General features: G+C 36.0%; 50 protein-coding genes and 2 pseudogenes (2 of these 52 only partly in view). 32 read left to right on the top strand and 20 right to left on the bottom strand.

Annotated elements, in window-relative coordinates:
* The 4 genes and pseudogenes from BSU00_RS09595 to metG all read right to left on the bottom strand — a co-directional run.
* Positions 1-1,002, bottom strand: partial view of a Tex family protein gene (locus BSU00_RS09595; RefSeq protein WP_105004173.1) — the 5' portion only. 1,158 nt of this gene lie to the left of the window's left edge; the window shows 1,002 of its 2,160 coding nt (coding positions 1-1,002); it begins with the start codon at positions 1,000-1,002; its stop codon lies off the left edge, out of view.
* 51 nt (positions 1,003-1,053) lie between these two features.
* On the bottom strand, positions 1,054-1,707 hold the full coding sequence (locus tag BSU00_RS09590; RefSeq protein WP_105004172.1) for a carboxypeptidase-like regulatory domain-containing protein: 654 nt from the start codon (positions 1,705-1,707) through the stop codon (positions 1,054-1,056).
* Between the two features lie 167 nt (positions 1,708-1,874).
* A pseudogene (locus BSU00_RS09585) lies at positions 1,875-2,776 on the bottom strand (histone deacetylase).
* Positions 2,770-4,837 (bottom strand): annotated as a pseudogene (metG, locus tag BSU00_RS09580) (methionine--tRNA ligase). The pseudogenes BSU00_RS09585 and metG overlap by 7 nt, the downstream one beginning before the upstream one ends.
* A 519-nt stretch (positions 4,838-5,356) precedes the next feature.
* Between metG and BSU00_RS09575 the strand changes: the two are divergent.
* Positions 5,357-6,274, top strand: a complete 918-nt coding sequence (locus BSU00_RS09575; RefSeq protein ID WP_233188685.1) for an LD-carboxypeptidase — start codon at positions 5,357-5,359, stop codon at positions 6,272-6,274.
* Between the two features lie 2 nt (positions 6,275-6,276).
* Positions 6,277-6,636: a YraN family protein gene (locus tag BSU00_RS09570; protein ID WP_105004170.1), complete on the top strand. Its 360-nt coding sequence runs from the start codon at positions 6,277-6,279 to the stop codon at positions 6,634-6,636.
* A gap of 60 nt (positions 6,637-6,696) precedes the next feature.
* Here the strand turns inward: BSU00_RS09570 and BSU00_RS09565 are convergent, their stop codons facing one another.
* Both BSU00_RS09565 and BSU00_RS09560 read right to left on the bottom strand, forming a co-directional pair.
* Positions 6,697-8,070: a TlpA disulfide reductase family protein gene (locus BSU00_RS09565; RefSeq protein WP_105004169.1), complete on the bottom strand. Its 1,374-nt coding sequence runs from the start codon at positions 8,068-8,070 to the stop codon at positions 6,697-6,699.
* A gap of 164 nt (positions 8,071-8,234) precedes the next feature.
* The gene (locus BSU00_RS09560) at positions 8,235-8,591 is read right to left on the bottom strand and encodes a hypothetical protein (protein WP_105004168.1); all 357 of its coding nucleotides are present in this window, start codon (positions 8,589-8,591) and stop codon (positions 8,235-8,237) included.
* Between the two features lie 200 nt (positions 8,592-8,791).
* On the opposite strand from BSU00_RS09560, the gene BSU00_RS09555 reads away from it, so the two are divergent.
* Positions 8,792-9,301: a CvpA family protein gene (locus BSU00_RS09555; protein ID WP_105004167.1), complete on the top strand. Its 510-nt coding sequence runs from the start codon at positions 8,792-8,794 to the stop codon at positions 9,299-9,301.
* Positions 9,302-9,314: 13 nt separating this feature from the next.
* Here the strand turns inward: BSU00_RS09555 and BSU00_RS09550 are convergent, their stop codons facing one another.
* Entirely contained in the window at positions 9,315-9,677 is a 363-nt protein-coding gene (locus BSU00_RS09550; protein ID WP_105004166.1) for an SPOR domain-containing protein, read from the bottom strand.
* A gap of 213 nt (positions 9,678-9,890) precedes the next feature.
* Here BSU00_RS09550 and BSU00_RS09545 point away from each other — a divergent pair, with 213 nt between their 5' ends.
* The 13 genes from BSU00_RS09545 (at position 9,891) to BSU00_RS09485 (ending at position 26,351) form a co-directional block, all read left to right on the top strand.
* Positions 9,891-11,183 carry a c-type cytochrome gene (locus BSU00_RS09545; RefSeq protein ID WP_105004165.1) on the top strand — a complete coding sequence of 431 codons (1,293 nt, stop codon included), beginning with the start codon at positions 9,891-9,893 and terminating at the stop codon, positions 11,181-11,183.
* 31 nt (positions 11,184-11,214) lie between these two features.
* Complete coding sequence (locus tag BSU00_RS09540) at positions 11,215-14,433, top strand: TAT-variant-translocated molybdopterin oxidoreductase (protein WP_105004164.1); 3,219 nt, start codon at positions 11,215-11,217, stop codon at positions 14,431-14,433.
* A 24-nt stretch (positions 14,434-14,457) separates the two neighbouring features.
* Complete coding sequence (gene nrfD / locus BSU00_RS09535) at positions 14,458-15,858, top strand: NrfD/PsrC family molybdoenzyme membrane anchor subunit (protein ID WP_105004163.1); 1,401 nt, start codon at positions 14,458-14,460, stop codon at positions 15,856-15,858.
* Entirely contained in the window at positions 15,848-16,372 is a 525-nt protein-coding gene (locus tag BSU00_RS09530) for a DUF3341 domain-containing protein (RefSeq protein ID WP_105004162.1), read from the top strand. The genes nrfD and BSU00_RS09530 overlap by 11 nt, the downstream gene beginning before the upstream one ends.
* A gap of 13 nt (positions 16,373-16,385) precedes the next feature.
* Positions 16,386-16,931, top strand: coding sequence for a cytochrome c (locus BSU00_RS09525; RefSeq protein WP_199176783.1), 546 nt, complete (start codon positions 16,386-16,388; stop codon positions 16,929-16,931).
* 24 nt (positions 16,932-16,955) lie between these two features.
* The gene (locus BSU00_RS09520; protein WP_369820315.1) at positions 16,956-18,521 is read left to right on the top strand and encodes a quinol:cytochrome C oxidoreductase; all 1,566 of its coding nucleotides are present in this window, start codon (positions 16,956-16,958) and stop codon (positions 18,519-18,521) included.
* A 29-nt stretch (positions 18,522-18,550) separates the two neighbouring features.
* A complete protein-coding gene (locus tag BSU00_RS09515) occupies positions 18,551-19,564 on the top strand; it encodes a cytochrome c oxidase subunit II (protein ID WP_105004161.1) in 1,014 nt (337 codons plus the stop codon).
* 31 nt (positions 19,565-19,595) lie between these two features.
* Complete coding sequence (locus tag BSU00_RS09510) at positions 19,596-21,365, top strand: cbb3-type cytochrome c oxidase subunit I (protein WP_105004160.1); 1,770 nt, start codon at positions 19,596-19,598, stop codon at positions 21,363-21,365.
* A 139-nt stretch (positions 21,366-21,504) separates the two neighbouring features.
* A complete protein-coding gene (gene ruvB / locus BSU00_RS09505; RefSeq protein WP_105004159.1) occupies positions 21,505-22,527 on the top strand; it encodes a Holliday junction branch migration DNA helicase RuvB in 1,023 nt (340 codons plus the stop codon).
* Between the two features lie 27 nt (positions 22,528-22,554).
* Positions 22,555-24,285 carry a SulP family inorganic anion transporter gene (locus tag BSU00_RS09500; RefSeq protein WP_105004158.1) on the top strand — a complete coding sequence of 577 codons (1,731 nt, stop codon included), beginning with the start codon at positions 22,555-22,557 and terminating at the stop codon, positions 24,283-24,285.
* Positions 24,286-24,292: 7 nt separating this feature from the next.
* Positions 24,293-25,699, top strand: a complete 1,407-nt coding sequence (locus BSU00_RS09495) for a rhodanese-like domain-containing protein (RefSeq protein ID WP_105004236.1) — start codon at positions 24,293-24,295, stop codon at positions 25,697-25,699.
* Positions 25,700-25,705: 6 nt separating this feature from the next.
* Entirely contained in the window at positions 25,706-26,083 is a 378-nt protein-coding gene (locus BSU00_RS09490) for a rhodanese-like domain-containing protein (RefSeq protein ID WP_105004157.1), read from the top strand.
* A gap of 4 nt (positions 26,084-26,087) precedes the next feature.
* Entirely contained in the window at positions 26,088-26,351 is a 264-nt protein-coding gene (locus BSU00_RS09485) for a heavy-metal-associated domain-containing protein (RefSeq protein WP_105004156.1), read from the top strand.
* 60 nt (positions 26,352-26,411) lie between these two features.
* Here BSU00_RS09485 and nqrF read toward each other — a convergent pair whose 3' ends face one another.
* The 6 genes from nqrF to BSU00_RS09455 are packed head-to-tail and all read right to left on the bottom strand — an operon-like array spanning position 26,412 to position 32,473.
* On the bottom strand, positions 26,412-27,719 hold the full coding sequence (gene nqrF / locus BSU00_RS09480) for an NADH:ubiquinone reductase (Na(+)-transporting) subunit F (protein WP_369820318.1): 1,308 nt from the start codon (positions 27,717-27,719) through the stop codon (positions 26,412-26,414).
* Between the two features lie 2 nt (positions 27,720-27,721).
* Positions 27,722-28,495: an NADH:ubiquinone reductase (Na(+)-transporting) subunit E gene (gene nqrE, locus BSU00_RS09475; RefSeq protein ID WP_105004154.1), complete on the bottom strand. Its 774-nt coding sequence runs from the start codon at positions 28,493-28,495 to the stop codon at positions 27,722-27,724.
* Between the two features lie 25 nt (positions 28,496-28,520).
* A complete protein-coding gene (locus BSU00_RS09470; protein ID WP_105004153.1) occupies positions 28,521-29,165 on the bottom strand; it encodes an NADH:ubiquinone reductase (Na(+)-transporting) subunit D in 645 nt (214 codons plus the stop codon).
* 2 nt (positions 29,166-29,167) lie between these two features.
* A complete protein-coding gene (locus BSU00_RS09465; protein ID WP_105004152.1) occupies positions 29,168-29,908 on the bottom strand; it encodes a Na(+)-translocating NADH-quinone reductase subunit C in 741 nt (246 codons plus the stop codon).
* Between the two features lie 3 nt (positions 29,909-29,911).
* Complete coding sequence (locus BSU00_RS09460) at positions 29,912-31,117, bottom strand: NADH:ubiquinone reductase (Na(+)-transporting) subunit B (protein ID WP_105004151.1); 1,206 nt, start codon at positions 31,115-31,117, stop codon at positions 29,912-29,914.
* Between the two features lie 3 nt (positions 31,118-31,120).
* The gene (locus BSU00_RS09455; RefSeq protein WP_105004150.1) at positions 31,121-32,473 is read right to left on the bottom strand and encodes a Na(+)-translocating NADH-quinone reductase subunit A; all 1,353 of its coding nucleotides are present in this window, start codon (positions 32,471-32,473) and stop codon (positions 31,121-31,123) included.
* Between the two features lie 161 nt (positions 32,474-32,634).
* On the opposite strand from BSU00_RS09455, the gene BSU00_RS09450 reads away from it, so the two are divergent.
* Genes BSU00_RS09450 through BSU00_RS09440 form a run of 3 tightly spaced genes read left to right on the top strand, consistent with a single transcriptional unit; the run spans position 32,635 to position 35,376 of the window.
* Complete coding sequence (locus tag BSU00_RS09450) at positions 32,635-33,846, top strand: DUF5103 domain-containing protein (RefSeq protein WP_105004149.1); 1,212 nt, start codon at positions 32,635-32,637, stop codon at positions 33,844-33,846.
* Positions 33,847-33,894: 48 nt separating this feature from the next.
* The gene (gene apaG, locus BSU00_RS09445) at positions 33,895-34,281 is read left to right on the top strand and encodes a Co2+/Mg2+ efflux protein ApaG (RefSeq protein ID WP_105004148.1); all 387 of its coding nucleotides are present in this window, start codon (positions 33,895-33,897) and stop codon (positions 34,279-34,281) included.
* Between the two features lie 3 nt (positions 34,282-34,284).
* Positions 34,285-35,376, top strand: coding sequence for a DUF3667 domain-containing protein (locus BSU00_RS09440; protein ID WP_105004147.1), 1,092 nt, complete (start codon positions 34,285-34,287; stop codon positions 35,374-35,376).
* A gap of 28 nt (positions 35,377-35,404) precedes the next feature.
* On the opposite strand, the gene BSU00_RS09435 is transcribed toward BSU00_RS09440, so the two are convergent.
* A complete protein-coding gene (locus tag BSU00_RS09435) occupies positions 35,405-36,127 on the bottom strand; it encodes an NRDE family protein (RefSeq protein WP_105004146.1) in 723 nt (240 codons plus the stop codon).
* A gap of 142 nt (positions 36,128-36,269) precedes the next feature.
* Here BSU00_RS09435 and pruA point away from each other — a divergent pair, with 142 nt between their 5' ends.
* A complete protein-coding gene (pruA, locus tag BSU00_RS09430; protein ID WP_105004145.1) occupies positions 36,270-37,895 on the top strand; it encodes an L-glutamate gamma-semialdehyde dehydrogenase in 1,626 nt (541 codons plus the stop codon).
* 56 nt (positions 37,896-37,951) lie between these two features.
* On the opposite strand, the gene BSU00_RS09425 is transcribed toward pruA, so the two are convergent.
* Positions 37,952-38,575 carry a hemolysin III family protein gene (locus BSU00_RS09425; protein ID WP_105004144.1) on the bottom strand — a complete coding sequence of 208 codons (624 nt, stop codon included), beginning with the start codon at positions 38,573-38,575 and terminating at the stop codon, positions 37,952-37,954.
* A 164-nt stretch (positions 38,576-38,739) separates the two neighbouring features.
* Here BSU00_RS09425 and BSU00_RS09420 point away from each other — a divergent pair, with 164 nt between their 5' ends.
* The 6 genes from BSU00_RS09420 to BSU00_RS09395 all read left to right on the top strand — a co-directional run bounded on the left by BSU00_RS09420 (position 38,740) and on the right by BSU00_RS09395 (position 46,060).
* Positions 38,740-39,216, top strand: coding sequence for a hypothetical protein (locus BSU00_RS09420; RefSeq protein WP_105004143.1), 477 nt, complete (start codon positions 38,740-38,742; stop codon positions 39,214-39,216).
* 7 nt (positions 39,217-39,223) lie between these two features.
* Positions 39,224-39,682 carry a hypothetical protein gene (locus BSU00_RS09415; RefSeq protein ID WP_105004142.1) on the top strand — a complete coding sequence of 153 codons (459 nt, stop codon included), beginning with the start codon at positions 39,224-39,226 and terminating at the stop codon, positions 39,680-39,682.
* Positions 39,577-41,346: a hypothetical protein gene (locus BSU00_RS09410; RefSeq protein ID WP_146104834.1), complete on the top strand. Its 1,770-nt coding sequence runs from the start codon at positions 39,577-39,579 to the stop codon at positions 41,344-41,346. Before BSU00_RS09415 ends, BSU00_RS09410 begins: the two co-directional genes overlap by 106 nt.
* A 73-nt stretch (positions 41,347-41,419) precedes the next feature.
* Positions 41,420-42,652, top strand: a complete 1,233-nt coding sequence (locus BSU00_RS09405) for a DEAD/DEAH box helicase (RefSeq protein ID WP_105004140.1) — start codon at positions 41,420-41,422, stop codon at positions 42,650-42,652.
* A 196-nt stretch (positions 42,653-42,848) separates the two neighbouring features.
* Positions 42,849-44,390, top strand: coding sequence for a DUF1800 family protein (locus BSU00_RS09400; RefSeq protein ID WP_105004139.1), 1,542 nt, complete (start codon positions 42,849-42,851; stop codon positions 44,388-44,390).
* Positions 44,391-44,419: 29 nt separating this feature from the next.
* Positions 44,420-46,060: a DUF1501 domain-containing protein gene (locus BSU00_RS09395; RefSeq protein WP_105004138.1), complete on the top strand. Its 1,641-nt coding sequence runs from the start codon at positions 44,420-44,422 to the stop codon at positions 46,058-46,060.
* Here the strand turns inward: BSU00_RS09395 and rsmG are convergent.
* A complete protein-coding gene (gene rsmG / locus BSU00_RS09390; RefSeq protein WP_105004137.1) occupies positions 46,057-46,689 on the bottom strand; it encodes a 16S rRNA (guanine(527)-N(7))-methyltransferase RsmG in 633 nt (210 codons plus the stop codon). The genes BSU00_RS09395 and rsmG overlap by 4 nt on opposite strands.
* A gap of 142 nt (positions 46,690-46,831) precedes the next feature.
* Here rsmG and BSU00_RS09385 point away from each other — a divergent pair, with 142 nt between their 5' ends.
* The 4 genes from BSU00_RS09385 to BSU00_RS09370 all read left to right on the top strand — a co-directional run bounded on the left by BSU00_RS09385 (position 46,832) and on the right by BSU00_RS09370 (position 51,260).
* Positions 46,832-47,923 carry an acyl-CoA desaturase gene (locus tag BSU00_RS09385; protein WP_105004136.1) on the top strand — a complete coding sequence of 364 codons (1,092 nt, stop codon included), beginning with the start codon at positions 46,832-46,834 and terminating at the stop codon, positions 47,921-47,923.
* A 29-nt stretch (positions 47,924-47,952) separates the two neighbouring features.
* Positions 47,953-49,140 (top strand): pyridoxal phosphate-dependent aminotransferase, encoded by a 1,188-nt coding sequence (locus BSU00_RS09380; protein WP_199176782.1) that lies wholly within the window; start codon positions 47,953-47,955, stop codon positions 49,138-49,140.
* 399 nt (positions 49,141-49,539) lie between these two features.
* Complete coding sequence (locus BSU00_RS09375; protein ID WP_105004135.1) at positions 49,540-50,898, top strand: DEAD/DEAH box helicase; 1,359 nt, start codon at positions 49,540-49,542, stop codon at positions 50,896-50,898.
* On the top strand, positions 50,895-51,260 hold the full coding sequence (locus BSU00_RS09370) for a Na(+)-translocating NADH-quinone reductase subunit F (RefSeq protein WP_233188684.1): 366 nt from the start codon (positions 50,895-50,897) through the stop codon (positions 51,258-51,260). The genes BSU00_RS09375 and BSU00_RS09370 overlap by 4 nt, the downstream gene beginning before the upstream one ends.
* Before the next feature lie 348 nt (positions 51,261-51,608).
* Here the strand turns inward: BSU00_RS09370 and polA are convergent, their stop codons facing one another.
* Positions 51,609-54,422: a DNA polymerase I gene (gene polA / locus BSU00_RS09365; protein WP_105004134.1), complete on the bottom strand. Its 2,814-nt coding sequence runs from the start codon at positions 54,420-54,422 to the stop codon at positions 51,609-51,611.
* Between the two features lie 170 nt (positions 54,423-54,592).
* Here polA and BSU00_RS09360 point away from each other — a divergent pair, with 170 nt between their 5' ends.
* Both BSU00_RS09360 and BSU00_RS09355 read left to right on the top strand, forming a co-directional pair.
* Entirely contained in the window at positions 54,593-55,813 is a 1,221-nt protein-coding gene (locus BSU00_RS09360; RefSeq protein WP_105004133.1) for a metallophosphoesterase, read from the top strand.
* An 81-nt stretch (positions 55,814-55,894) separates the two neighbouring features.
* Positions 55,895-56,188 carry a co-chaperone YbbN gene (locus BSU00_RS09355; RefSeq protein WP_105004132.1) on the top strand — a complete coding sequence of 98 codons (294 nt, stop codon included), beginning with the start codon at positions 55,895-55,897 and terminating at the stop codon, positions 56,186-56,188.
* Here BSU00_RS09355 and BSU00_RS09350 read toward each other — a convergent pair.
* The 3 genes in view from BSU00_RS09350 to BSU00_RS09345 are tightly spaced (at most 5 nt apart) and all read right to left on the bottom strand, a layout consistent with a single transcriptional unit that may run on beyond the window.
* On the bottom strand, positions 56,160-56,648 hold the full coding sequence (locus BSU00_RS09350) for a polysaccharide deacetylase family protein (protein WP_369820314.1): 489 nt from the start codon (positions 56,646-56,648) through the stop codon (positions 56,160-56,162). The genes BSU00_RS09355 and BSU00_RS09350 overlap by 29 nt on opposite strands.
* Positions 56,599-56,832, bottom strand: a complete 234-nt coding sequence (locus BSU00_RS14065) for a polysaccharide deacetylase family protein (RefSeq protein ID WP_369820313.1) — start codon at positions 56,830-56,832, stop codon at positions 56,599-56,601. The genes BSU00_RS09350 and BSU00_RS14065 overlap by 50 nt, the downstream gene beginning before the upstream one ends.
* A gap of 5 nt (positions 56,833-56,837) precedes the next feature.
* On the bottom strand, positions 56,838-57,671 hold the end of the coding sequence (locus BSU00_RS09345) for a DUF2723 domain-containing protein (RefSeq protein WP_105004131.1). Its footprint extends 2,280 nt past the window's final position; the window shows 834 of its 3,114 coding nt (coding positions 2,281-3,114); its start codon lies off the right edge, out of view; it ends in the stop codon at positions 56,838-56,840.

The raw sequence follows: 57,671 nt of genomic DNA, 5'->3' as shown, positions 1-57,671 counted from the left end.
TCCTGGGTCAATTGCCAAAATACGTTTTTCCCCCAGTGGAGCACCAAGCAAAAGTTGTTGTAAGTTTTTGGCAAATACTTTAATAGCATCCTCATCGGCTTTACTTTTTGTTGTTTGCAATGCCTCATTCGATAGGGAAGGGAAGAGCAGTCTTTTGTAGGCATCGTCTATGGCGAGTTGAACCTCTGCTGCCGAAGCATTATTTGCTCGAATAAGTTTGCGGTCTAGTTTTTCTAAAATCGGGACGTCATCAAGTACCACTTTAATTTTGAGGTATCCCTCTTTTTCCGCTCGTAATAGAGCCAATATTCTATGCGATGGAATACGACTTAAATTTTCCGACCAATCAAAATAATCTTTAAATCTTTGCGCACTGTCCTCTTTTGCTACTCTTGGTACCACTTTTGAGGTTATCGTAGCGAAACGGTACATGTCTTTCCGTACTATATTTCTAATGTCTGCTCTATCGTTGATCCATTCTGCGATAATATGGCGAGCTCCTTCAAGAGCCTTCTCTTTTGTAGTAACTTCCCCGTTTAAAAATCGATTCGCGGTGGCTTCCACAGTGTCGGTTTTTTGATGCATTAGTATTTTTGCGAGCGGTTCAAGACCATTTTTTCTAGCTACCTCTGCTTTCGTTTTTCGTTTTTTCTTAAAGGGTAGATACAAGTCTTCGACTTGCGTTATTGTTGCTGCTTTTAAAATTTTATGGCGAAGTTCTTCTCCTAGTAAGCCCTGTTCTTCAATAGCTTTAATAACGGTGTTTTTTCTTTTTTCTAAAGCCTCAAATTCCTCTTTAAGATTAGCAATTTGTGCAATAGTAACTTCGTCGAGATTGCCTGTTTTCTCTTTGCGATAACGCGCAATAAATGGAATGCTACAATCTTCGTTTAGTAGCGTTATGGTATTCTTTACGGCTTTTTCAGAAGCCGATATACGAGAGGAAATATAATGTATCAAAGTAGTTGCGTTAAGTCTGGCAAAAGTACTACAAAAGTACATGTTTGTATTGCTGGATATAAGAATTTAAAGCCTGTTTTTGCAGTGTGTTTTTTAGTTGCCTTTTTCTTTTATTAAGTAATTTTGATAGCTTTCTGTTTGTTTGAATTGAAACCAAACAGTTAGGATAAAAAAATGAATTTCTGTGATGTCGTTGGTATTGATGACGTTCTCTATTCCTTCTTCATCCACGAGGTATGATAAGTACATGCTAACAATCTCTTCCGAAATATTTAAGGTCTCTTTTAAATATTCGGAGTAGTTGTTTTTTAAATGGTCAAATCTTCTCGATTTAGTCTCGAGAACTAGCTGTTTTTTTAACTTTTTCGTCCTTCCGGATATAGCATTTATAATTGGGTCTAAAAAGCCATCTCTGGCGGTGAATAATCGCCGTTCTCCAACCGTAAGTTTTTTTGCGTTTTTTGGAATTAAACCAAGGGAAACTGCATCAATCTTTGGTCCGGTATAGAGCTCAACTTCCTCGAGTGATATTGTTTTTTCTTCCATAGAAATACGGTTTTTTTCTCCGATCATGCTTGTCGTAACTATTGCAGATAGATTTTTCATTCCCACGTGTGAAAAAAGTAAGGTGTCTCCTACAGTGGCTTGTATCGTAAAAATACCTGAAGTGTTCGATTTAGTTACTTTATTTTTAGCTTGGTTGATAATATGAACGTTTTCTAAAGGTATGTCCTCACTACTAATCATGCCACTTACAAGGCTACTTTGAGATTGCAGAGTAAAACATAAGAAAAAAAAGAAGCTAAAAGTAGATGTTTTTTGCATTTGTATTGGGATTGTTATGCCTCTATATCTCCATCTGAAAAGTTAGAATATTGTGTAGGGCATTTGTACCTAAGTTACCAAAAGCTAAGTTAGAAATAAATTTCTTGTGCTTGCCTAAACGTATTGGCGTGTGCTTCAATTATAAATTTAATGTCTTTAGAGTATCCGCCTCCCATACAACAAACTACCGGTATATTTTCATCCTTACACGTTTGCAGTACAAACCGATCTCGCTCTAGACATCCTTCTATACTAATGTTGAGTTTGCCGAGTTTATCACTTTTTAAAATATCTACCCCGCATTGGTAAAAAATAAAATCAGGTTCGTGAAATTTAAGGAGGTTTGGAAGGTGTTTTTTTAGGTTTGTAAGATACTCTTCGTCAGAAGTTCCATTTTCTAAAGCAATATCTAAGTCGGATGCTTCTTTGTGAAAGGGATAATTGTTTTTTCCGTGCATGGAAAAGGTAAAAATACTAGGATCATCTTCAAAAATTTTGCGGTTCCATTTCCTTGGTGCACATCAAGATCGACGATTAGTATTTTTTCTGCAAGATTTTTTTTCTGTAAATATCGAGCTGCTACCGCCTGGTCATTCAACATGCAAAACCCCTCTCCAGCATCTGCATAGGCGTGATGTGTTCCCCCAGCTATATTCATGGCGATACCGTATTCTAAGGCAAATTCTGCAGCTTTCATTGTGCCGTCGGCAATGATAACCTCTCTTGCTACCAATTGTTCTGTTAATGGAAAACCTATTCTTCGTTCCATTTTCTTGGATAGCGTAATATTTAAAAGATCAAAGAAATATTCTGGGGAATGTACTGTAAAAAAGTGTTTGTTATTAGGGATTTCAGGAGCAAAGAAATTTGCCGCAACACAGGTTCCCTCATGTAGAAGCTGTTGCGGCAATAAATCATACTTTGCCATTGGAAATCTGTGATTTACAGGCAAGGGATGGTTGTATATTTCGTGATGTGCTATTTTTAACAAACTGGTGTTCCGTTGCTTATTTTTTCTTTGGGTTCCATGAATGCCAATTTCCCATCGGGGGTATCGGTCATCAAAATCATTCCTTGACTTTCCACACCTTTTAATTTTCTGGGCGCTAAGTTACAAAGAACACTTACCTGCTGCCCTATGATATCCTTAGGGTTGAAACTCTCTGCTATTCCAGATACAATAGTTCTGGTATCGATGCCTACATCTACCGTAAGTTTTAAAAGCTTTTTAGTTTTGGCTATTTTTTCAGCAGCTGTAATCGTTCCAATACGAATATCCATTTTAGTGAATTCTTCAAAAGTAATTGGTTCTTTTTGTGGTTCTACTTGTTTATTAGCGCTTCATTTGCCTTTTTTGTAGCCTCTAGTTTATCGAGTTGTGCTTGCATCGTTGCATCTTCTATTTTAGAAAATAATAGTTCTGGTTTTCCTTTTTGTATCTCGTGATTAGGAGCTAATAGTATCTCTTTTGTGGAAACATCCTTCCAACTGTTCTCTGTTTCCCCCGAATTTGTATTAAGGATGTTTTTTAATTTAGCAGCAGTAAATGGTAAAAACGGTTCCGACAATACTGCTAAACCTGCTGCAATTTGTAATGCTACAAACATAACTGTTTTAACGCGTTCCTCATCCTGTTTAATAAGCTTCCAAGGCTCTTCATCTGCTAGGTATTTGTTTCCTAAACGCGCCAAATTCATCATTTCCTGAGAAGCCTCTCTAAAGCGATATCGTTCTATAGATTTTCCAATTACATTAGGAAACTCTTGCAGCTGTCTTAATGTTTCTTCATCAACGTCACTAAGCGTATTCGGTTCGGGTACAATACCCTCGTAATATTTATTGGTCAAAACCACAACACGGTTGATAAAATTCCCAAATACAGCTACTAATTCGTTGTTGTTTTTGGCTTGAAAGTCCTTCCAAGTAAAATCGTTGTCTTTATTTTCAGGAGCGTTAGCCGTTAATGTGTAGCGTAAAACATCTTGCTGGTTCGGGAAATCCTCCAAGTATTCATGCAGCCATACGGCCCAATTTTTAGAGGTAGATAACTTATTGCCTTCTAAATTTAAAAATTCGTTAGCAGGCACATTCTCCGGTAATATATAGTCTCCGTGCGCTTTCAACATAGCAGGGAAAATAATACAGTGAAATACGATATTATCTTTTCCGATAAAGTGTACTAATTTCGTGTCTTCTTTTTTCCAATAGTCTTCCCAGTTTTTACCTTCTCTCTCTGCCCATTCTTTGGTAGAAGATATATATCCTATGGGTGCATCAAACCAAACATACAATACTTTACCGTCTGCCCCTTCTACAGGAACAGGGATACCCCAGTCTAAATCTCTAGTAACTGCTCTTGGCCTTAACCCGTCATCAATCCAAGATTTTACCTGCCCCAATACATTTGGTTTCCAGTCGTTTTTATGCCCTTCTAAAATCCACTGGCGTAAGAAATCTTCATGTTTATCTAATGGTAAAAACCAGTGTTTTGTTTCTTTTAATGTTGGAACGTTACCAGTAATAGCAGATTTTGGATTAATCAAATCGGTAGCATTATGGCTCGTACCACACTTTTCACATTGATCGCCATAGCTCTCTTCATTGCCACATTTTGGGCAAGTGCCAATAACAAAGCGATCGGCTAGATATTGATTTGCCTCTGCATCGTATAACTGCTCTGTAACCTCTTCAATAAACTCTCCATCGTTGTACAATTTTAAAAAGAAGTCTGATGCGGTTTTATGATGCACAGGAGCAGAAGTACGAGAGTAATTATCAAAAGAAATACCAAAGTCGTGAAATGAGTTTTTGATGATGGTATGGTATTTATCAATAATATCCTGTGGTGAAACCCCTTCTTTCTTTGCTCGCATGGGAATAGCCACACCGTGTTCGTCAGAACCACATATATAGCTACATCTTTGCCTATTGCTCGTAAAAATCGAGCATAGATATCGCCAGGAACATAAACACCTGCAAGGTGTCCGATATGAATCGGTCCGTTTGTGTATGGAAGTGCAGCGGTTATGGTATATCTCTTTGGTGCGTTCATGTGTACTTATAATTTGTAGGCGCAAAAATACTCAAAAAAACACGACAATAAACAGTTTTACAATATTCCTAAAAAATAGATTGTTTAGAATGGTTTTAAATAATATTATTTTCCTACTTTTGTAATGTTACAATTAATCGCAGTTCTTTTTTATTGCAAAACAATCTATGGAGCTTTGCTTAGTATACATCTTTTCATCAATATTATACCGTAAAGCATTTCCTGTTTTCTTGTAAAAAGAACTTGATTTTATGTGTTTTTAAACGTCTATTAACTTCATTTATAGACTTTGTTTCTGTGTATATTTGTAAAGGCCTTCTTATGGAGGGCCTTTTTTTGAACCTTTAATTTTAAGGCATTTTTACTGTGAGATACCTTTAAAAATCATCGGGTAATTTATTTGTATTTCAACTTCTTTTAGTAACTTCCACCAAAGATTATTTTACAAGCAATATGAAACCACTATTTTTATGGGTAGTTTGTACGATGTTTATCAACATGCATGCTCAACATTCATCTATGAAATTAAAAACACCTACCTATTTACAAGAAGGAGATACAATCGCAATTGTAGCTCCTGCAGGAATTTTAAAAAATAGAAAAGCTGTAATTGATACCGCAAGACAACTCGCAGAAAGCTGGGGCTTAATTGTTGTTTATGGTAAAAATGTGTTTCGGCAAGACCATCATTTTGCAGGTTCTGACGCAGAGCGTGCAGCCGATTTTCAGGAAGCTTTAGATAATCCAAGTATCAAAGCTATCTGGTGTGCTCGCGGTGGATATGGTTCGGTTAGAATTATTGACAAACTAGATTTTTCCAAATTCTTAGAGCAGCCAAAATGGATTATAGGATATTCTGATGTTACCGTATTTCATAATCACATTCATAATTTAGGAGTAGAAACTTTACATGCAATGATGGCAACGAGTATGCAAGATAAACCAGCGCACATCGAGAGGACAATCTCTTCCTTACGCAACACACTTTTTGGGGAAGAATTACGATATTCTATTCCTGCAAATCCAAATAATGTTAATGGAGAGGTAACAGGACAACTCGTAGGAGGTAATATTGCAATATTAGCTTCCATGCTTGGTTCTAAAAGTCAAATCCATACCGAAAATAAAATTTTATTCATTGAAGAAATAGGAGAGTATAAGTATGCCATAGACCGAATGTTGCAAAGCTTGAAACGTGCTGGCTATTTTTCTAATGTAAAAGGAGTTGTAGTCGGAGGTATGACTAAAATCAAAAAGAATTCTACGCCTTGGGGAAGTTCTATAGAGCAACTTATCAAAGATATCCTACCGGAGGGCCTGCCTGTTATGTTTCATTTTCCAGCGGGTCATGATTCTGATAATAGAGCGTTGCTTTTTGGTAGAGAAGCTCGTATGGTTATCAATGCAGATACTGCTTCCCTAACTTTTTCAGAATAACAATGGCAGCGCATACGGAACTCGGTAAAGAAGGGGAAGATATTGCAATGAATTATCTTGTAGAAAAGGGGTATCATATAGTGGAGCGAAATTACAGATATCGAAAAGCAGAAGTAGATATCATTGCCGTAAAAGGAAGTATTCTTGTCGCTGTGGAAGTAAAGATGCGCTCTTCCACATACTTTGGGTCTCCGGAAGAATTTGTTACCTCTAAAAAAATACAACTATTGGTAAAGGCAATGCATCATTATGTCGTTATAAATAATTTGGACTTCGAAGTTCGTTTTGATATTGTTGCTATTGTTCGGGATAAGGAAGCATATTCTGTAAAGCACCTTGAGGATGCGTTTTTGTTTTTTTAATTCTACAAAAAAAACCACTGTCAAATAACAGTGGTTCTATGTATTAAAATTGCAGTGAAACTATATGTTGTTAAAGTATTTTTTCACATCTTCAATTGTATTTGGAATCGCTACAATCTTTTTATTTTTATCAAGCACAAAATAGGTTGGGGTAGCGTCAATTTTATATTTTTTTACTACCTCATTATCAAATTTATACTCTGGATGTGTACCAAGAACATTGTGCCACCCAGGAAGATTTTCTTTGAAAGCGTTAAACTTTACATCGTCATTTTCTATGGCAAAAGAAACAACGGAAGTATTCGTGTTATTTTTCAGGAAGTTGTGAACTTCAGGAATTTCCTTTACACAATGCGGACATCCTGTACTCCAGAAAATCATTAAGTAGTTATTACCGTCGTTTAACGTGGAAAGTGAGAATTCGTTGCCATCTTCACTCCAAGTAAAATCTGGTGCATTACGTCCAACAGAGACACTCAGTTCCTCCATCTTTTTGGTTTTAAATTCAGGATCCTTTTTAGGTAATGCATCGTAGTATTCGCTAAATAACCAATCTACAATTTCTGAGTTTCTCTTTTCAGTGAAAGATGTAGCTAAAAACTCAATCGCTTCTTTTTTAAATTCTTTATCGTCTAATTCCTCCATCACTTTAGCGATAGACTTTTTATATAAACCTTGTTGCGTTACTTGATCTTCGGAATAATTTAAATACAAAACAAAATCGTTTATTCTATCAATTAAAAAAGACGAGTTGTATAAATCTTTGTTATCAAAATCAATATTTTTGAAAAAATTATTAACAGAAAAGTCGAGGTATTCCTGATAATCTTCAATAGGACTAGAAGGATTATAGCGTTTTGAAGCTTTGATAAAACTATTTACAAGCATGCCTTCTGTCTTCTGCTCGTATCCCTCTTGTATCTCTTCCAAATATTTATAATCTTTCTTGTATTTTTTCTTTAAATCTTTAGATGGATTTTTAATGTATTCCATCTGATTAGCATCTATTTCTTTCTGCGTTTTATTGTATTCCTCTGTGTATTCTCCATAGATTTTATTTTCTCGAGAACGCGTGAATACGATCGATTCTTCTGGGTATTTTGGATTAAAAATAAACTCAATATTTTCTTTGTTAAAAAGAAAATCGACATAGCCAGTACCCGAATTTTTATAGGTAGCTCTATACATTCCTGCGGGAGCATTTTTCGGTAACTGGAACGCAAATTGCCCTATTACCTGCCTGCTCGTTCCAACGCTTACGGTATCAAACTGTATTGTTGTGTTGAGAATGTATCGCGGTTTAATACCCTGTAATTTATGCACCATCACCCAATCCGATTTTTCCGGGGGCGTCATCGTTCCTTTAATGGTGTATTGTGCATGTGTTATAGTGGCGAATAAAACGAATAAAATTAAAATACCTTTTTTCATCATTATAATTGTTATGTAGGTTTAAAAGAAGCTTTAGTGCCTTGTGATTATTTTGTATTCATATTGCTTTTACAACATTTGAATTTATTATAATCATTCAGTAAATATATAATAGTTTCCCTGAAAAGCAAACGTATTTATTTTAAATCTCAATCACTTTTGTTTTTTTAAGAAACATAACCCATCCCCTCAAAATAATTAACTATTGCTTCTTTTATTAATACAGACTGCTCTCCTGGTTTTAGTGTTGGTAAATTTTCTACCGTTTTGTAGTGTGGCCAACCGTCGGCATCAAAGTAATCAAATTCATAGTAGCCATAAGGTTCTAGTAGTTTACATATGGCAATGTGCATTAGGTTTATTTTTTCATCTTTCTTAAAAGTTTGATGGCCTTTTCCAAGCTCTTGTACACCTATTAAATAGATCACGCCGTCTATGTCTAGGGGATCTCCATCTGCAAATTGATCCGATAAACGATGCACAATTATTTCCCATTTTTCTTTTAAAGTGTACTCTTTTTTCATGCTTGCAAATATACAACCGTAGTTGTTAAATGAGCCTGGAATTATTTGGAATATTAAATTAGTCGCTTTTAATTTTTAAAAATCCAATCCTGCAATACCAGTAAATATTTACCTTTGTATTGGATTTTCTCGGTTGTATTTGTAGTGAATTATCGTGATCTTTTTGTACTTTGGTCAAGATTAATCGACGATTTATGTTTATGACTACTTTTGATATTGTAATTGCTGTCTTGTTGCTTTTTGGTTTTGTAAGGGGTTTGTTAAAGGGACTTTTTGTAGAAGTTGCCTCTCTAGTTGCTTTAATTGCAGGGGTATATGGAGCAATACACTTTTCTTACTTTATTGGGGATTGGCTACAGGATAGTGTTAGTTGGGATGAAAAGTATGTGTCTTTAGCTGCCTTTGCAGGCACTTTCATTCTTATTGTGATTGCCATTTCATTGTTAGGAAAGGTGTTAACTAAGCTTGCAAATTTTGCGGCTTTAGGTATTTTAAATACTATTTTAGGAGGTGTTTTCGGAACTCTAAAAATAGGTCTTATCGTAAGTGTAGTGTTTATTTTTTTTGACAAGATTAACAGTACAATTCCTTTTGTAGAAAAAGAAAAACTAGAAGAATCTATACTTTATACGCCAGTAAAAAAAATTGCACCGACTATCTTTCCTTCCATCATAAAAGACATAGAAAAGGAAAAAGAGGAAATTCTATAATATCACTTAAAATTTAAATCGGAATTACGATACATCCAGCAAATTTTTTTTTGAAAATATTTAATGCCCTGTCCGCCTCAAGTCTTGTTTTATAATACCCAACTTGTGTTTTCCATTCGGGCTGTTTATAGATGAGGTGTGTTTCGATATTACCATAGGTAACTTGGAACCTTTTTCGAATGCTTTTTGCTTTGGTTTCTAAACCGTTATACAATTGTATTCTAAACCCAATTTTGTGTTCTTTGTTAAAGCTTCTTTTTTTCTCAATGAGCTTGGTTACCTCTTCATTATCATCTAGTTGTGATTGCCCATTTACTGCAAAGCTATTGAGTAATAGTACCGATAAAAAAAATATAAAATAAAATTTGTTGCTCATGGTAATTTAATCTTTTTACAAAGGTAACGACTTGTTACGGAATTGATTGTTTTAACAATTTATTTAGAATTAATATAAATTACAATTTAGGATTCTCTTTGCATTTCACAATTTAGTTATAAATAGTACTTTTGTGCAACTTTCTGACCCCTGCAATTAAGGTGCTCCGGGGAGGATAGTGCCAAATATAGATACAGAAATATAGTTAATAGTATGAAAAGTGTGAATCATCACAGTAAATTACCGCAAAGTCTCCTCAAGAGCCTTGTCTTTTCTTTAGTCTTTTTATTTAGCTTTTCGACTTTTTCACAAGAGGTGGATGAAGCGCGTCAAAAAGAGGGTAAAAAATTATTCAAAAGTCTATGTGCTTCGTGTCATAAATTAGACAAAAAATTAGTAGGTCCGCCTTTGCAAGGAGTAGAGGAAAAATATGAGAATGATTGGTTGAAAAAATGGATTCGTAACAACGCACAGCTTATCGCATCTGGTGATGCTTTAGCTGTTGAAGCGGGGGCTTATTCTCCTACAGCGATGACTGCCTTTCCGCAATTGACAGATAAAAATATCGATGATATTCTTTACTATACTACTGTAGGTGATCCAAAACCTAAAGCGGTTGCTGGAGTTCCTGGGGTAGTAGCGAAAGCTCCTGCAGATCAAGCTCCAGAATGGCTGATTTACATTTTAGCTGCAGCAATTATAGTAGCGTTTTTCATTATTGCTAGTTTACTTAAAACAGTTAGTGAGTTAAAAGGTGCTCCAAAAACACCAGGCTTACTAGGGCAATCTGCCGAGTTATGGCAAGGTATAAAGCAAAATACCTTCTTGCATGTTATGTTTGCAATATTTGGTGCACTTATGTCGGCATATGTGTTGTTCGGTACCCTGTTTAAAGTAGGGGTAGATCAAGGTTATCAACCAGTGCAACCAATTGCTTTCTCGCACAAGGTGCATGCAGGGGAGAATAAAATAGATTGTCAATACTGTCACTCAGCGGCTAAGCACAGTAAGCATTCTGGTATTCCTTCGGTGAATATTTGTATGAATTGTCACGCGAATATTGCAGAAGTAGCAGATGGGTTGCAAGTAGAGTATGACGATCAGATTCTTCAGAAAAAACAATTAGATAAAGAAATTGCAAAAATATACAAGGCAGCAGGATGGGATCCAGAAAAAATGGAGTACACCGGTAATACAATGCCTGTAAAATGGATACGAATTCACAACTTGCCTGATTTTGTCTATTTCAACCACTCGCAGCACGTAACTGTTGCAGGGGTGAAATGTCAGAAATGTCATGGACCTGTGGAAGAAATGGACGAGTTGTACCAACACTCTCCATTAACTATGGGTTGGTGTATCGATTGTCATAAAGAAACTAATGTAGATTTAAAAGGAAACGAGTACTATGCTAAAATTCATGAGGAATTAGCCAAGAAGTACGGTGTAGAGCAAGTGACAATTGCACAATTAGGAGGAAAAGAATGTGGTAAGTGCCACTATTAATCAATTAGAAAGTACAAAAACACGTATATAAATGGCTTCAGACAAAAAATACTGGCAAAGTGTTGAAGAACTTAAAGGTAGTTCTATTGTTGAAACGCTGCGTAATAATGAGTTTGTTCAGGATATTCCCACAGATGAGTTTTTAGGTGATAAAGAAACATTAGAATCATCATCAACTACGCGTAGAGATTTCTTAAAGTACGTTGGATTTACTACAGCAGCTGCATCTTTAGCAGCTTGTGAGGGTCCGGTTAGAAAATCAATTCCGTATGTAGTGCAACCTAACGATATCGTAGTAGGTGTTGCAGATTGGTACGCAACCACTATGGCAGACGGTTTTGATTTTGCAAATGTATTGGTAAAAACTAGAGAAGGTCGTCCTATTTTAGTGATGCCTAATAAAGAAGCAGGTGCAGATATCAATGCAAGAACTGTTGCTTCTATATTATCGCTTTACGACGACAAATTAAGATTGAAACAGCCTTTAAAAGGAGAGTCTTTCTTAAGTTGGTCGAATGCAGATAAAGAAATTGGTGCAAAATTATCGGAACTTAAAGAAGCAAATGCTCCTGTGGTTCTATTAACAGGAACCTTAGCGAGTCCTTCTACTGAAAAAGTTATCGCCGATTTTATTGCAGCCTATCCAAATGTTAAGCACGTTGTGTACGATGCCGTTTCAGAGCAAGGTGCATTAGATGCTTTTCAAGCGATGTACGGTAAACGAGCCCTTCCTAATTACGACTTTAGCCAAGCAAAAGTTATCGCCTCTTTTGGAGCAGATTTTCTTGCCGATTGGCACGGTGGTTTTGAGAAGAGTTATGTAGAAGGAAGAAAGGTAGACTCTGGAAAGATGTCGTACCATGTGCAAGTAGAAAGTAATATGTCATTAACTGGAGCAAATGCCGATAAGAGAGTGGTAGCAAAACCATCAGATCAGGTATATGCTTTAGTTAATTTATACAATCAAATCACAGGTAGTAGTTTGCCATCAAAAGCTACACCGGTAGATGCAGAGATTAAAGAGCTCGCCAAAACATTACGCAAGGCAGGTTCTAAAGGAGTTGTGGTAACTGGTATTAATGATAAGAATGCACAGTTAGTAGCTTTAGCAATCAATGCTGCATTACAAAGTGATGTCATTAATGTTGCAAAACCAATATACACAAGACAAGGAAACGATACTGAAGTTGCAAATTTAGTTGCAGATATGACTTCAGGAAAGATAGCTGGATTGATTTCTTACAATGTTGATCCTGTGTATTCATTGCCGAATGCAAGCGCATTTAAGGCAGCAGTACAAAAATTAAAACTTTCGGTTGCTTTAACTACGCAAAATAACGAAACCGCAAGTGTTTGTGAATATGCCTTACCTACGCCACATTACCTAGAATCTTGGGGCGATGTTCGTATGGAAGAAGGCATCTACAGTTTAACGCAACCAACGATACAGCCATTGTTTGATACTCGTCAATTACAAGACACCTTGTTAATGTGGTCTGGTAGCGATGTTTCTTATTACGATATGCTTAAGGATTTTTGGGTGACCAATGTGTTAAACGGAAGTTCTTGGAACCAAGCACTACACGATGGTGTATTTAAAAGTTTGGTTAGCACAACTACAGCAGACAACGAGTTTGTTTCTTCCGTAGACCTTAACCAAGCAGCTGCGCAATTAATGGCAGTTACTAAGCCTTCTAAATACGAGTTAAATTTATATACCTCTACCGGTTTAGGAGATGGTAAACAAGCCAACAACCCTTGGTTACAAGAACTACCAGACCCAATTACACGTGCTTCTTGGGATAACTATTTAACCATGTCTATGGCCGATGCCAAAGAATTAGGCTTTGATAACCCAGTAAAAGATAATGGTGCAATTGATGGTAACTATGCCAAAGTAACTGTTAATGGTGTTACTCTTGAAAACATCCCAGTTCTTATTCAACCTGGGCAGGCAAAAGGTTCTTTTGGTATTGCCTTAGGATATGGTAGAACACACGGTATGAAAGAAGAGATGCAAGTAGGAGTTAACGCGTATCCTTTTTATGCTAACGGAAGCAATGTACAGTACAATGTAGCTATCGAAAAAACCAGCGGATGGCATAAGTTTGCTTGTATGCAGGTGCAGAGTACCCTTGCAGGTCGTCACGATATTTTGAAGGAAGCCACGTTAAAAGACGTTAACAATAAAAACCTCGACCCAAAACATACTTGGAACAAGCCTTTTATGGTTTCTTACGATCACCAAGAGACAGAAGGTAGTACCATAGATTTATGGGACGAACACGATCGTAGTTTAGGACACCATTTCAAATTATCTATAGATTTAACCTCATGTACCGGTTGTGGTGCTTGTGTGGTTGCTTGTCATGCGGAGAACAACGTTCCTGTTGTTGGAAAAGACGAAATGCGTGTTGGTAGAGATATGCACTGGTTGCGTATCGATCGTTATTATTCATCACGAGTGCAGGGAGATAAATCTACAGAAGATTTTAAAGCAGAGTACAAAGCGAAACTCGTTGAGAAGTATACAAAATTAAAACCAGAGGCCTCTAAGGAAGAAGTAGTTGCAATGGCTGCCAAAGAACTTGGTAAAATTGCAGACCAAGAATTAGAGCGAAAATATACAGAAGACGTTTTAGGATTAAGCAAAGGTGATTTGTTCGATGCTTTAGAAAATTCGGCAGAGAACCCACAAGTAGCTTTCCAGCCGATGATGTGTCAGCATTGTAATCATGCACCTTGTGAGACCGTTTGTCCTGTTGGTGCAACGTCACATGGTCGTCAGGGTCAAAATCAAATGGCTTACAACCGTTGTGTAGGAACTCGTTATTGTGCAAACAACTGTCCTTATAGAGTTCGAAGATTCAACTGGTTTAATTATGCAAATAATGAAGAGTTTGATTTCAATATGAACAACGACTACGGAAAAATGGTGTTAAACCCAGACGTAGTAGTTCGTTCGCGTGGAGTAATGGAAAAGTGTTCATTCTGTATCCAGTCTACGCAAGAAGTTATTTTAAGAGCTAAAAGAGAAGGTAGAAAAGTTAAAACAGAAGAGTTTAACGATGCATGTGCATGTTCTGCTGCATGTTCTTCTGGTGCTATGGTATTTGGAGATGTAAATAACCCAGAAGATCCAGTTACTCCTTTAGTAGAAGATAAAAGAGCTTTCCACGTGTTAGATTACATTGGTACCAAACCAAACGTAGTTTACCAAGTGAAAGTTAGAAATACAAATGAAGCTTAATTAAAAATATAAGAAAAACAGTTTATGTCGTCACATTACGAATCATCTTATAGAGAGCCGTTAATATTGGGAAGCAAAAGTTACCACGATATTACGGAAGATATTGCAAGACCTATCGAAGGGAAAGCAAACAAAAATTGGTACATGGCCTTTTACATCGCCTTAGCTGCAATGCTATGGGGTTTTGGTTGTATATTTTATACAGTTGGAACAGGTATTGGTGTTTGGGGATTAAATAAAAACATCGGATGGGCTTGGGATATTACCAACTTCGTATGGTGGGTAGGTATCGGTCACGCCGGTACGCTTATCTCTGCGGTACTTTTATTATTCCGTCAGAAATGGAGAATGGCTATTAACCGTTCTGCGGAAGCAATGACAATATTCGCCGTTTTTCAGGCTGGTTTATTCCCAATTATTCACATGGGACGTCCTTGGAACGGATTTTGGGTATTACCAATACCAAACCAGTACGGATCTTTGTGGGTTAACTTTAACTCGCCACTTTTATGGGATGTATTTGCCATTTCTACCTATTTGTCAGTTTCTTTAGTTTTCTGGTGGACAGGATTACTACCTGATTTTGCAACTATTAGAGATAGAGCTGTAAAGCCGTTTCAGAAAAAGATTTATGCGTTATTATCTTTTGGATGGTCTGGACGTGCTAAAGACTGGCAGCGTTTCGAAGAAGTATCTTTAGTATTGGCCGGTTTAGCTACACCACTTGTACTTTCGGTACACACTATTGTATCCATGGACTTCGCTACATCGGTAAACCCGGGTTGGCACTCTACAATTTTCCCTCCTTATTTCGTAGCAGGGGCAATTTTTTCTGGATTCGCCATGGTTCAAACACTTTTAGGAATCATGCGTAAGGTTACGAATATGGAAGCCTACATTACAAGAATGCATGTAGAGTATATGAATATTGTAATCATCCTTACCGGTGGTATTGTGGCTGTTGCTTACGCAACGGAATTCTTTATCGCATGGTATACTGGTTCGCCATATGAAAATTATACGTATTTATCTTTTGGAGCAGAAGCTGGTGCTTATGGATGGGCTTTCTGGTCGTTAATGATTTTTAATATTATCATCCCACAAATATTATGGATAAAGAAATTTAGAAGAAGTTTTGTAATTTCTTTCTTAGTTTCTATTGCAATTAATATAGGAATGTGGTTTGAGCGTTTTGATATTATTGCCATTGTATTGAGTAAAGGGCAACTGCCTTCAACGTGGTGGCGTTTCGAACCTACCTTTGTAGATGTGGGTATTTTTATCGGAACAATTGGTTTCTTCTTTGTTTTATTTTTACTATATGCAAGAACATTCCCAGTTATTCCAACTGCGGAGGTGAAAACAATTTTGAAATCTTCAGGAGAAAACTTTAAAAAATTAAGAGAGGAGAACAATGAGCACTAATAAAGTAATTCACGCGTTATACAATGATGATGATGTCTTAATGGATGCCGTTAAGAAAGTTAAAGAAGCACATCATCATATCGAGGAGGTTTTTTGCCCATTTCCAGTACATGGTTTAGACAAAGCTTTAGGTTTAGCTCCTACAAGACTTGCTATTACCGCCTTTTTATATGGTATTACGGGAACTTCAGTAGCTATATGGCTTACTTGGTATACCATGATAGCAGATTGGCCACAAGATATTGGAGGTAAACCTAGTTTTTCATGGTTAGCCAATATGCCGGCTTTTATTCCAATTGTATTTGAATTAACTGTTTTTTTCGCGGCGCACCTTATGGTAATTACTTTCTATATGCGAAGTAGAATTTGGCCATTTAAGGAAGCCGAAAATCCAGATCCTCGTACTACCGATGATCACTTTTTAATGGAAATACCAGTGGAAGGAAATGAGGAAGACTTGAAGGCTTTGTTAGAAGCAACAGGTGCAGTAGAAATTAACGTAGTAGAAAAGTAGTAATAGAAAGAATATGAAAACTTTTAAAATAATTTTTTCTTTAATAATCATTGCGAGTATTATTTCTTGTGGTGATAAACGAAAGCCACAAGTACAGTACATGCCGGATATGTATGAGTCTGTTTCTTATGATGCCAACGGACCTATCTCAGCCGGAGGGAAAGTTGTAAATAGAAAACCAGTTGCAGGTACGGTTAGTAGAAGCGGTATCGTTGCTTATGATATTCCTAATACTGTAGAAGGTTATGAATTAGCAAAAGCGGAGTTGAAAAACCCTTATGCAGTAACAGAAGAAAATCTAGCAAAAGGAAAAGAGCTATATACCATTTATTGTATTTCTTGCCACGGTAAAAAAGGTGATGGTAATGGCGTACTTTCCCAAAGAGAAAAGTTTGAAGGTATACCGAATTATAAAGATAGAGATTTAGTTGCAGGTAACATTTATCACGTAATTATGCACGGTAAGAACCTGATGGGATCGCATTCTTCGCAGCTTTCTTACAAAGAAAGATGGCAAGTTGTGCAATACGTTGAAAAATTAAGAAGCGAATTAAAGTAATTCTAAAATAGATAGTCTAAAGATATGTATCAATTTAAAGGTAAATTAAAATTATTAGCAATTGCTTTAATGGTTTTAGGATTATTAGGAACTGTTTATAATTTTTATACAGCTCCTAAAACGTTAGATGAAGCAAAACAAATTATAGCTGCACAACACAGTGCACATGAAGGAGAGCATCATGGAGCTTCTCATGGCGGTGATACGGAAGCCCACCACGTAGCTTCTGGTGATAGCGTCCATACTTCAAGCACTACAGAACACACTGACAAACATGCAAAAGATAGTTTGCATGCCAGTTCGTTAGGAGATAATCTTCATACCATTGATTCTGTACATGCTGCCAATGGCATAGCCGTATTACCTGCACAAATAAATAAGGAGAATACATCTCACGGTACCGATACTGCACACACTGGTGGTCATGATGATGCACATGCAGAGCACGTGTTCCATCAAATGCAAAACAGACCGTGGTCTGCTTTTTATGTAGCTATGTTATTCTCTCTAGGAGTTACCCTATTGGTATTAGCATTTTATGCAGCGCAACGAGTTGCTCAAGCAGGTTGGTCTATAGCAGTCTTTAGAGTAATGGAAGCGATTACCAACAACATGCATTATGTTAGTGTTTTAATGATTGTCTTCATTGTATTAACAGTAATGCACATGAATCACGTATTCCCTTGGATGGCTGAAGGTACTTTTGATCCGCAAAGCGCTAACTATGACCCAATTGTTGATGGTAAAAGTTGGTGGATGAATGTTCCTGGTTGGGCTATTAGAAGTATTTTTTATATCGTAGGTTGGAATGTGTTCCGATTTATATTACGAAGAATGTCTACACAACAAGATAATGGTGACCTAAAATTACACAAGCGTTTATACAATGTTAGTGTTGGTTTTATCGTATTTTTCATGATTACAGAATCAATGATGTCGTGGGACTGGATAATGGGTATTGATCCGCACTGGTTTTCTACCTTATTTGGGTGGTACGTTCTAGCAACCTTTATGGTTTCTGCTTTAACTGTTATTGCTTTTGTTACTATTTATTTACGTTCTAAAGGAGCCTTACCTTTTGTGAATGATAGTCATATTCACGATTTGGCTAAATTTATGTTTGGGTTCTCTGTATTTTGGACGTACTTATGGTTTGCACAGTTTATGTTAATTTGGTATGCAGACATGCCGGAAGAAACTACCTATTTTGTGCAACGTTTTGAAGAGTATAAAGTTCCTTTTCTTGCCATGGTAGCAATGAATTTTGCTTTCCCTGTTTTGTTGTTAATCAACAGTGATTTTAAAAGTATTCCTTGGATGGTAGTTTTGGGTGGAATTGTAATCTTAGTAGGTCATTACATAGACTTATTTGTTATGATCATGCCAGGTACCGTTGGAGGACAGTGGGGATTTGGAATTGGAGAACTTAGTGGTATTCTATTCTTTGTTGGATTGTTTATCTACGCAACGTTTTCTGCATTTGCGAAAGCAAATCCGCTTCCAAAAGGAAATCCTTCTTGCATGAAAGTGAAACACACCATTACTACAATATCGAACACAGGGGAGAAAATAGTAATCATCATTAATTAAATTTAATATAATAAAATAGTTAAGAGAATATGCTCGCTTTATTTTACATTTTTATAGCAATTGCAATAGGAGTTAGTTTTTGGCAAATAACTCGTATTATGAATTTCCGTTCGGTAATTGCCTCGGATAAAGACAACGATACACAGGGTAAAATTGCCTTAGGATTTTTGGTTTTTTTGTATGCAATGATGATTTATTGTTTAATAGCAATGAATGTTATTATGCTTCCTGAAGCTGCTTCAACAGAAGGGACGCACGACGATACCTTGTTTAACATTACCTTTTGGTTAATCGGTATTGTACAGTTTGCCATGCAATTTTTAATCTTTTACTTTTCGTACAAATACAGAGGGAATAAAAATAAAAAAGCACTTTTTTATGCCGATAGTCATAAACTAGAATTATTATGGACTTCTATACCTGCCGTGACGATTGTATTGTTAATTGGTTACGGATTATGGGCTTGGAATAACATTATGTATGTTGGTGATGATGAAAATCCTATTGTTATTGAAGTATATTCGCAACAATTTAGATGGGATGCTCGTTACGCTGGTTCTGATAATCAATTGGGTCTTGGAAACGTTAATTTCATTGATATTAACAAGAATAATACCATGGGGGTAGACATGTCAGACCCTAGTGCACAAGACGACATACAAGTTACCGAATTATACCTTCCAAAAGGGAAAAAGATACTTTTTAACTTTCGTTCGCAAGATGTATTACACTCTGCTTACATGCCACACTTTAGAGCTCAGATGAATTGTGTTCCTGGTATGGTAACACAGTTTGCTTTCACACCGAAGTACACGACAGAAGAAATGCGTCAAAACGAAGAAGTTAAAGCGAAAACAAAAGGAATAAATAAAATTCGAACAGCAAAGGGCGAAGATCCTTACGAATTTGATTACTTATTATTATGTAATAAAATTTGTGGTGCTTCTCACTATAATATGCAAATGAAAATCACTGTGGTTGAGGAAGATGAGTACAACAAATGGTTGGCCGAACAACAAACCTTAGCGCAGAGAATACAATAAGTTATTTAAAAAATTTATAAAGATATTAGATATGTCAGATCATCATCACAAAGAAACATTTGTAACAAAGTACATTTTTAGTACCGATCACAAAATGATATCTAAACAATTCTTGGTAACAGGTATGTTTATGGGTATCATAGGAGTTTTTATGTCCATGTTATTCCGTTTACAGTTAGCATGGCCAGAAAAGTCATTCTCTATTATAGAGGCCTTTTTAGGGAAACATCAAGTGGATGGCGTAATGAACCCAGATATGTATTTGGCTTTAGTTACCATACACGGTACCATAATGGTATTTTTCGTATTAACTGCAGGTTTAAGTGGTACTTTTTCAAATCTATTGATTCCATTACAAATTGGCGCAAGAGATATGGCATCTGGTTTTATGAACATGGTTTCCTACTGGCTATTTTTCCTTTCTTCTGTGGTAATGGTTATCTCTTTATTTGTTGAAGCGGGCCCTGCCTCAGCAGGTTGGACAATATATCCTCCATTATCTGCATTGCCACAAGCAATTCCAGGTTCTGGAACAGGAATGACCTTATGGTTGGTATCGATGGCTATTTTTATCGCATCATCGCTTATCGGTTCCTTAAATTACATAGTTACGGTATTAAATTTACGAACTAAAGGAATGAAAATGACACGTTTACCACTAACCATGTGGGCGTTTTTCATCACTGCAATAATCGGTGTAATTTCCTTTCCAGTTTTATTATCCGCTGCGCTTTTATTAATATTTGACAGGAGTTTTGGTACTTCATTTTTCCTATCGGATATTTTCATCTCAGGCGAAGTATTACATTACCAGGGTGGTTCGCCTGTCTTATTTGAACACTTATTTTGGTTCTTAGGACACCCAGAAGTATATATCATTTTATTACCTGCCTTAGGATTAACTTCCGAAGTTATCTCTACCAATGCACGTAAGCCAATTTTTGGATATCGCGCTATGATTGGTTCTATTATGGCTATTGCCTTCCTTTCTACCATCGTATGGGGGCACCATATGTTTGTTTCCGGAATGAACCCATTTTTAGGTTCTGTATTTACATTTACAACCGTATTAATTGCGATTCCTTCAGCAGTAAAAGCATTTAATTATGTAACAACATTATGGAAAGGTAACCTACAAATGAACCCAGCTATGCTTTTTTCTATCGGATTAGTATCTACGTTTGTGACCGGTGGTTTAACAGGGCTTGTTTTAGGGGATTCTGCCTTAGATATTAACGTACACGATACTTATTTTGTGGTAGCACATTTCCATTTAGTAATGGGTGTTTCTGCTTTATTTGGAATGTTTGCAGGTGTTTACCATTGGTTCCCTAAAATGTACGGACGAATGATGAATAAAACTATGGGTTACTGGCATTTTTGGATTACCATTATCGCTGCATATGGCGTATTTTTCCCTATGCATTTTATTGGTTTGGCCGGTCTTCCAAGACGTTATTACACAAACTCTAACTTTCCAATGTTTGATGATTTAGCTAACATCAATGTTTTCATGACCGTTATGGCTATTATTGGAGGTTTAGGACAACTTATATTTTTAGCAAACTACTTTATCTCTATTTACCGTGGAGAAAAAGCTACGCAGAACCCATGGAAATCTAATACACTAGAATGGACAACTCCAGTTGAGCATATTCACGGAAATTGGCCAGGAGCAATTCCAGAGGTACATCGTTGGGCTTACGATTACAGTAAAACCGACGAAAATGGTGAATATTTACACGGTAAAGATTTTGTTTTACAAACTACGCCTTTGTTAGAAGGTGAAGAACCATCCTAACCTACGGTAGTTATAAAAAAGCCTCTTGAAAAGAGGCTTTTTTTGTGTAAATAATATTCTATACCGCTGTTTTTTATAGGTTTGCTAAGTAACTTTTATTACAAATTGACGTTATATTTTGACGTATATTTGTATTCCTATGAATGAACATTTAAATCCTGATGCTAATCATTTAACCAATGAAGAATTGGAGGTAGAAAAAAAGTTACGTCCGCTTTCTTTTGAGGATTTTAGTGGTCAGGAACAAGCAATAGAAAATCTTAAAATTTTTGTAGAGGCTGCAAATCAAAGAAACGAAGCCTTAGACCATACGCTCTTTCACGGTCCTCCGGGTTTGGGTAAAACTACTTTGGCACATATTCTTGCAAGTGAATTAGGTGCAGGTATTAAAGTCACCTCAGGTCCTGTTCTTGATAAACCAGGAGATCTTGCTGGTTTACTCACTAACTTAGAGGAACGCGATGTTCTGTTTATTGATGAAATTCATAGATTAAGTCCTATCGTAGAGGAATATTTATATTCCGCTATGGAAGATTTTAAAATTGATATCATGATAGAGTCTGGTCCTAACGCTAGAACTGTTCAAATTAACTTAGAACCTTTTACCCTAGTAGGTGCCACTACCCGTTCCGGTCTGCTTACCGCTCCCATGCGCGCAAGATTTGGGATTAGTAGCAGGTTACATTATTATTCGACCGAACTATTGAGCACTATTTTACAAAGAAGTGCTATGATCTTAAAAGTTCCTATAAGTATGGAAGCTGCTATTGAAATAGCAGGACGAAGCAGAGGGACTCCAAGAATTGCTAATGCCTTGTTACGTAGGGTAAGAGATTTTGCGCAAATTAAAGGAGATGGCACCATTACTATCGCTATCGCTAAATATGCTTTAAAAGCGCTTAATGTTGATGCCCATGGTTTAGACGAAATGGACAATAAGATTCTATCGACGATAATCGATAAATTTAAAGGTGGTCCGGTAGGTCTCTCTACATTGGCAACCGCTGTTTCTGAGAATGCCGAAACCATAGAGGAGGTATACGAACCGTTTTTGATACAACAAGGTTTTGTAATGCGCACTCCACGTGGAAGGGAAGTTACCGATATAGCATATAAACATTTGGGTAGAATAAAAGGATCTTCGCAAGGAGAGTTATTTTAGTATCTAATCGTTAGTAATGGATGTGTAATGAAAATAGTAAAGAAGCTTATTCCTATCTTAGATTGGTTACCCAATTATAATGCCTCCTATCTTTCGAGGGATTGTATTGCCGGAATAACAGTAGCTATCGTCTTAATTCCTCAAGGGATTGCTTATGCTTTGATAGCAGGATTACCACCCATTTACGGCTTGTATGCTGCACTAGTGCCACAATTAATGTATGCCATTTTCGGTTCTTCACGTCAGGTCGCTATAGGTCCTGTTGCTATGGATTCTTTAATTGTTGCAACAGGTGTTTCTACTTTAGCACTCACTGGCTCTGAAAGCTACATTGCCATAGCTATTTTATTGGCTTTTATCGTTGGTATTATTCAGTTTCTTATGGGTATTTTTCGTTTGGGTTTTGTAGTTAATTTTTTATCCAGGCCCGTAATAACTGGGTTTACCTCTGCCGTTGCATTGACCATCGGTCTCAATCAATTTAAAAATCTTTTAGGAGTAGACTTTTTACAGAGTGATCAAATACACCTATTGGTGCAGGATATTTTGGCAAAGTTAGGATCTTTGCATACAAAAACTACCATTATTGGTTTGTTTGCTTGTTTTGTTATTTTGGTAATTCGAAAGCTTAATAAAAAAATACCGAGTGCTCTTATTGTAGTTATCTTAGGTGTTATTTCTATTAAATATTTTGGTGTTTATTTCCCAGATGTTTCTATCGTGGAAGATGTGCCTTCTGGCTTACCTTCTTTTGAGATTCCAGAGTTAGATATCGTTCTTATCAGAGAATTATTACCGATTGCTTTTACCTTGGTACTTGTAGGATATCTAGAAACAATTTCTATCGGTAAAACATTAGAAGCTAAGCAAGATGAGTATCGCATACGCCCTAACCAAGAATTGGTCGCTTTGGGGATTAGTAATATGGTTGGTTCGTTGTTTAAAGCTTACCCATCAGCATCTAGTTTTTCAAGGTCAGCTATTAACGCAGAATCGGGAGGTAAGACTGGTGTTTCTGCTATTGTTTCTGCTCTTTTAGTAATTGTTACTTTATTGTTTTTAACACCTTTATTCTACCATCTTCCCAAGGCGGTATTAGCAGCTATTATTATCGTTGCGGTTTTTAATTTGGTAAATATTCGAGAGGCGAGACGTCTTTGGACCGCTAACAATTTAGATTTTTGGTTGTTGGTAGCTACTTTTTTGTCTACATTAATTTTTGGTATCGAATATGGAATTTTTATGGGTGTAGGATTATCGCTTATCGTTCTTATATTTAGAACATCCCGTCCATATATAACCGAACTTGGCAAAGTTCCTAATTCTGATTTTTATCGCAATAAACATCGCTTTAACGATGTGGTCATAGATCCTGAAATTTTAGTATTTAGATTCGATGCCCAATTGTTTTATGCAAATTCTAGTTATTTTCGAGACAAGTTGGAAGATATGGTAGCGGAAAAAGGAGCTCCCCTAAAACTCATTGTTTTGGATGCGGAGAGTATAAATAGAATAGATAGCACCGGAGTTGAGATGTTAAAAGAAAGAATTCGATTTTATAAAAAACAAGGCATTACATTCTATTTCGCCGGAGTAAAAGGTCCTGTTAGGGATTCCCTATTTAGAGGAGGTTTGTTAGAAGAAATTTCCTTAAATGAGTTTTTCATGCGAGTAAATGGAGCCGTACATTTTTATAAAACCGGTGACAATATTAATCAAGTAAAATATGCGCAATACATACACCAAGCGTATAAATAGATACATTATGAAAATAGAACAAATATACACAGGTTGTTTGGCGCAAGGAGCCTATTATATGGAAAGTGAAGGAGAAGTAGCAATTATTGATCCTTTACGTGAAGTACAGCCATACATAGCAATGGCAGAAAAGGCTGGAGCAAAGATTAAATATATCTTCGAAACACATTTTCATGCTGATTTTGTCAGTGGTCATATCACACTAGCGGAAAAAACAGGGGCAACTATCGTATATGGACCTTCAGCCAACACCAAGTATGACGTGCACATCGCAAAAGATGGAGAGGAGTTTACCGTGGGTGCTATTACAATTACCGCGCTTCATACTCCTGGTCATACGCTTGAAAGTACTACGTATTTAGTGAAAGATACTCATGGAAAAAATCATGCAATTTTTAGTGGAGATACTTTGTTTCTTGGCGATGTTGGAAGACCTGATTTGGCACAAAAAGGAAAAGACATAACTCAAGAAGACCTAGCAGGTATGTTATTTGATAGTCTACGAAATAAGATAATGCCCTTAGAAGATGATGTTATTGTATATCCTGCGCATGGTGCCGGTTCTGCTTGTGGAAAAAATCTCAGTAAAGAAACTATCGGAACTATAGGAGAACAAAAAAAATCAAATTATGCCTTACGTGCAAACATGACGCGAACCGAATTTATAGCAGAAGTTACTGAAGGATTACTTCCTCCGCCTGCCTACTTTCCTTTAAATGTTAAATTAAATAAAGAAGGATACGCTTCTATCGATGATGTATTGCAGAAAGGTTCAAAAGCATTATCTCCAGAAGAGTTCGTAGCTTTAGCTTCATCCAGCAATGCTGTAATTTTAGATGTAAGGCCACAAAACCAATTTATTAAAGGATTTATACCGCAATCTATTTTTATTGGTTTAAATGGTAGTTTTGCTCCTTGGGTGGGTGCATTAATTCAAGACGTAACGCAACCAATTCTTTTAGTAACTCCAGTTGGACAGGAAGAAGATACTATTACTAGGTTGTCTCGTGTAGGTTTTGACAATGTTCTTGGCTATTTAAAAGGAGGTTATTCTACTTGGGCTAATAGCGGAAAAGAAGCCGATGAATTACTTTCTGTTACCGCTTCGGTATTAGAAAAGAAAATGCAAAATGGGGCAATTGTTTTTGATGTACGTAAACCCGGAGAGTATACTAGTGATCACATTGTCAATGTGGCCAATACACCATTAGATTTTATAAATGACCACATACAAGAATTTCCCACAGACAAAGATTTTTACTTACATTGTGCCGGTGGATATCGTTCTGTAATTGCTGCTTCTATTTTGAAATCAAGAGGATTTCATAGGGTTATTGATGTTGCAGGTGGATATAAAGATATTAAAACTACTAGTATCCAAAGAACGACCTCTATTTGTTCTTCAAATAAATAATTAGGTATGAAACAGTTTTTTTATTTTTATGGTGTGCTACTGCTATTAATTATTGGCTGTAACACAACTTCGTCTGTAAAAAGTATATCGGTTAATGAATTGGAATCCGTTATTGCAAATACAGATTCTATTCAGATAGTAGACGTTAGAACTCCTAAAGAATGGCAAAGTGGCGTAATTCCTGAGGCCATCAAAATTGATGTTAACGCACCAAGATTTTTGGAATCTGCCGAAAAAAATATCGATCCTTCCAAGCCTGTCTATCTGTATTGTAGATCTGGTCGAAGGAGTATGATTGCTTGTGAATTATTGCGAGACAAAGGATATAATGTGTATAATATAGAAGGAGGTTATTTACAATTGCTTCAGACTTACAAAGACTAAAAGTATGGAAATATTTATCGAAAATTTAAAGTGTGGCGGCTGCGCTGCCACTATTCAAAAGGAATTAGAAGCCATGGATGGTGTATCTGAAGTAACGGTTGATGTGAATGCTTGCAAGGTAATGCTTACAACATCACTTGAGAAAAGCGATCCAATCGTTTTAAAATTGGCCAAATTAGGATATCCAGAACAAGGTAGTACTAATACTGTATTACACAAGGCAAAGTCCTTTGTGAGTTGCGCAACAGGGCGACTTCAGAATACCTAATTATATAAATAATGGTATAAAAAAACCGAAGCAATTGCTTCGGTTTTTTATACTTTATTTTTATCCTCCAAAATCATCGAATCTAATATTCTCATCTGGGATTCCATAATCTTCGCCCATTTTTTGAACTGCGTTGTTCATTAATGGAGGTCCACAGAAGTATAATTCAATATCTTCTGGTGAATCGTGTTTTGACAAGTAGTTATCGATTACACAATTGTGCACAAAACCAACGAATCCATCTCCATCAGCATCCATATTTTCTTTTACTTTCCAATTATCTTCTGGTAAAGGTTCCGAAAGTGCAATGTGGAATTTAAAGTTTGGAAATTCCTTTTCTAGATTCCAGAAATGATCCAAGTAAAACAATTCTCTTTTAGAACGTCCACCATACCAATACGATACTTTTCTTCCTGTTTTCAATGTTTTGAATAAGTGGTAAAGGTGCGAACGCATCGGTGCCATTCCTGCACCACCACCAACATAAAGCATTTCTGCTTCTGATTCGTTAATGAAGAATTCTCCATAAGGACCTGATATAGTAACTTTATCGCCTACTTTTCTCGAAAATACATACGAGGAAGCAATCCCAGGATTTACATCCATCCAACCACCTTTAGCTCTATCGAATGGAGGAGTTGCAATACGTACATTTAACATGATTTCTCTTCCCTCTGCAGGATAAGAAGCCATTGAATAAGCTCTTTCTACAGATTCTGGATTTTTCATCACTAGAGGCCATAATTTAAACTTATCCCATTCTTCTTGGAATTTATCTGGAGTATCATGCTCTTCAGGATGCGCTGTAATATCCATATCTGAAAACTTCACTTCGCATGGTGGTATTTCAATTTGAATATATCCTCCTGCTTTGTAGTCCATGTCTTCAGGAATTTCTACCACAAACTCCTTAATAAAAGATGCCACATTGTAATTACGTACTACTGTCGCTTCCCATTTTTTAATTCCAAATATTTCTTCTGGAATTGAAATATCCATGTTTTGCTTCACTTTTACTTGACACGCTAAACGAATTCCATGTTTAAGTTCTTTTCTCGTAAAGTGAGGTGTTTCCGTGGGTAATGCTTCCCCACCACCAGAGTTTACATGACATTCGCATTGGATACAAGAACCACCACCTCCACAGGCAGATGGTAAAAATATTTTTTGATTTCCTAATGTTGTCAACAAAGTTTCTCCCGATGGAACTTCTATACTTTTATCACCGTTTATTGTTATGGTTACTGGCCCCGATGGTGCTAATTTTTGTTTCACAAATAACAATAATGCCACCAATAACAATGTTATTGCCAAAAACGCTAATACGGTAATTAGCACTGTTCCTCCTGTGCTTGCTTGTAATGCTATCATTATTTTTTTATTTCTTTTGTATTATCCGCTAATTCTTTAGCTTCTTTTAAATCCTTCTCCTCTTCGCCTTCCGATATTTCAATAGTCTTTTCTTCTACTTTAGGCTCTGTTGTAACTTCAGCATTAAGAGTTTTTTCTTCCTTACTGGTATCATCTCCACCAGTTAACATTCCTCCAAAACTCATAAAGCCAATGGCCATTAAACCAGTGATAATAAACGTTATTCCTAAACCTCTTAGTGCAGGAGGTACGCTTGAGTAACGAATTTTTTCACGGATAGCAGCTATAGCTAGTATGGCGAGAAACCATCCGATACCAGAACCAATTCCGTAAACTAAGGATAGTCCTAGTGTTGGAATTTCTCTAGATTGCATGAATAAAGACCCACCTAATATGGCACAGTTTACTGCAATTAGCGGTAAGAAAATACCAAGGGAGTTATATAGTGCAGGTGCAAATTTTTCTACAATTATTTCTACTAATTGTACCATTGTAGCAATGGTAGCGATAAACATAATAAAGGATAGAAAGCTTAAATCATAAACTGCATATTCTTCTCCTAACCAAGATAGCGCTCCTGGTTGTAATAAATATTGATCTAATAACCAGTTAATCGGTACAGTAACTGCTAACACGAATATTACTGCTGCTCCTAAACCAACTGCGGTAGATACTTTTTTCGATACAGCTAGGTACGAACACATCCCTAAGAAGGTGGCAAATACCATGTTGTCTATAAATATCGATTTGAAAAACAATTCTATATGTTCCATATTCTATTTTTTACTGAAGACAATTTTAGTCTTCAATTAATGCTTTGTTTCTACTACGTTGTACCCAAATAATGATACCAACTACTATTAAGGCCATCGGTGATAATAACATGAATCCATTATTCTCATAGCCAATTGCATATAATCCTGTTTTTTCGATGGGATCTCCTAGAACTTTATATCCTAATAAAGTTCCAGAACCTAATAATTCTCTAAAGAATCCAACAGCGATTAAAATTACTGCGTACCCTAACGCATTTCCAATACCGTCTAAAAATGAACGCCAAGGGCCATTCCCTAAAGCAAAAGCTTCAAAACGTCCCATGATAATACAGTTGGTAATGATTAACCCAACAAAAACCGATAGAGTTTTACTAAGTTCATATGCGAAGGCTTTTAGCACCTGGTCTACAATAATTACTAATGTAGCAACTACGATTAACTGTACGATAATTCTAATTTTTGAAGGGATAATATTCCTCATTAAGGAAATTACCACATTTCCAACACCCAATACGAAAAGTACCGATATAGACATTACAATCGATGCTTTTAATTCTGCAGTAATTGCTAGTGCAGAACAAATACCTAAAACTTGAATAGTAATAGGGTTGTTATCCGCTAAAGGATCTTTTATTAATGTTAAGTCTTTTTTTGATAATAGTCCCATGATTATTTCAATGTTTTAAAGTAAGGTACATACATCGCTAATTCTGATTTTATCATAGCGGAAACACCGTCACCGGTAATGGTAGCACCGGCAATTGCATCTACTTCGTTGTCGTCTTTAATTTCGTTTTTTGGGTCAGCATTACCCTTTGCTACAGTAATACCTTTAAAAGAACCATTGTGCATTAGCTGTTCACCGGCAAAATCATCCATAAAGAAGCGCTGCTTGATGTTAGCTCCTAATCCTGGAGTTTCTCCTTTATGGTCAAAGAATACTCCCTGAACTACCATGTCTTTATCCATGGCTATATACCCCCAAATTGCATCCCACAATCCCTTTCCTCTAATAGGTGCGATGTAAAATGTTTTTCCATCTTTTTCACCAATAAACAAAGGATATTTGCGGTTTTTACCTTCTTTTGCTAATGTTTGTTGCTTCTTAACATCTATTAAATATGCTTCGTTACTTTCAGAAACATCCTCTCCTTGAATAACTAATTGCTTCTTGATATACTTCGAAAATTCTTCTGCAACCTTATCTTTAGAAACAAAAATAGCACTGCTTTCATCATTTTCATTAACTCCCATTGCATACAAAATATTCTGCTGTTTTTCGATACGCTTGTTGGCATCAATTGCAGGTCTTAAAGAAGCTGCTGTAAAGGCTAATAATGCCCCAACTGCTAACACCATTCCTATTGCGAAGATTAGTGTATATACGTTGCCATCTGTTTTTTTACTCATGATTTAAGCAGTTTTAGCTTTTAAACGTTTTAATCTTTTATTTACATTACCTTGTACTACATAGTGATCAATTGTAGGAGCGAATACATTCATTAATAAAATCGCTAGGAATACTCCTTCCGGATAAGCTGGGTTAAATACTCTAATCATTATTGAAATAAATCCGATTAAAAAACCATATATCCATTTTCCTTTGTTAGTTTGTGAGGCTGTTACTGGATCTGTAGCCATGTAAACAGCACCAAAAGCCAATCCTCCAATCATCAAGTGGTCAAACCATTCTGCACTCATCAAACCGTAAAACTTGCTCGATTCTGTAATCACCCCGCTAGATACCACGAAATTAAAAATTAATCCCATAACTGCAGCACCAATGAAAGTCGATACAATTATTCTCCAACTTCCTATTTTAGTGAAGATCAGGAAGGCAGCTCCTACTAAAATTAAAAATGTAGATGTTTCTCCTACAGAACCCGGAATAAAACCGAAGAATTTTTCAAACATAGAATATGAAGATTCCATATTTTGTGCGTAGCTACCAAGTATTGTCTCCCCTGAAATAGCATCGGCTGTTCCTGCTCTATTTACTGCATCGTGAACCCATACTTTGTCTCCCGACATCCAAGTTGGATAGGCAAAGAATAAGAAAGCACGAATCGTTAAGGCAGGATTTAAAATATTCATCCCGGTACCACCGAAAACTTCCTTTCCGATAACAACACCAAATGCTACTGCTACAGCTAGCATCCATAAAGGCAGATCTACAGGAACGATTAATGGAACTAACATTCCGGTTACTAGATATCCTTCCTCTACTTCGTGTCCTTTGATAACTGCAAAAATAAATTCGATTACCAGTCCAACCAAATAAGAAACGATCACTAAAGGTAAGATCTTTACAATTCCCACCATTAAGTTACTAAAATTCCAAAAGTTAGCGCTGAAAAACCCAGTTACTCTTGAAACTTCACCAGAAGCAAGGTGGGTTTGGTATCCTGCATTGAACATACCGAATATCAAGCATGGCACTAATGCCATGATTACAACATTCATGGTACGTTTTAAATCATCAGCAGCCTTAATGTGAGTACCTCCATGGGTAGTCTCATTAGGTAAATATAAAAAGGTATGGATCGCATTGAATGCTGGAGCCATTTTTGTTCCTTTATATTTTTCTTTTAAATTATGTAAATTTTCTTTTAAACTCATGTTTTATCCTAATTCTTCCCGCATCAAATCCAATCCTTCTCGAATTATTTTTTGATGTGGCTGTTTTGATACACAAATAAACTCTGTTAATGCAAAATCTTCCGGAGCGATTTCGTAAGCACCAAGTCCTTCCATTTCGTCAAGATCTTTGTACATACAAGCCTTAAGTAGTTGCATTGGGTATATGTCGAGAGGGAATACTTCTTCATATGACCCAGTAATTACAAATGCTCGGTGTTCACCGTTGGTATTTGTATTTAAATCGTATTTTTTCTTTGGATTTAGCCAAGAAAAAGTCAGTGCTCTTGAAGTGGAAATTTTATTGAAAACTGGTTTGTTCCACCCAAAGAATTCATAATCGTCTCCTTCTGGAATTGCTGTAATTTGGTTGTCGTAAAAACCTAAAAATCCTTCCTCTTTAACTTCCAGTCCACTCAATACATTACCGCTGATTACCCTTGCATTATTTCCTTCAAGATTACCTTCTGTTAGGGTGCTTATTTGTGCCCCTGCATAACCTATTACATAGGCTGGTTTATTGAATTTTGACCCGGTTAACGCAATAATTCTTTTCAGGTTGAGATTACCAGTTGTGAACAGTTCCCCAATTACGAGAACATCTTGTGGTGTTACCACCCAAACAACTTCTCCTTTGTTTATTGGGTCAATACTCGCAATTTGTGTGCTTACGTTTCCAACTGGGTGCGGACCAGTAACTTTATGTAATTCAATACCTTTAATGTTGTTAAAAGGTGATAGAGTAGAATCACTTCCTATAGAAACATGTACTTTACCGCTTGTTAATTTGGTTAAAGATGTGAGTGCAACTTGCAATTCTTTTTCTTTACCTTTTAACGTGTAGTCGTAATCTGCTGCTAAAGGAGCACTAGCGTATGCCGAAACAAATATGGCTTTTGGTTCTTGATTTGGGTTGGCTACCACATCGTAAGGTCGTTGTTTAATAAACGGCCAACACCCTGATGCGAATAGGTGATTTTTCACTTCTTCTCCAGACATGTTATCCACATCTTTAACACCAAAATCTTTGAATTCCTGCTTGCTATTGGCAGTGATTTTAATTTCTAAAACTTTTCTTCTTGCTCCACGAACAATTTCCGTAACTTTTCCACTAACAGGACTTGGAAATAAAATCCGTTCATCACTTTTGTCATAAAAAAGTGCTTCTCCAGCTTTTACTTCAGTACCTTCTTTTGCTATAAGTTTTGGAATTACTCCGTGAAAATCATTTGGTCTAATTGCAAAAATACTACCTAAAGGTTTTTCGGTAGTTAGCTTTTCTGCTTCACCAACTAGCTTGATATCCAAGCCTTTTTTAATACGGATGTCTTTTGACATAGTAACTAATAGATTTGATTTTCTTAAAAAACACGCAAATTTAAAAATTTTGAAAACCACATTAGAGCAAATCCTTTTTTATCTTTATTAAAACAGTTTATTTATATTAGTTCTAAATAAATCCTGTCTTTTTGACTTATTTTTTGGTATTTTTGTATCCTATGCACCGTAAAATTGTCATCTTTTTCTCAGTGTTTGTTTGTCTCTCTTTACGTTCTCAAAACATAAAGACTGTTCAATTAAAAGCATCTAATAATTCCTCTAGTTTTTCTTGCGCTTTTAAGCTCGGGACTAAGGTCGTACTGACCTTTGATGATTTAGAGGCAGACACTAAAGAATATTCTTACAAAATTGAACATTACACTCATGATTGGAAGCCCAGTACTTTAAGTGTAAATCAATACATTATTGGGTTTGATGAAAATCCGATTCTCGACGTTACGAATTCTTTCAATACACTCCAGCCTTATACGCACTACTCGGTTGCTTTTCCGAATAGCAATACCAGAATTACTAAAAGTGGTAATTACTTAATTTCTATTCTAGATGAAGATGAAAACACGGTGTTTTCAAGAAGGATTATTTTTTACGAAGATACCGTGGTCGTTGGCGTTTCTGTTTCTAGAAGTAGAACAAATTTAAACGATAAAGAACAAATTGTTCAGTTTATTGTTAACCATCCTAATTTGACTATTAATACACCAAACCAAGAAGTTACAGCTGTATTGCTGCAGAATCATTCTTGGAACAACCAAATAGCGAATATTCAACCTTTATACGTGAAATCCAACCAACTCGTTTACAACCATACTACTACCACAAACTTTCTTGGAAACAATGAATTTAGAAATTTTGATACCAAATACGTAAGAAATACGAGTATGAATATTGAACGGGTAGAACGGATCGATATATACCATACTTTCTTATTTGCGGACGAACCAAGAAGAAATAGAATTTATTCGTATAACCCGGATATTAATGGACAATTTACCATTACTACACTAGATGCAAACGACGCTGCCACAGAAGCAGACTATACCATGGTTCATTTTTCATTATTAGCAGAGCCTTTTTCAGAGGATGTATATGTATACGGTGCTTTTAATGATTTTCAAATGAGAGAAGAAAACCGCATGATTTACAATAACACTTCGCATCGTTACGAAGCTTCCATACTTTTGAAACAAGGTTTTTATAACTATACATATGCCACGGAATCGAATTCTGGTACCGTTAATTTAAATAGTATTGATGGGACGTATTTTCAAACGGAAAATGAATATACGGCTGTTATTTACTACCGTCCTTTTGGAGGATTATATGATCGGGTTATTGGTGTAGGTTTTGGGTACTATAATCAGAACAGATAATTTCTTAAATTTGCTTTTCATAAAAAACAATAAAAGGATAGCTTACCAATGGTCCAAAAAGCAACAAAAGGTATTAATATTTCCGTAAAAACAGTTTATAAAGGACCTGTTTTTGAAAGACAACAGTTGTTTTATTACTTCAGTTATTATATTTTGGTTGAAAATAATTCCGATGATTCCATCCAACTTTTAGAGCGTTTTTGGTCTATCCATGATTCCTTAAAAGATACCAATTTTGTTCAGGGTATCGGTGTAGTTGGAAAAACACCAATCATCAAAGCAAAGGAAAGTTATAGCTACACTTCAAATTGTTTTTTGTCTTCTACAATCGGCGCTATGAATGGAAAGTATAAAATGCTTAATACAGATACTGGAGAGCAATTTTTTGTACCTATTCCAACGTTTCAATTAGCCACTGAATCCATACTAAATTAACCCATGCTTACAAAGAAAAAGGCAATCGTCTTAAAAGATCCAAATTGTTTAAATTGTGGATACCCTTTTACCAAAGATGAAAAGTTTTGTCCGGAATGCGGACAACAAAATAAGGGTAGTAGAATAACCTTTAAAAGCTTCATGAATGAAATGTTTCGAGGTTTTTTCTCTTGGGATGCTAAGTTTTGGAGAACACTAATACCGTTGGTTATTAAACCAGGAAAAGTTTCTTCGGAATACATCATAGGGAAACGTCAAAAATACTCGAATCCTTTTCGTTTTTATTTAACGGTTTCCATATTGTTTTTTTTATTTTTAAGTCTTCATAATTCTTATCAAAAGCTTCATGAAATCGGTGACTTTTCCCAAAATGAAAGTAGAAATACTACTTTTAACATACGAACATTGCAAGACGCTGAAAAAGATTCTATATCTAAGGCGGTTATAAAAAAACTCAAGAAAAGTACCATTGCAAAAAATATCATTCCAGATTCTATCAATACCAAAAACACTAATTCTTTCCTGCAAAATTTAACAGAAGCGATAAATTACAGTGAAGAATTTGCTGATTTTCAGAGAGCAAATCCTGATTTGAATATCGCTGAGGGTATTGAAAAGTTAGAGTTAGAAAATACTATGGCTACTCGTTTTTGGTATTCTAGAATGATGAAATTTATTCAAATCACAAAAAATAAAAATGAACGCGATCGTTTTTCGCAAGAACTTTTATCGCTTGGGTCGTTATCTTTATTTATTCTTCTGCCATTGTTTACCTTGTCATTAAAGCTAATTTACATTAGAAAAAAGTATACCTATGTAGAGCATCTGGTTTTTGTGTTTCATATACAAACCGTATTTTTTCTTTTGCTAACCTTGTTTTTTATTTTAGATGTTTTTGTATACGGCCAAATAGGAAAGTCTGCAGCGGTTTTTATTCCCATATTTGCGGTGTATTTATTTATGGCGATGAAGAAATTTTACAAACAAGGATTTTTTAAAACGTTTGTTAAATATTGTATTGCGAACCTGATGTTTTTTATTCTTACCTCTTTTGGAATTGTTATTTTATCGATGTTAGTCTTTGCATTTTTTTAGATTGTATTCCTGTTGACCTAGCACTTAACTATTGGAAGGTAGCTCCTAGTTGTAGTAACGTATTTTTTTGTGGATTTTGGTTGTCAAAGTATTCTAGTGAAACGGTGTCTTTTATTTTGGTAAAACAGGTTACACTAACGGTTTCGACCTTGTCTCTTTTCATTTGTAGTGAAGTTTCTGAGGTTCCTCTTTTTTTATCGTTATGAAATTCTAAAAGTTTCACTTTAGTTAAACGGTCTTGTTCTTGTAACCAATCGGAAAACCATGCTTTTCTTTGGTTTCTCATTTCTTTGTTGTAAAGGGTAGAGGACGACCAAATCTGAGGTTTATTTGGTAGTTTTTTTAGGTGTTTTGTATTTCCATCCCAAACTAGTTCATGTGCAACTAAATTATTTTTCCAATCTACGAATACAATGGTAAATGGTTCAATGTTTAAAAAGTTGATTTTTTTTATTTCCTCTAAAGCATCGACAGAAGATAATAGTTTTTTAACCACCTTGCCACGACTCATCGCATAAGATTTCGCTCTTTGGTGTTTTTCAAATGCACCATTGAGAAGACATACTAGTCTTTTATGTTCGCTTATTCCAATCCATGTTCCTCCAGCTAGAGAATCTTTAGGATAGTATAAAGCTATGTCGTTTTCCAGGTATTTTTTAGGGGCAATTGCTTCTCTACTTGGATCCTCATCTCTATTGGAGGTGAAAATGAAATTGTTTTTACCTAAAGGCAAATAGGTTACCGTGCACATATCGTATTAGTTTCTGAATAAATTAGACAAGCAAACCATTCCTATATTACTAAAAATAAATGTAACTTTGTCTTGCATTTAATTAAATTTTAATTGCAAATAAAAGCAAAGAAATAAATTTATTAACAAAGAACATACAAAAATGGGAAAAGGTTTTTTTCACGTTCCAACGGCTATCAATGAGCCTGTAAAAGCTTATGCACCTGGATCTCCAGAGAGAGTAGCAGTAGCGGAACAGTATAAAGCATATTTTAACGGAACGGTAGACGTTCCAATGTATATTGGTGGCGAAGAAGTAAGAACCGGTAAAACAAATGCCATGACACCTCCGCATGATCATAAACATGTTGTAGGACATTACCATTTAGGAGATAAAAGTCATGCAGAAAAAGCAATTGCAAATGCTTTAGAATCTAGGGAGAAATGGGCACAGATGCCTTGGGAGCAGAGAGCGGCCATCTTTTTACGTGCAGCCGAGTTAATCGCCGGGCCTTACCGAGCTAAAATTAATGCAGCAACTATGATTGCGCAATCTAAAACGGTGCATCAGGCAGAAATCGATGCTGCTTGTGAATTGATAGATTTCTTGCGATTCAATGTGGAGTATATGTCAGAAATCTACAACGAACAGCCCAATTCTGATGACGGTATATGGAATAGAGTGGAGTATAGACCATTAGAAGGTTTTGTATATGCTATAACGCCTTTTAATTTTACTGCCATTGCAGCCAACTTGCCTGCATCTGCTGCAATGATGGGTAATGTGGTGGTTTGGAAGCCGTCTGATAGTCAAATATTTTCTGCAAAAGTGATCGTTGATATTTTCAAAGAGGCAGGCGTCCCAGACGGAGTAATCAACGTGATTTATGGAGATCCAGCAGCAATAACAGACGCTGTATTAGCATCTCCAGATTTTGCCGGAATTCACTTTACTGGGTCTACTTTCGTCTTTAAGGAACTTTGGAAAAAAATTGGTGAAAATATTCACCACTATAAAACGTATCCAAGAATAGTAGGAGAAACAGGAGGAAAAGACTTTATTATTGCACATCCTTCCGCAAACCCCAGGCAAGTGGCTACAGGAATTTCAAGAGGAGCCTTTGAATTTCAGGGGCAAAAGTGTTCTGCTGCTTCAAGAGTTTACCTTCCAAAGTCACTAGCACAGGAAACGTTAGATTTTGTAAAAGCCGATATTAAATCTTTTAAGATGGGGTCTCCAGAAGATATGGGCAATTTTATAACTGCAGTTATACATGAGGGATCTTTTGATAAGCTAGCAAAATACATCGACCAAGCAAAACAAGATGCAGATGCTGAAATTATCGCGGGAGGAAATTATGATAAATCGAAAGGGTATTTTATTGAACCAACAGTTATACTAACTACCAATCCTAAATACACTACTATGGAGACCGAATTATTTGGCCCTGTGGTTACCATATATGTATACGAGGATGCAGCCTGGTCAGATACCTTAAAGTTGGTCGATCAGACCTCAGAGTACGCCTTAACGGGAGCGGTTTTTTCAACAGATAGATACGCCGTTGCAGAAGCGACAAAAGCACTAGAAAATTGTGCTGGAAACTTCTATATCAATGATAAGCCAACAGGTGCAGTGGTAGGGCAGCAACCATTCGGTGGTGCCAGAGCCTCTGGGACTAACGACAAAGCAGGTTCCGCACAAAACTTATTGCGTTGGGTGTCGCCAAGACTAATTAAAGAAACTTTCGTGTCACCAACCGATTACCGCTATCCATTTTTAGGATAAGGAGTTGATTTTATATTCGTATACAAGCAGTAACCAATTAGTTGGTTGCTGCTTTTTTATATTACATACCATAAAATTAGTAAGTAATGACACAAGGCTCCGGCAAGAACAAAGAAGTGCCAAATAACATGGTGGTAGGGAATCTTTTTCACTGCGTAAAATACAATGCCAATCGTATAAAATAACCCTCCTAGAATTAATAAATCTAGTCCTTTCGGGTCTAGAACTGTTTTAAGGCTATCCATATCGATAACAATAAGCCAACCCATTACCAAATACAACAATGTTGAAAATATTTTGAATTTGCCGGTGAAAAATAGCTTTAATAGAACACCAAATAAGGTAATACCCCATGCTAACCAAAACAACAACCATCCTTTGTTGTCATGCAGTAAAAGTAGAGCAACCGGAGTATAGGTGCCTGCAATTAAAAAGTATATGCTAATATGGTCAAAGATTTTAAAGAGGTATTTTTTTCTTTTCGAAGTTGTTGCATGATATAATGTGGAGGCTGTAAATAAGAGAATAAGAGAGATGCCATAGGCTAAAATACTAAATGTCGCCAATGGTTTTTCGGAATTGTTTTGTAAAAGAATGACAAGTCCTATGCTTCCTAAAACAGCGCCAATACCATGGGATATAGCATTTAGCTTTTCTTCAAATGGTGTCTGTGTTTGCATAAGTATAACAGTTATTATAAATACTAACAAAGATACGTAGTTGTTCTAGTTCTTTCCTATTCGCTTGTCAGATAGTTTAAACCCTGACAGATGTGGTTTAGCTATTGTTTTTTGTTTAGAAATAGAACTTTCTTATATTCGTCCCAAATCCAAGTCATTAGTTCATGAAAAAAATATTACTCTTACTTCTTTTTATTTCTAATTGGAGCTATGCCCAGATTGGTCCTGAATCTCTGTTTGCTCTTCCAGCGCTTACCACCGCTGAGATGAATACGATTGCTCCACTATCAGGATTGAAAAGTGGAACACTTTTTTACAATACAACAGTTGATAGTTTATACTTGCGAACCAATTCAGCATGGCAGAAAATTGCTCCTATAAACGACATTTCGAGTACGGATCCATTTTTAACTATAACCAATACGAATAATGTTTTTGAGATCACTACTAATTTTACAAATATTGAGAACGAATTGCTGTTTGAAGATGATGATTTTTGTTACGTTTCTATGCTTTCTAATCAAACAGAATATCTAGTAATTCGATATCATAAAGCAGATCCAAACATTGAAACTAGAGCAACAGGTGCAGTACCACAGCCAAGTTCTCTAGCAGCAGTACAAGCATTAACTTTTAACTAAGGCACAAATGACCCGTATTTTTCTCTTCTTTTTTTTTGCATCAATTTGCCAGATTAGTTTTGCTACTTTTACCCAAGCGGGAAACGTAATTACCCAGTCAGGTACTGACAATGATTTATCTGGTTTAAATGGTCTAAGCGGGGTATCGGTATATACCCAAGGAACTGGATTAGACAGGTATGTTATCTATGACTTAGGAAATCACAGATTGGTGATTACTGGAACATTATACCATAATCCTGAAGAAGAACAGCTTTTATTTAACAATCCTCCAAATCCTATTGTAGAAATAGCAAATGGTGCTACGTATAATTACGGTGATGATGTAATAACAAATGGAATAACAAGGCAAACCATAGGTTGGGAATTTATGTCTCTTCCACCGATAGAGGTTGTTGTGATGCTAATGATGCTGCAATTGCAGTTAAAAATGGAGCGACTTGGAATTGGAAAGGTGGTACAATAGACGTAGGACAATTGCCTTGGTTCGCCGAAGCTTCCTCTACTGTAGATATCGTAAATGGGGTATTACTTGTTCGAAGAAGCGCTACTGATGATGTTGTACAAATACGACAAGATTCTGAGAATTTTACTGTTGATGGTTTTACCTTTATTGGAAATGGAGAGGGAGATTTCACTTTCCTTGAAAGACCGATAAAGATTAAAAATTACAGACCGGAAACTACTGGTGGAGCCATTGCATTTTCGCGATTTACCCCTAATGAAGATATCGTGTTTGAAAACTATTCTGGAGGAGATAAAGGAAATACTTTAGATGTTAAGTTTTGGCAAGGTTCACGCCCTGTTTTTATCAATTCTAAAACGGGGTCTCAGTTACGTGCTGGGAATCATAAAAATGACGGGAATAGTGCAGGTTACGGTGTTGCTTTGGTGTACCAAGAAATAGAACTTAATGTAACTGATTTGGCCAATGCGCCATTACCTAATGTAAGGATGTATATAAAAGATACTAATCATGGTGGAAGACAACTTTATAACGCAGAGAGTCCTGTTGTAGATGTTACTGGCGATATGGTGTATGAGGTCACCACAGATAGTAATGGAAATATACCCAAACAACAAGTATTATTGGCAGCTAATGTAGCAAATACCGGAGGGGTGAATGGGATTAATTCTGGCACTTATGCTTGGGATTATCGTGGGAATAGAAATGATTCTAGTGATTTGTTCGATATTCATTTATGGTCGTACAATCACTTATACCAAATACTTTCGGATACCCCATTAAGAGGTTTAGATGGAACAGCTTTGGCAACGAAATTATTTGATGATTTCGCTATATCAGAGACAAATAAAGCTGTCGTAGATGCGTATACTACTATTGATAACTTAGATAAGTTATACGATAGAGCCAAGAGCTATAAAGTAAGCAATGTAACTACTTTGGGTATTGCAAATTCTTTTTTTACTACCAATGGTGATCGCTTAATTTTAGCGCAAGATTGGAATCTTACCATTGATCAAACTGCATCAGAAGTTTTTACGGTAGATGAAGCCAACAAATTAGTAACTATTAAAACTAACGTTTTAAGATTTGGATCAAAGTTTAAGACAATTGAAGCTTCTGGAGAAGTTAAAACTATTAATGGAGCTACCATGGAATTCGGGTATAAAGATAGTACTGGGACATATAAATATGTAGAATTACCAAATTTAACTGCAACTACGGTAACTATTACTGATTTTGTGCCAGACCCATCAGTAGTTTTACAAGAGACACCTGGTTATACAGGAACGTTTAAGTCTCTTTTTCAAGCACCTACAGACGCCTCGAATACCAAGGTTAAATTATCTCGATTTGGATATTCGGAATGGATAGAACTTGTTTTGGAATCCGATTTGTCTTTTATACGAAACGTTGAATTAATAGCACTTCCCGAGTGGTCGAATAACCAGCAAGAATTACTATTCTACACCCATAAAATACTACAAAAATCGGAGGCTTTAAAAAACGCATTCAATAATCCAATACAACCAGAGCTAATTATCAACAATACCACAACGCCAAGCACAGCGCCGGCATCGGAGGAAAATCAGGAGGCTTTATTACAGCTTTTAAAAAGAAACCTGATGAAAATTACAACCATAAGAGAGCGAATGAATAAGTAAACTATTATTTTTTTCTTTACGAAGAACTAGGATATAGTCTTTAGCTTTGTACTACCTTTGTAAAAAATAGTTCATGCAATTCTCTGATTTAAAACTAAGTAAATCCATTGGTAAAGCACTGATGGAAAACAAACACCATACGGCAACACTTGTACAGCAGCGGGTAATACCTATTGTTTTGGATAATAAAGACTTGGTAGTTACTGCCCAAACAGGAAGCGGGAAAACTGCTGCTTTTGCGCTGCCGCTTTTAGAAGGTTTGTTGGAAACTCAAGATGCTGAAAAAGGAGAAAAGAAAATTCGAGCATTAATTCTTAGTCCAACTAGAGAATTGGCCATGCAAATAAAAGAGAGTTTTCAAACTTATGGGGCGTATACCAATACCAGAGTTATGGCTATTTTTGGGGGAGTGTCTAGTATCCCACAAAAAGAGCAATTAGCAAAAGGAGTAGATGTATTAATTGCTACCCCTGGAAGGTTTATCGATTTGCACAAGCAAGGAGTATTAGCGCTACAACATGTAAAGACATTGGTTCTCGACGAAGCAGATTTAATGTTAGATATGGGCTTTATAGGTGCGGTAAAGCAGATTGAAAAATTGTGTCCGCGTAAGAAGCAGATATTAATGTTTTCGGCAACCATGCCAAATAAAATAAAAGAATTATACAAATCTTTGCTAGTGGCACCGGAGATAGTTACTATTACTCCATCGGAAACAGTGTCTAAAAATATTGGGCAATTGTTGTATTATGTTCCGAAGAAAAATAAAACCGACTTGTGTTTGCATTTGTTGAGAAATACGATTCATGGGAAGATTATAATTTTTAGACGTACCAAATTTGGGGTAGATAAACTAGAGAAGACATTGCATAAAAATGGCTATAAAGTAGTTAGTTTACACGGCGATAAAAGTCAAAGTCTTCGCAATGCTGCTTTGGAAACGTTTAAGAATACTAAAGCTTCTATTTTGATAGCAACCGACGTTGCGGCTAGGGGTATTGATATTCCTAAAATAGATGCTGTTATAAACTTTGATATCCCTAATATTGCGGAAACCTATGTACATAGAATAGGAAGAACAGGAAGGGCCGGTAAATCTGGAATAGCATTATCTTTATGTAGTGCCGATGAAAGTACATACATTAAAGATATTCAAGAATTAATGGAGCGTAAAATAACGGTTAAAGAAGAGCATCCTTTTCCATTACACAAGTCCAAGCCCAAAAAACAACCAAATACAATAAGTACACATAAGAAAGGCAGAAAATCTAGTAATTCCAAGAAGAACAAGAAACGTTGGTATTGATTTTTTGGAGACTTTTGAATTCGGGTTGGCTCGCTACCTTACCAATTTACCTTACAGAAAATTAAAATTTCCTTATATTAGCGATATCCCCTTAAGCACTTTTTATGGAAAGTCTACAGCAATTTAATGAAAAATTAGGGTTGCGAAGAGCAAAACATTTTTTACGTAGAACCTCTTTCAACTATACAAAAAAACGATCAACGAGTTCGCTGCTTTAACCCCAGAACAAGCCTTTGCGCAACTTATTGCGTCGAACACAAATGCATGGCAAGAGCCCTACGACCCACTTCCGGCCTCTAATCCTGATGGGTATTGGACATCTTCTACAGCGCATCCGAATGTTTTTACAGGTCAAGCGAGAAAACGAAGAATTGTAACATCTTGGTGGTGGTATAACGCTATAACTCAGAATTCGTTACAGCAAAAATTAACCTTTTTTTTACATACTTCATTTACGATTTCTAAAGATGACGGCGCTGGTTCTTCTACACATTTTTTTGATCACCTTCGGTTATTAGAACAGTACGCTTTTGGAAACATTAAAAGCTTAGCAAAAAAGATAACTTTTGATAATTCCATGTTGAATTATTTAGATAACACACAAAATAACTCTAACAATCCAAATGAAAATTACGCAAGAGAATTTTTAGAATTGTTTACCATTTTAAAAGGCCCGCAAATAGGAAGTGGTGATTATACAAATTATAAAGAGATTGATGTTCAGCGGGCTGCCCAAGTTTTTACAGGTATAAAAACACAGGCAGATCGAAGTATTGTAGATGAAGATACCAAGCTTCCGAAAGGAAGAATAGCCCTTAATAGACATGATACAAGTGACAAACAATTCAGTAGTGCCTTTGACCATACAATTATTACAGGTGGAACTACTGAGGAAGCAGTAAAAGAAGAGTTAGACGCCTTTGTAGAAATGATTTTTGATAAAGAAGCCACAGCTGTATCCTTTTGTAAAAAGTTATATCGCTACTTTGTAAAGAGCGAATGGGATACGGAAGTAGAGGAACAAATTATAGTTCCTTTAGCAGCAACGCTCAAAAGTACTAATTATGAAATATTACCAACGCTAAAAAGGCTATTACTATCTGAACATTTTTTTGATGAAAGTGATGCTAATACACAAGATGAAATTATCGGAAGTATCGTAAAAAGTCCCTTACAACTACTTAGTGAAACCCTCTCTTTTTTAGCTGTAGAAATACCAAATCCAATTACTGATAGTACTAATTTTTATTCTTTCTTCAATTTTATACACAATTCATTTTTAGCTGCAGCTGGAATGAATTTATGGGGTCCTGACTCTGTGGCAGGATACCCTGCATATTACCAAGAACCTGATTTTGATCGGCATTGGTTCTCCTCGAATACTGTTCTGGCACGGTATAAAATGATAGATTGTTTACTTTCTGGCAGAAATAGAATTGGAAACAATGGAAGGATTCCTGTCGCTCTCGATTTGCCTTCATTCGTAAAAGAGAACATGAGCGACCCTTATGATGCGATTGCCTTAATTACAGAGCTGTCCGATTATTTATATCCAGAGTCAATTTCAGAGAGCAGAAAGCGTTACTTCTCTGAAAATTTATTAGAAGGATTCCCAGATTATTATTGGACTACTGCTTGGGTAAAATATGAGAGTGATGGAGATGAAACTGTAGTTAAATCTCGGTTAAATGCATTATTATCTCGTATGATTAATGCTCCTGAGTTTCAGCTGATGTAGCGAGTTTTAAAATTTTAAATGTGTACAAAATGAAAAGACGTTCTTTTATTAAACTTACTTCGGCAGTTTCAGCACTTGGTCTAATGCCCTTTGAATTAAAAGCAATGCTGCAATCTACAGATCTTGCAAGTTGCGGAGATGTATCTAACAGAAAATTAGTGTTGATTAATTTGGCAGGAGGGAATGATGGATTGAATACGGTAATTCCTTTAAACTACTATGATCAATATTCTAATTTAAGGCCTTCCATAAAAATTCCTAATACGGGTGCTAAAAGCTACATTACACTAGATAATACTTTGTCAGAAGAGCAGCAAATAGGATTGCATCCGGCGCTTACAGGATTTAAAGGGTTATACGATCAAGGACAATTGCGAATTTTACAAGCTGTTGGGTATCCCTCTCAAAACAGGAGTCATTTCGCATCCAAAGATGTATATGCAACTGGAAACGATGGGAATAGTTGGGAGAATGGTAAAGATTCGGGTTGGATAGGTAGATTTATTGAAAAATATTACGCAAATGAATTGCTTGAGAATTATCCTCTAGGAGTTCAGATAGGTTCGAATAAGACCGACTTAGGTTTTCATGGTGAAGAGGAACACGGATTGGCAATTAATATATCCGGACAAGATCCATCGGGTTTCTATACAGAATTAGAAGGACTAGGAGGGCTGCCTCCAGAAAACATTCCTTCGTCTCATTTTGGAGTAGAGTTGTCGTACATTATTAATACTGGTGAATTATCTAATCAATATTCGCAATCGATCTCAACAGCTTTCAATGCTGGTTCTAATGCTAAAGAATATCCAGATACCGATTTGGCAAACCAATTAAAAACAGTAGCTCGTTTACTAAGTGGGGGTTTATCTTCTAAAATATATATGGTCCGTATTGGTGGTTTTGATACCCATAATAGTCAAAATCAAGACGCAGGGGATGTAAATGGGAAGCACAATACTTTACTGGAAACAGTATCTGATGCGGTTTCCGTTTTTATGCAAGATTTAACGGAGCAATCCCTGGCAGATGACGTGGTTGGTTTAACCTTTTCTGAATTTGGAAGAAAGGCAAAGGAGAATGGGAACTTAGGAACAGATCACGGAGAGATTGCACCAATGTTTGTCTTCGGGAATCCGGTTAACGGTGGTGTTTCCGGAACTAATCCAGATTTGTCGGAAGCCACGCAGGATAATAATTATCAAATTAAAACCGTACAATTTGATTACAGACAAACTTTAGGAACCTTGTTACAAGATTTTTTAGGGGCAAGTAATTTGGTAATCGATAACACCTTTTTTAACAATTCTTTTAACGAAAGTTTTGCCGAGAGTAAAGTTCAAGAATTAGTAAAAGAAACACATTCTGTAGCTTCGGGTTGTTTTGGCGATACTTTGTCCTTAGACGACACATTTATTAACGATAGTGAGACTAAGTTTTTTGTATATCCCAATCCATTTTCAGAGGTATTATACATCAATTCGCTTTACGAAGATTGGGAAATAACGTGTAAAATTTATACGAACAGTGCAAAATTAGTTTTTACAGGAAGCTTGCAAGCTTTCGGCAATAGTAAAGCCATACCAATGCCGAATTTGGCCACTGGCGTGTATTTCTTATCTATTAACCACAGGGGTAAAGTGGAACGACATAAAATATTTAGACTCTAGCTTCCTTTATATTTTATGGGAAGGTGTACTACTTTTTTGGTTTCAAAAAAATCTTCATCAAAAAAATCAGTAAGTGGGTATACCGTTGCTTTTGGAAATTTAGACAACTCCAAAGTTAAGTCACCACCTTTCAGGTACAAGATACCGTTTTTAAGCGGGTGTTGCTGTTTTTTGTGTACTTTGTTTTTCACCCATCGGTGAAATGTTTCCATTTGTGCAACAGCTCTACTCACAATAAAATCGTATGTTTCCGAGACTTCTTCAACTCTTCCATGAGTCGTTTTAACATTTTCAAGACCGAGCCCTTCCACAACTTCTCTAACGACTTTAATTTTTTTACCAATAGAATCTACAAGATGAAATTGTGTTTCAGGAAATAAAATAGCCAATGGAATTCCGGGAAATCCACCTCCTGTTCCAACATCCATGACCTTAGCTTTCGGTTGAAACGCCATTACTTTTGCAATTCCTAAAGAATGAAGTACGTGTCGAAGGTATAATTCATCAATGTCTTTTCTAGAAACTACGTTAATCTTTAAATTCCAGTCTTTGTATAATTCCTGTAATTTTTCAAATTGTTCTATTTGTTTTTCAGACAGGTTATTAAAGTATTTTTGTAAGATTTCCATAGGTGCTGATTTCTATGCAAAAATAAAAAACAAAATGGTTTTGTTTATTTTTTATTACAAGTTATTATTATCGTTAAAAAGTCTCTAAAAATTCATAAACAAAGCGTAAAACAATTACTTTTGTAATCTAAATACATTTCGTATGAAAACCGTTAACTTCTCGAGAATCGATAATAAAAAATTTTTTAGAACTTTAAATAAAAGAGTTAATACTTATTTTAAAGAGAACAATCTAAAGCGAACAGGTAATTGGAAACTCTACTCCAAGGCAATTGTTATGTTTGCGTTATTTATCGTTCCATTTATTTTGATTCTAACCTTAGATATTTCCCAATGGATTAAACTTTTACTTGCCGTTGTTATGGGTGTAGGAATGGCAGGAGTTGGAATGAATGTTATGCACGATGCCAACCACGAGTCTTTTTCTAGCAACAAATGGGTAAATAAGCTCATGGGAAGTAGTATATACATATTGGCTGGAAATGTGTACAACTGGAAGGTACAACACAACGTATTGCATCACACCTATACGAACATCAAAGATCATGACGAAGACATTGATGCTGGTCGAATAATCCGTTTTTCCAAGCACGCCAACTGGATGTGGATTCATAAATTTCAGAAGTATTATTCTTTTTTTCTGTATGGATTATTAACTATTAATTGGGCGATTACCACAGATTTTAAGCAAATGCATAGGTATTTAAAACGAAAATTATCTTACGGTAAATTTCCAAACCCAAAAGCAGAATGGACCAAATTGGTAGTATCGAAGTTGTTTTACTATTCTTTCTGGATTGTTTTACCTATTGTAGTGCTACATATTTCTTGGTGGAAAGTATTACTAGGATTTTTTGTAATGCACTACACTGCAGGGATTATATTAAGTGTTGTTTTTCAATTAGCGCACGTGGTTCCAAAAACAGATATGCCTTTGCCTGACGATAAAGGAAATATGAAAAATACCTGGGCAATTCACCAGTTGTATACCACAGCAAATTTCGCTCCTAAAAATTGGTTTATTAATTTTTATACCGGCGGACTGAACCATCAAGTGGAACATCACATTTTTCCTCATATCTCGCATGTACACTACAAGAAATTAGCAAAAATAGTGAAAGAAACCGCATTAGAGTTTAATTTGCCTTACAACGAATACAAAACAACTAGAATGGCAATTATAGAACACTTTAAACACCTTGCCGAGCTTGGTAAAAACCCACAACTAGCGTAAAAATAAACAACACAAATTATTTTAAAAAAATGTCAGACGCATTATCCAAAAGAATTAACAGTTTACCTGTTTCTCAAACATTAGCAATGGCTGCAAAAGCCAGAGAATTAAAATCTGAGGGAAAAGATATTATTAGCCTTAGTTTGGGAGAGCCCGATTTTAATACACCAGATTTCATTAAAGAGGCTGCTGTTAACGCTATTAATGAAGATTATAATTCCTATACACCCGTAGACGGATATGCTGAGTTAAAAGAGGCAATATGCACCAAATTCAAACGAGACAATAATCTTACTTACAAACCTAGTCAGGTTGTGGTGTCTACAGGAGCGAAACAGTCGATAGCAAATGTAGCCCAAGTTCTATTGAATCCTGGTGATGAAGTTATTTTACCAGCGCCGTATTGGGTTAGTTACTCTGCAATTGCTACTTTGTGTGAGGCAAAATTTGTCGAAATTCCGTCCTCTATAGAAAATGACTTTAAGATCACTCCAGAACAATTAGAGGCCGCAATTACGCCAAAAACAAAAATGATTTTCTTTAACTCTCCTAACAACCCAAGCGGTACCATTTATACGGAAGAAGAGTACAGAGCTTTGGCAAAAGTTTTAGAGAAACACCCTCAAATTTATGTGCTTTCTGATGAAATCTACGAGCATATTAATTACGGCAGTAAGCTTTTTAGTTTTGCAGCGATTGAAAATATGTACGAGCGAACGATCACTGTTAATGGTTTGGCCAAAGCTTTTGCAATGACCGGTTGGAGGATAGGATTTATAGGCGCTCCTGAATGGATCGCAAAAGCGTGTACAAAAATGCAAGGTCAGATTACCTCGGGAACAAATTGTATTGCACAACGTGCTGCTATAACAGCGGTTTTAGCGGCTCCTCAAAAAGTTCAATACATGGTAGAGGAATTTCATAGACGTAGGGATATTGTTTTAGATTTATTGGGAGAAATAGAGGGAATTAGACTAAATGTTCCTGCAGGAGCTTTCTATATATTTCCCGATGTTTCTAACTTTTTTGGAAAGACAATAGCTGGAAGAATTATTGCAAATGCTAATGATTTTTCAATGCTTTTACTAGAAGAGGCAAATGTAGCTACCGTAACTGGCGAGGCTTTTGGTGCTCCTGATTGTATTCGATTGTCTTATGCAACCTCTGAATCTCAACTAAGGGAGGCTATGCACAGGATAAAACAGGTACTACTTTAGTACTTTTTTATAATACTTCGATAAAAAATAGTTTCTCTGTAAGGAAAACTAACGTTCATAGACCAAGTAAATGATTCAAAAGGATAAGCATGTAATTTCTTGTATTTACATCTTATCCTTGTTCATTCACTCCCCCAATTATAAATAAATCATAGATGACATCGTATCACTTAATGTGTCATTTTATAACACTAGCTAACGTTAAATATCATGAGTAACTGTCCCAGCTGCAATGCTAAAGTATTTCGAAGAGTAAAACGCACTCCAATAGAAAAGTTTTTATTGATTTCGTCAAAATTTAAATGTCAATCTTGTAAACGCATTTTTTACAATACCTTGTTTAAGTCTTGGGTGTAATTTTATAACTACAGAAACCGTACCTTTGTCAAAAAATTCAAAATGGTTTCTTTTTCAGATATAGATTTGTCTAATCCACTTCGGAATGCAATCGAAGACCTCGGTTTTGAAACACCAACTCCTATTCAAGAGCAAGCCTTTCCAATTCTCCGATCTGGAAGCGATATGGTTGGAATTGCACAAACCGGAACCGGTAAAACATTTGCATATATTTTACCTATTTTAAGAGATTTAAAGTTTTCGAAACAACAACATCCTAGAGTATTAATTCTAGTACCTACAAGAGAATTAGTAATTCAGGTGGTAGAGGAAATCGAAAAATTAGCAAAGTATATGACACTTCGCACAATCGGGGTGTATGGAGGAGTAAATCTTAATAGACACAAAGAATTGGTGCTTCAGGGTTCGGATATTATTGTTGCTACGCCTGGTCGTTTGTATGATTTGGCCTTGAGTAATGTTTTAAAACTAAAATCCATTCAAAAACTCGTTATTGATGAGGTGGATGTAATGTTAGATTTAGGCTTTCGATTTCAAATCCTCAATATTTTTGATCTGCTTCCGCAACGCCGTCAAAATATAATGTTTTCTGCAACCATGACAGGCGACGTTGATGCATTAATCGATACCTACTTTATTGCGCCCAAAAAAATAGCCATTGCCGTAAGCGGAACACCCTTAGATAACATTGAACAGGTTTCGTATGACATTCCAAATTTTTATACAAAAATTAACCTATTAAAAAACTTCTTCTCCAATGCTACGGTATTTAAAAAAGTATTGGTTTTTGCACCAAATAAGCGAAATGCAGATAGAATTTTTAATAGTATTAAAGAGGAGTTTCCAAATCAAGTTTGCGTAATTCACTCGAATAAAACTCAAAATTATCGCTTGCGCTCGATTGAAGAATTTAACAAGGGGAATCATCGAATTTTAATTGCTACGGACGTAATTGCAAGAGGGTTGGATTTACAAGAAATTTCGCACGTGATTAGTTTTAACCCGACGCAGTATCCAGAAAATTATATGCATCGAATTGGTAGAACTGGTCGCGCAAAGCAAATGGGAAAATCTATTTTATTAACTACGGAAAAAGAGCAAGGTCAAAAACAGCAAATTGAGGCGTTGATGGATTATACCATTCCTGTAGTTGAGATTCCTGACCATATAGAAATATCGAAAGAATTAACGGAAGAAGAACGACCAGATGAAGGAAGAGAACAATCTAAAAATAGAACTTCTTTAGAGTATGTTCCCGGTCCTGCATTTCACGAAAAAAAGGAAAAAAATAAGAAAGTAAACCTCGGAGGTTCGTACCGAAGAGAAATTTCCAAGAAGTATAAAAAGCCTAAAACGAGAGGGGATAAAAATTATAATAAACGCAACAAGAAACGCAAATGATGCAGGCATTAACAGAGCAAGAATTACACAATTTAGGAATGAATATCGTTGGTAAAAAGTTGCAAAAAATGGGATATGAATTTGTAGCAGTGAATAGTGCCCTTAAAAAGCATCCTCAATTTGTTCTTTTTAAAAAAGGAGAGCCAACCATATTTGTATTGGTAAAAGTTACGAACAACATTCAAACGCCCCACGATTATGACAAAATATGGATGGAAACCTTTGTAACCCATGCCAAAAAACAGAATGCAAAAGTGTGGTTCGCTGGTATCGGTATCGCCAATGCGGAGAGTATTGAATTGCCTGTATTTAAAGATAAGCCCTATTATGTAGCTTTCGATGATTTTACGAAGGTATTGTAAGAATTACCCTTGTTATAAGTAACTTCTTAGTAGTGAGTTTTTTACGTATATCGTAAAGATTTCATGAAATTATGCATTCTTTCTGTATTTTAACCGATAAATAGAGCAAAAGTCATTGGTTTTCAGTTAATTATCCTTAAATTTGAATTGGGGAAATTTTAAATTGTTATCAATGAAGCAAAAACTACTTAAGGGGGTTCAAAGGGTTTTTAGAAATTTATCATTGATTTTAGCAGAGTTTGGCAAAGCAGCCGGACACGCAATCAGTCATTAAAAAAACCTTTTGAACAAGGAAGCACGCATTTAGAAAAATGCGTGCTTTTATTTTTAAAAGAGATATTTAAAATATTAATGGGCCTCTAACCAGTTTTGTCCGATTCCAATTTCTACATCTAAAGGAACTGAAAGCTGGAAAGCATTTTCCATTTCTTCTTTAATGATTGGTTGTATTATTTCCAATTCTTCTTTATGTGCGTCAAAAACTAGTTCGTCATGAACTTGTAGTAACATTTTGGAGGCAAATTTTTCTTTTTTAAACCTTTTGTGTATGTTGATCATTGCTAGTTTAATGATATCAGCAGCACTTCCTTGAATTGGGGCATTCACGGCATTTCTCTCTGCTGCTCCTCGTACTATTGCATTTCTAGAATTTATGTCTTTTAAATATCGTCTTCTTTTTAAAATGGTTTCTACATATCCATTTTCTCTTGCAAAATCAACCTGTTTAGCCATGTAGTTTTTAAGGTTTGGATACGTTTCGTAATAAGCATCAATAAGCACTTTTGCCTCCTTTCTACTCAAGGAGGTTTGGTTACTAAGCCCAAAAGCAGAAACGCCATAGATGATACCAAAGTTTACAGTTTTAGCATTACTTCGCTGTTCTCGGGTCACTTCTTCAATCGGAACCTTAAAGACTTTAGAAGCAGTAGAGGCATGAATGTCCTCTCCTTCCTGGAATGCTTTTATCATTGTTTTTTCCGCACTAAGAGCGGCAATAATTCGCAGCTCAATTTGACTGTAATCTGCAGCGAGCAACACATAATTTTCATTACGTGGAATAAAAGCTTTTCGAACTTCTTGCCCTCGTTTAGTTCGTATCGGGATATTTTGCAAATTAGGATTTGTAGAGCTTAATCTACCTGTTGCTGCTACTGCTTGTGCATATACCGTGTGAATCCTTCCTGTTTTAGGGTTTATCTCGTTTGGAAGCGCATCCACATAGGTGTTTTGAAGTTTTTTAAATTGGCGATAGCTAAGTATGTTAGCAACTATTTCATGATCTTTAAGCGAAGATAATACATCCTCCGCTGTGGAATATTGCCCAGTTTTTGTCTTTTTTGGTTTCTCAACCAAACGTAACTTTTCAAATAAAATTGGGCCTAACTGTTTGGGAGAAGCAATATTGAATTCTTCTCCGGCAAGGGAATATATTTTTTGTTCTAAAGTTTCAATATCATTTGTCAATTCTTTGGAAAGTTCCTTTAAAAAGGAAGTATTAACATTGATTCCTTCAATTTCCATATCGGTTAAGACAGAAACTAAAGGCGTTTCTACCTCAGAAAATAAATTGGACAGGTTACCGTTTGCTAATTCTTTAGTAAAATGTTTTTTTAATTGTAATGTGATATCCGCATCCTCTACAGCATATTCGGTTTGTTTGGAGAGGGATATATCTCTCATAGAAAGCTGGTTTTTTCCTTTTTTACCGATTAGCGTTGTTATAGGAACTGGCTGATAATTTAAGTAGGTTTCAGAGAGTACATCCATATTATGGCGCATGTCAGGATTTATTAGATAATGCGCAATCATGGTATCAAATAGTTTTCCTGTAACAGGGATGTCGTAGTTAGACAAGACTTTGATATCGTATTTTATATTGTGACCAATTTTTTCAATACGTTCTTCGGTGAAAAACGGCCGAAATTCTTGCAGTATTTCTCTGGTTTCATTTTGTTCTTCTGGTAAACTTAGGTAGTATCCTTTTCCAGCTTCCCAAGAAAAAGAAATGCCGATGATCGCTACTTCTAAAGATTTCAGTCCTGTGGTTTCTGTATCAAAACAAACAGAGGTTTGTTGTAAAAGTTTTTCTAAAAGCAGTTTTCTACTTACGGGTGATTGCACTATTTGGTATAAATGGTCTGTATTTTCAATCGTTTTGAAACCATTTATCGTTTGCTCCTCAGAGATATTTCCCGAACCAGGAGCTGAAAATAAATCAAACTGCTGTGCTACTTTGACAGTTCCCAAAGCGCCGGAATTACTAGCTTTTTCCTGGGTATTTGCATACGATCTTTGGATGCTATCTGCAAGACGTCGAAATTCAAGATCTTGGAATATTGCAATAGTTTTGTCGAGGTCTGGTTTTTCAAATACAAGTTTATCTTTATCTAAGTTTACTGGCACGTCTAGCATAATTGTAGCCAATTGCTTTGATAACAATCCTAGTTCTTGATTTGCTTCTACTTTTTCTTTCATTTTACCCTTTAGCTCATGGGTATTTGCAAAAAGCCCTTCCATACTTCCGTAGGCAGCTATAAATTTCTTCGCGGTTTTATCTCCTACGCCTGGTAACCCGGGGATATTATCTACTGCATCTCCCATCATTCCCAAATAATCAATTACTTGTTCAGGTCGTTCCACTGAAAATTTAGCTTTAACTTCTTCAATACCCCATTTTTCATAACCATTGCCCATTCTTGGTGGGCGATACATGAATATATGTTCAGATACTAATTGGGCGAAATCCTTATCCGGAGTAACCATATAAGTGTCTAGACCTTGTTTTTCTGCTTTTTTTGCGAGTGTTCCAATAATGTCGTCGGCTTCAAATCCTTCTTTTATGATAGCTGGAATATGCATGGCCTCAAGTATTTTTTCTATGTAAGGGACAGCAACTTTAATAGCCTCAGGAGTTTCCTGTCTGTTGGCCTTGTATTCCGGAAAAGCTTCTAGTCGTCCTGTGCTGCCACCTTTGTCAAAACAAACAGCTAAATAGTCTGGTTTTTCTCTTTTAATTACATCGAGCAACGAATTGGTAAAACCAAGAATCGCTGAGGTATCTACACCCTTAGAGTTAATTCTTGGATTTTTTATAAAAGCATAATATCCTCTAAAAATTAGAGCGTATGCATCGAGTAAAAAAAGTCGTTTTCTGTTTGCCATAATCGTATGTAAAGATGTTCGAGAGTAGCTTGTATCCTAGCATCTTCTTAGAGGTTTTCTAATAGTACAGGTTGTGATACTCCTAAAGGGTAAAACTACGAAACTTTAACAAGATGTTAAAAAATGATTTTTATAATTACCGTTATCTTTGTAGGCTTAAACTGATGTATATGTCCCGTTGGCTAACCCTAATTATAACAGGAGCACTATTACTTTTTATTGAAGTGTATGCGTTTCAAAGTATAAAAACTTTAACTAAAAATAAAATAATTCGCTACAGTTGGATTTTAGGTGGTCTCTTTGTTTATGTGTATTTCTTTTACATAATTGCTACCTACGATCGTAATAACGGGCAAACACCAAGGTCGCAATGGGCTTTCGGAATTTTACTTTTAGTACTCTTACCAAAGCTAATTCTCGTTTTATTTATGTTTGGAGAAGACCTGTTTCGGTTTGTGAAAAAAGGAATCACTTTTTTCTCTTCCTCCGGAATTAAGGATCTCGATAGCAGAAGAGCATTTGTCTCAAAAATAGCCTTAGGAATAGCTGCCTTGCCATTTATGAGTATTTTATACGGAGTGATCAAAGGAAAGTACAATTATAAAGTTGTTAAGTACCAATTAGCTTTTAAAGATCTTCCGGATGCCTTTGATGGCTTCACTATTACACAAATAACAGATATTCATTCGGGGAGTTTTGACAACAGAGAAAAGATAGCTTACGGAGTAGATTTAATAAACCAACAAGAATCGGATGTCATCTTATTTACTGGAGACATTGTAAATAACTTTGCCCGTGAAATGGATGATTGGATTCCTGTATTTGAGAAATTGAAGGCCCCAATGGGTAAGTTTTCGATTCTAGGAAACCACGATTATGGCGATTATTCCAACTGGAAAAATGAAGCAGAGAAAGTAAAGAATTTTAATGCGATCAAAGGAATTCATCCTAAAATTGGTTTTGATCTATTACTAAATGAACACCGATACATAGAAAAAGACGGACAAAAAATTGCACTTGTAGGCGTTGAAAATTGGGGAAAAGGTTTCAATCAGGCTGGAGATTTAGAAAAAGCCGCTTTAGGAGTTCAAAAGGATGATTTTAAAATTTTACTTTCCCATGATCCAAGTCATTGGGAATACAAAGTAAAAACCGACGATTTTAACTATCAGTTAACATTGAGTGGCCATACCCATGGATTGCAATTTGGCATTGAGATACCTGGGTTCTTTCGATGGAGTCCGTCACAATATGTATACAAGCAATGGGCGGGATTATATCAAGAGTTTGGTAGGTACATCAATGTAAATAGGGGTTTCGGGTACCACGCTTTTCCGGGAAGAGTGGGTATATGGCCTGAAATTACCGTTATTGAATTAAAAAAAGCCTGATTAGTAGTATTTTAAAGATTAGATAATGCCTAGCTAACAAAAAATTAGTATTTTTGAGAGATTTATCTAAAATCAATTTTTATGACAAAATTTGGTGAAATTATAGGTGTCGATAAACCAGTGCTAATTGATTTTTATGCCGATTGGAGTGAATCTGAACCAAGTTTAGATACTCTTAGGGACGTTGCTGCCGCTCTTGGAGACCGGGCTAAAGTAATCAAGATCGATATTAGAAAAAATGAAATTCTAGCCGATGCCCTTCGTGTAAAGGGAAATCCTACTTTCATGATTTACAAGAATGGAGAAATGAAATGGCGCCAAACTGGAGAACAAGATGCCAATACACTTATTGGTTTAGTGCAGCAGTATTTCTAGCGCCTAGTCCTTCAAAACTATATCCTTCTCGTTTGTATGCTTCTAGAACTTTAGGTAGCGTATGGTATAAGTTTTGTTTAGCTTTAATGCTATCATGAAAAACTACCACACTTCCTTTTCTTGTATTTTGTTGTACGTTTCGAAGACATTTTTCTGGAGAAACTCTAGGGTCGAAGTCGCCCGATATCACATCCCACATCACAATTGTATATCCTTTTTCTCGTAGCTCCTTGGCGTAGGATGTTTTGATAATTCCATAGGGAGGTCTAAATAGTTTCTCCGTATTTGTTACTTGTTTACAATGGTCATGTATTGTTTTTTCTGCCTTGTAGACATTGGCAATATAGGTGGCTTTACTTACTTTTTGTGCATGCAGGTGGTTAAAAGTATGGTTCCCTATATGATGCTTTTCACTTACGATTTTGCAAAATATCTGGGTGTTTTTGAATGTTTTCTCCAATACAAAAAAAGGTGGCTTTTGCATCGTACTTCTTTAATTCGGTCAAAACAAATTCAGTGACTTCCGGAATGGGGCCGTCATCAAAAGTTAGGTAAATTTCTTTTGTGTTGGTAGTAAAACTCCATATGTAGTTTGGGTATAATTTCTTTACTATATATGGAGTTTTAATAGGGTATAAGCGCATGCTTATTACGGTTTGATGGAATCCATTTCTTCGTCTGAAATAATTTCCTCTTCAGGAATTTCATATCCTGAAATTTGCATGTACTTCATGAAGTCTCGATAAGCCTCTTGACCGTAGGCTACCTCTGTATCGTATTGAAGAATTTGACGAATAATATTTTCGTACATATATAAGTTCGTGTCGATATTATCCTCTATTAAACTTATATCAACGGCATTAAATTGGCTGTAATATGCCAAGTTTTGTTGTATTATTTTAACTAGCGTTTTAGTCGTTTCTCTTGCTTTATTTACGTCGCCTATTTTATAGTACATTTCTGGATATTCCAACGATAAACTAAAGTGTCCGAAATCTTCTATTGGCATTTTGTATAGCGATAAATCTAGAACATCTTTGGCGGTAACAGAATCGTTTTGTTCTAAAAACTTTTCCGATAAACGCATAAGATTGTTACGCAATGAAATTGCATTTTGTTTGCTTTGCGCATCTAGATATATTTTTCCGTTATTGATAGTTTTCCAATCTAATTTTTTAATGTTTGCATACATTTTTTCAGGATCTATTCTTCCCATATCAAAAATAGACTTTCCTTTGTTAGAGGTTTTAATAGGAACGAGTTTATAAGACATGCCATCCAATTGTAAGTAATCTTTTAGCCATATGTATTCCTCGTCGGCATTGGCACCACCTGTAAAGTATATGGGGCGTTTCCAGTCAAAATTATTAAGGATATCTAACATCAGAATACGATTTTTGGCAATTCCTTGTCCGTCTATGGTAATATCGATATAGTCTACCATTTTATCTGCATCTTTGGGAGCTACAATTCCTGATGCAAT

Source organism: Tenacibaculum sp. SG-28 (assembly GCF_002954385.1).
GTDB lineage: Bacteria > Bacteroidota > Bacteroidia > Flavobacteriales > Flavobacteriaceae > Polaribacter.
This window is presented reverse-complemented; position numbering and strand designations above follow the sequence as displayed.

Coding starts and splice junctions, on each gene's coding strand:
- polA (WP_105004134.1), bottom strand. CDS start 54,422: ATGGCAAACAGAAAACGACTTTTTTTACTCGATGCATACGCTCTAATT.
- ruvB (WP_105004159.1), top strand. CDS start 21,505: ATGAATGAACATTTAAATCCTGATGCTAATCATTTAACCAATGAAGAA.
- BSU00_RS09470 (WP_105004153.1), bottom strand. CDS start 29,165: ATGGGACTATTATCAAAAAAAGACTTAACATTAATAAAAGATCCTTTA.
- rsmG (WP_105004137.1), bottom strand. CDS start 46,689: ATGGAAATCTTACAAAAATACTTTAATAACCTGTCTGAAAAACAAATA.
- BSU00_RS09440 (WP_105004147.1), top strand. CDS start 34,285: ATGCTTACAAAGAAAAAGGCAATCGTCTTAAAAGATCCAAATTGTTTA.
- BSU00_RS09575 (WP_233188685.1), top strand. CDS start 5,357: ATGAAATTAAAAACACCTACCTATTTACAAGAAGGAGATACAATCGCA.
- BSU00_RS09360 (WP_105004133.1), top strand. CDS start 54,593: ATGTCCCGTTGGCTAACCCTAATTATAACAGGAGCACTATTACTTTTT.
- BSU00_RS09510 (WP_105004160.1), top strand. CDS start 19,596: ATGTCAGATCATCATCACAAAGAAACATTTGTAACAAAGTACATTTTT.
- BSU00_RS09395 (WP_105004138.1), top strand. CDS start 44,420: ATGAAAAGACGTTCTTTTATTAAACTTACTTCGGCAGTTTCAGCACTT.
- BSU00_RS09560 (WP_105004168.1), bottom strand. CDS start 8,591: ATGAAAAAAGAGTACACTTTAAAAGAAAAATGGGAAATAATTGTGCAT.
- BSU00_RS09415 (WP_105004142.1), top strand. CDS start 39,224: ATGACCCGTATTTTTCTCTTCTTTTTTTTTGCATCAATTTGCCAGATT.
- pruA (WP_105004145.1), top strand. CDS start 36,270: ATGGGAAAAGGTTTTTTTCACGTTCCAACGGCTATCAATGAGCCTGTA.
- BSU00_RS09450 (WP_105004149.1), top strand. CDS start 32,635: ATGCACCGTAAAATTGTCATCTTTTTCTCAGTGTTTGTTTGTCTCTCT.
- BSU00_RS09520 (WP_369820315.1), top strand. CDS start 16,956: ATGTATCAATTTAAAGGTAAATTAAAATTATTAGCAATTGCTTTAATG.
- BSU00_RS09425 (WP_105004144.1), bottom strand. CDS start 38,575: ATGCAAACACAGACACCATTTGAAGAAAAGCTAAATGCTATATCCCAT.
- BSU00_RS09540 (WP_105004164.1), top strand. CDS start 11,215: ATGGCTTCAGACAAAAAATACTGGCAAAGTGTTGAAGAACTTAAAGGT.
- BSU00_RS09370 (WP_233188684.1), top strand. CDS start 50,895: ATGATGCAGGCATTAACAGAGCAAGAATTACACAATTTAGGAATGAAT.
- BSU00_RS09525 (WP_199176783.1), top strand. CDS start 16,386: ATGAAAACTTTTAAAATAATTTTTTCTTTAATAATCATTGCGAGTATT.
- BSU00_RS09405 (WP_105004140.1), top strand. CDS start 41,420: ATGCAATTCTCTGATTTAAAACTAAGTAAATCCATTGGTAAAGCACTG.
- nqrE (WP_105004154.1), bottom strand. CDS start 28,495: ATGGAACATATAGAATTGTTTTTCAAATCGATATTTATAGACAACATG.
- BSU00_RS09385 (WP_105004136.1), top strand. CDS start 46,832: ATGAAAACCGTTAACTTCTCGAGAATCGATAATAAAAAATTTTTTAGA.
- BSU00_RS09465 (WP_105004152.1), bottom strand. CDS start 29,908: ATGAGTAAAAAAACAGATGGCAACGTATATACACTAATCTTCGCAATA.
- BSU00_RS09555 (WP_105004167.1), top strand. CDS start 8,792: ATGACTACTTTTGATATTGTAATTGCTGTCTTGTTGCTTTTTGGTTTT.
- nrfD (WP_105004163.1), top strand. CDS start 14,458: ATGTCGTCACATTACGAATCATCTTATAGAGAGCCGTTAATATTGGGA.
- apaG (WP_105004148.1), top strand. CDS start 33,895: ATGGTCCAAAAAGCAACAAAAGGTATTAATATTTCCGTAAAAACAGTT.
- BSU00_RS09460 (WP_105004151.1), bottom strand. CDS start 31,117: ATGAGTTTAAAAGAAAATTTACATAATTTAAAAGAAAAATATAAAGGA.
- BSU00_RS09590 (WP_105004172.1), bottom strand. CDS start 1,707: ATGATTAGTAGTGAGGACATACCTTTAGAAAACGTTCATATTATCAAC.
- BSU00_RS09550 (WP_105004166.1), bottom strand. CDS start 9,677: ATGAGCAACAAATTTTATTTTATATTTTTTTTATCGGTACTATTACTC.
- BSU00_RS09375 (WP_105004135.1), top strand. CDS start 49,540: ATGGTTTCTTTTTCAGATATAGATTTGTCTAATCCACTTCGGAATGCA.
- BSU00_RS09435 (WP_105004146.1), bottom strand. CDS start 36,127: ATGTGCACGGTAACCTATTTGCCTTTAGGTAAAAACAATTTCATTTTC.
- BSU00_RS09530 (WP_105004162.1), top strand. CDS start 15,848: ATGAGCACTAATAAAGTAATTCACGCGTTATACAATGATGATGATGTC.
- BSU00_RS09485 (WP_105004156.1), top strand. CDS start 26,088: ATGGAAATATTTATCGAAAATTTAAAGTGTGGCGGCTGCGCTGCCACT.
- BSU00_RS09565 (WP_105004169.1), bottom strand. CDS start 8,070: ATGATGAAAAAAGGTATTTTAATTTTATTCGTTTTATTCGCCACTATA.
- BSU00_RS09495 (WP_105004236.1), top strand. CDS start 24,293: ATGAAAATAGAACAAATATACACAGGTTGTTTGGCGCAAGGAGCCTAT.
- BSU00_RS09545 (WP_105004165.1), top strand. CDS start 9,891: ATGAAAAGTGTGAATCATCACAGTAAATTACCGCAAAGTCTCCTCAAG.
- BSU00_RS09515 (WP_105004161.1), top strand. CDS start 18,551: ATGCTCGCTTTATTTTACATTTTTATAGCAATTGCAATAGGAGTTAGT.
- BSU00_RS09570 (WP_105004170.1), top strand. CDS start 6,277: ATGGCAGCGCATACGGAACTCGGTAAAGAAGGGGAAGATATTGCAATG.
- BSU00_RS14065 (WP_369820313.1), bottom strand. CDS start 56,832: ATGCGCTTATACCCTATTAAAACTCCATATATAGTAAAGAAATTATAC.
- BSU00_RS09490 (WP_105004157.1), top strand. CDS start 25,706: ATGAAACAGTTTTTTTATTTTTATGGTGTGCTACTGCTATTAATTATT.
- BSU00_RS09355 (WP_105004132.1), top strand. CDS start 55,895: ATGACAAAATTTGGTGAAATTATAGGTGTCGATAAACCAGTGCTAATT.
- BSU00_RS09380 (WP_199176782.1), top strand. CDS start 47,953: ATGTCAGACGCATTATCCAAAAGAATTAACAGTTTACCTGTTTCTCAA.
- BSU00_RS09455 (WP_105004150.1), bottom strand. CDS start 32,473: ATGTCAAAAGACATCCGTATTAAAAAAGGCTTGGATATCAAGCTAGTT.
- BSU00_RS09420 (WP_105004143.1), top strand. CDS start 38,740: ATGAAAAAAATATTACTCTTACTTCTTTTTATTTCTAATTGGAGCTAT.
- BSU00_RS09500 (WP_105004158.1), top strand. CDS start 22,555: ATGAAAATAGTAAAGAAGCTTATTCCTATCTTAGATTGGTTACCCAAT.